At 67.5% G+C, this 57,671-nt stretch carries 37 protein-coding genes and 2 tRNA genes (1 of these 39 running past the window's edge); 23 read left to right on the plus strand and 16 right to left on the minus strand.

The window, feature by feature from the left end:
- Positions 1 to 713: 713 nt before the first annotated feature.
- A tRNA-Arg gene (locus KA383_03555) sits at positions 714 to 787 on the plus strand.
- Positions 788 to 985: 198 nt separating this feature from the next.
- Entirely contained in the window at positions 986 to 2,260 is a 1,275-nt protein-coding gene (locus KA383_03560; GenBank protein MBP7745184.1) for a sodium:proton antiporter, read from the plus strand.
- 166 nt (positions 2,261 to 2,426) lie between these two features.
- On the opposite strand, the gene nadA is transcribed toward KA383_03560, so the two are convergent.
- The 4 genes from nadA to KA383_03580 all read right to left on the minus strand — a co-directional run bounded on the left by nadA (position 2,427) and on the right by KA383_03580 (position 5,615).
- A complete protein-coding gene (gene nadA / locus KA383_03565) occupies positions 2,427 to 3,566 on the minus strand; it encodes a quinolinate synthase NadA (GenBank protein MBP7745185.1) in 1,140 nt (379 codons plus the stop codon).
- A gap of 110 nt (positions 3,567 to 3,676) precedes the next feature.
- Positions 3,677 to 4,111, minus strand: coding sequence for a VanZ family protein (locus KA383_03570; GenBank protein ID MBP7745186.1), 435 nt, complete (start codon positions 4,109 to 4,111; stop codon positions 3,677 to 3,679).
- On the minus strand, positions 4,108 to 4,941 hold the full coding sequence (locus KA383_03575; GenBank protein ID MBP7745187.1) for a ParA family protein: 834 nt from the start codon (positions 4,939 to 4,941) through the stop codon (positions 4,108 to 4,110). The genes KA383_03570 and KA383_03575 overlap by 4 nt, the downstream gene beginning before the upstream one ends.
- 86 nt (positions 4,942 to 5,027) lie before the next feature.
- On the minus strand, positions 5,028 to 5,615 hold the full coding sequence (locus KA383_03580) for a DUF3553 domain-containing protein (GenBank protein ID MBP7745188.1): 588 nt from the start codon (positions 5,613 to 5,615) through the stop codon (positions 5,028 to 5,030).
- 249 nt (positions 5,616 to 5,864) lie between these two features.
- On the opposite strand from KA383_03580, the gene KA383_03585 reads away from it, so the two are divergent.
- On the plus strand, positions 5,865 to 7,691 hold the full coding sequence (locus KA383_03585; GenBank protein MBP7745189.1) for a hypothetical protein: 1,827 nt from the start codon (positions 5,865 to 5,867) through the stop codon (positions 7,689 to 7,691).
- A gap of 44 nt (positions 7,692 to 7,735) precedes the next feature.
- On the opposite strand, the gene KA383_03590 is transcribed toward KA383_03585, so the two are convergent.
- From KA383_03590 to KA383_03605, 4 genes are all read right to left on the minus strand, one after another.
- Positions 7,736 to 9,730 carry a sulfatase-like hydrolase/transferase gene (locus KA383_03590; protein MBP7745190.1) on the minus strand — a complete coding sequence of 665 codons (1,995 nt, stop codon included), beginning with the start codon at positions 9,728 to 9,730 and terminating at the stop codon, positions 7,736 to 7,738.
- A gap of 4 nt (positions 9,731 to 9,734) precedes the next feature.
- Positions 9,735 to 11,714, minus strand: a complete 1,980-nt coding sequence (locus KA383_03595; GenBank protein MBP7745191.1) for a sulfatase-like hydrolase/transferase — start codon at positions 11,712 to 11,714, stop codon at positions 9,735 to 9,737.
- Positions 11,715 to 11,806: 92 nt separating this feature from the next.
- Positions 11,807 to 13,240, minus strand: coding sequence for a sulfatase (locus KA383_03600; protein ID MBP7745192.1), 1,434 nt, complete (start codon positions 13,238 to 13,240; stop codon positions 11,807 to 11,809).
- Between the two features lie 26 nt (positions 13,241 to 13,266).
- A complete protein-coding gene (locus KA383_03605) occupies positions 13,267 to 15,177 on the minus strand; it encodes a sulfatase-like hydrolase/transferase (protein MBP7745193.1) in 1,911 nt (636 codons plus the stop codon).
- Positions 15,178 to 15,514: 337 nt separating this feature from the next.
- Here KA383_03605 and KA383_03610 point away from each other — a divergent pair, with 337 nt between their 5' ends.
- From KA383_03610 to KA383_03645, 8 genes are all read left to right on the plus strand, one after another.
- Entirely contained in the window at positions 15,515 to 17,692 is a 2,178-nt protein-coding gene (locus KA383_03610; protein ID MBP7745194.1) for an alkaline phosphatase family protein, read from the plus strand.
- Between the two features lie 9 nt (positions 17,693 to 17,701).
- A complete protein-coding gene (locus tag KA383_03615; GenBank protein MBP7745195.1) occupies positions 17,702 to 19,816 on the plus strand; it encodes an alkaline phosphatase family protein in 2,115 nt (704 codons plus the stop codon).
- Positions 19,817 to 19,821: 5 nt separating this feature from the next.
- Entirely contained in the window at positions 19,822 to 20,007 is a 186-nt protein-coding gene (locus KA383_03620; GenBank protein MBP7745196.1) for a hypothetical protein, read from the plus strand.
- A gap of 54 nt (positions 20,008 to 20,061) precedes the next feature.
- Positions 20,062 to 21,006 carry a hypothetical protein gene (locus KA383_03625; GenBank protein MBP7745197.1) on the plus strand — a complete coding sequence of 315 codons (945 nt, stop codon included), beginning with the start codon at positions 20,062 to 20,064 and terminating at the stop codon, positions 21,004 to 21,006.
- Between the two features lie 126 nt (positions 21,007 to 21,132).
- Positions 21,133 to 23,370, plus strand: a complete 2,238-nt coding sequence (locus KA383_03630; protein MBP7745198.1) for a glycosyltransferase family 1 protein — start codon at positions 21,133 to 21,135, stop codon at positions 23,368 to 23,370.
- 205 nt (positions 23,371 to 23,575) lie between these two features.
- Entirely contained in the window at positions 23,576 to 25,219 is a 1,644-nt protein-coding gene (locus KA383_03635; GenBank protein ID MBP7745199.1) for an adenylyltransferase/cytidyltransferase family protein, read from the plus strand.
- Positions 25,201 to 26,442, plus strand: coding sequence for a glycosyltransferase family 2 protein (locus KA383_03640; protein MBP7745200.1), 1,242 nt, complete (start codon positions 25,201 to 25,203; stop codon positions 26,440 to 26,442). Before KA383_03635 ends, KA383_03640 begins: the two co-directional genes overlap by 19 nt.
- Positions 26,443 to 26,485: 43 nt before the next feature.
- Positions 26,486 to 26,559: transfer RNA gene (locus KA383_03645), tRNA-Arg, on the plus strand.
- A gap of 92 nt (positions 26,560 to 26,651) precedes the next feature.
- Here KA383_03645 and KA383_03650 read toward each other — a convergent pair.
- The 3 genes from KA383_03650 to KA383_03660 all read right to left on the minus strand — a co-directional run bounded on the left by KA383_03650 (position 26,652) and on the right by KA383_03660 (position 31,358).
- Positions 26,652 to 28,010, minus strand: coding sequence for a LemA family protein (locus KA383_03650; GenBank protein MBP7745201.1), 1,359 nt, complete (start codon positions 28,008 to 28,010; stop codon positions 26,652 to 26,654).
- Between the two features lie 135 nt (positions 28,011 to 28,145).
- Positions 28,146 to 29,432, minus strand: coding sequence for a serine--tRNA ligase (gene serS, locus KA383_03655; protein MBP7745202.1), 1,287 nt, complete (start codon positions 29,430 to 29,432; stop codon positions 28,146 to 28,148).
- A gap of 78 nt (positions 29,433 to 29,510) precedes the next feature.
- The gene (locus KA383_03660) at positions 29,511 to 31,358 is read right to left on the minus strand and encodes an insulinase family protein (protein ID MBP7745203.1); all 1,848 of its coding nucleotides are present in this window, start codon (positions 31,356 to 31,358) and stop codon (positions 29,511 to 29,513) included.
- Positions 31,359 to 31,578: 220 nt separating this feature from the next.
- Here KA383_03660 and KA383_03665 point away from each other — a divergent pair, with 220 nt between their 5' ends.
- The 5 genes from KA383_03665 (at position 31,579) to KA383_03685 (ending at position 39,630) form a co-directional block, all read left to right on the plus strand.
- Positions 31,579 to 33,249 (plus strand): B12-binding domain-containing radical SAM protein, encoded by a 1,671-nt coding sequence (locus KA383_03665; GenBank protein ID MBP7745204.1) that lies wholly within the window; start codon positions 31,579 to 31,581, stop codon positions 33,247 to 33,249.
- Between the two features lie 189 nt (positions 33,250 to 33,438).
- Positions 33,439 to 35,118: a Flp pilus assembly complex ATPase component TadA gene (gene tadA / locus KA383_03670; protein ID MBP7745205.1), complete on the plus strand. Its 1,680-nt coding sequence runs from the start codon at positions 33,439 to 33,441 to the stop codon at positions 35,116 to 35,118.
- A 295-nt stretch (positions 35,119 to 35,413) separates the two neighbouring features.
- Entirely contained in the window at positions 35,414 to 35,956 is a 543-nt protein-coding gene (locus KA383_03675; GenBank protein MBP7745206.1) for a nitroreductase family protein, read from the plus strand.
- Between the two features lie 156 nt (positions 35,957 to 36,112).
- Complete coding sequence (locus KA383_03680) at positions 36,113 to 38,695, plus strand: immunoglobulin domain-containing protein (GenBank protein ID MBP7745207.1); 2,583 nt, start codon at positions 36,113 to 36,115, stop codon at positions 38,693 to 38,695.
- A gap of 14 nt (positions 38,696 to 38,709) precedes the next feature.
- Entirely contained in the window at positions 38,710 to 39,630 is a 921-nt protein-coding gene (locus KA383_03685) for a phosphodiester glycosidase family protein (protein MBP7745208.1), read from the plus strand.
- Position 39,631: 1 nt separating this feature from the next.
- Here KA383_03685 and KA383_03690 read toward each other — a convergent pair whose 3' ends face one another.
- The 5 genes from KA383_03690 to KA383_03710 all read right to left on the minus strand — a co-directional run bounded on the left by KA383_03690 (position 39,632) and on the right by KA383_03710 (position 48,705).
- A complete protein-coding gene (locus KA383_03690; GenBank protein ID MBP7745209.1) occupies positions 39,632 to 40,771 on the minus strand; it encodes a YceI family protein in 1,140 nt (379 codons plus the stop codon).
- A 34-nt stretch (positions 40,772 to 40,805) separates the two neighbouring features.
- Positions 40,806 to 42,080: a PQQ-like beta-propeller repeat protein gene (locus KA383_03695; GenBank protein ID MBP7745210.1), complete on the minus strand. Its 1,275-nt coding sequence runs from the start codon at positions 42,078 to 42,080 to the stop codon at positions 40,806 to 40,808.
- Between the two features lie 153 nt (positions 42,081 to 42,233).
- Positions 42,234 to 43,718 carry a PQQ-binding-like beta-propeller repeat protein gene (locus KA383_03700; GenBank protein MBP7745211.1) on the minus strand — a complete coding sequence of 495 codons (1,485 nt, stop codon included), beginning with the start codon at positions 43,716 to 43,718 and terminating at the stop codon, positions 42,234 to 42,236.
- Positions 43,711 to 47,007 (minus strand): cytochrome c biogenesis protein CcsA, encoded by a 3,297-nt coding sequence (gene ccsA, locus KA383_03705; GenBank protein MBP7745212.1) that lies wholly within the window; start codon positions 47,005 to 47,007, stop codon positions 43,711 to 43,713. Before ccsA ends, KA383_03700 begins: the two co-directional genes overlap by 8 nt.
- A 129-nt stretch (positions 47,008 to 47,136) precedes the next feature.
- A complete protein-coding gene (locus KA383_03710) occupies positions 47,137 to 48,705 on the minus strand; it encodes a HAMP domain-containing histidine kinase (protein ID MBP7745213.1) in 1,569 nt (522 codons plus the stop codon).
- A 164-nt stretch (positions 48,706 to 48,869) separates the two neighbouring features.
- On the opposite strand from KA383_03710, the gene pepD reads away from it, so the two are divergent.
- From pepD to KA383_03745, 7 genes are all read left to right on the plus strand, one after another.
- Complete coding sequence (gene pepD / locus KA383_03715) at positions 48,870 to 50,378, plus strand: beta-Ala-His dipeptidase (GenBank protein ID MBP7745214.1); 1,509 nt, start codon at positions 48,870 to 48,872, stop codon at positions 50,376 to 50,378.
- 157 nt (positions 50,379 to 50,535) lie between these two features.
- On the plus strand, positions 50,536 to 52,587 hold the full coding sequence (locus KA383_03720) for a S9 family peptidase (GenBank protein MBP7745215.1): 2,052 nt from the start codon (positions 50,536 to 50,538) through the stop codon (positions 52,585 to 52,587).
- 41 nt (positions 52,588 to 52,628) lie between these two features.
- The gene (locus KA383_03725; protein ID MBP7745216.1) at positions 52,629 to 53,069 is read left to right on the plus strand and encodes a hypothetical protein; all 441 of its coding nucleotides are present in this window, start codon (positions 52,629 to 52,631) and stop codon (positions 53,067 to 53,069) included.
- Between the two features lie 264 nt (positions 53,070 to 53,333).
- Positions 53,334 to 55,253, plus strand: coding sequence for a molecular chaperone DnaK (gene dnaK / locus KA383_03730; GenBank protein ID MBP7745217.1), 1,920 nt, complete (start codon positions 53,334 to 53,336; stop codon positions 55,251 to 55,253).
- A 145-nt stretch (positions 55,254 to 55,398) separates the two neighbouring features.
- Positions 55,399 to 55,587, plus strand: a complete 189-nt coding sequence (locus KA383_03735) for a zinc ribbon domain-containing protein (protein MBP7745218.1) — start codon at positions 55,399 to 55,401, stop codon at positions 55,585 to 55,587.
- Between the two features lie 231 nt (positions 55,588 to 55,818).
- The gene (locus KA383_03740; protein ID MBP7745219.1) at positions 55,819 to 56,739 is read left to right on the plus strand and encodes a hypothetical protein; all 921 of its coding nucleotides are present in this window, start codon (positions 55,819 to 55,821) and stop codon (positions 56,737 to 56,739) included.
- 266 nt (positions 56,740 to 57,005) lie between these two features.
- Positions 57,006 to 57,671, plus strand: partial view of a cytochrome C gene (locus KA383_03745; protein ID MBP7745220.1) — the 5' portion only. 504 nt of this gene lie beyond the right edge of the window; 666 of the gene's 1,170 nt are visible here — the first part of the coding sequence; it begins with the start codon at positions 57,006 to 57,008; its stop codon lies beyond the right edge, outside the window.

A 57,671-nucleotide genomic window follows, 5' to 3' on the forward strand; every position in this document is an offset into this window, starting at 1 on the left:
GCGCCAAACTCCGGCCGAGTCCGCCGCCACCCCCTCAAAAACGGACGCCGTCCGCTCCCTCCAGGCTGGTCAGCCTCCGGCCTCCCGCCCCCGAAGCGTCGAGATCGTTACAACGCAACCGGCTCGCTTTAGGCACGCTTCAGTAGGCAATGGCGTTGCCGGAGCCCTAGGCCACGGCCCGAGAGCGCGCACGGGAGGATTGTCACCCGTCGGGTACGGCATCACGTCTCTCTGCGCTCAACTCGCTCGTGGCGTCCACACAGATCGCGGTCGAGGTCCAGGCGCGACGCTGGCAATCTTCGCCATTGCTGCTATGGGCTCAGGTGGACGCTGTTTTCTGCCACAGTCATCAGCGTCGGGGGCGATGCACCGCTGTGCATAGTTGTAGACGCCGGCCCGCGCGCACTGCTGCGGGTCGCCCAACTCGGCGAATGGCACGATCTTCAACAAAGCGAGCCAAACGCCGGAGCGTCCTGCGCTTTTGGTCGCGAGCGCCTCGGCCAGCGTGTCCTGTCACGCTGTCACCGGGCGACAAGCTTGCGAACACGCTGGACCTGTGCCGGCACGCAGTCACGCGGCTGGCACGGACGCGACCATCGGCGGACGGGGGCTGCATGGTCATCGCGCGCGGGATTGGGTGCTGGGCGGGGACAGGCGAAGTCCGGGCGCGTGTGGCGCAGGGTCCCCGGTGGGCGGATATAATGCCCGCCGCAGCGCCCGTAGCTCAGCAGGATAGAGCGGCGGTTTCCTAAACCGCAGGTCGCGTGTTCGAATCACGCCGGGCGCGTTTTGCTAATGTTTTCTCAAATCAGGCTTTAGACTACCCGGGCGGATTGTCGCGCAGGGGTCGGCCCGGGAGAATCACGACACCTCGCGCCGGCGGCGGGCTGGCTCCGGGACGGGGCTCGCTAAGGGGACCGGTTGTGCGCTATTATTCTCGCACGGACAGAACGACTGCGCGGAGTTGTGCTGCGGAGGGTTGCAGTTGCTTAAAGTGCTGCTGTTTTCGGTGCTGTTGATCGTCGGGCTGGTCGGCTCGCAGTTTCTGCCCGGGCTGGCCGGGAGCAGCTACGCGGCGCTTACCCAGGTGCTGAAGCTGCTGACCATGGCGGCGCTCGCGTTCATCATGATCCACGTCGGGCAAGAGTTCGAGATCGACCGATCGCGCCTGCGCTCGTACGGCTGGGACTACGTCGTGGCGGCGACCGCGGCGGCGTTCCCCTGGATCTTCTGCGCAGTGTACTTCGTGCTCGTGCTCGCGCCACCCGCGGGCTGGTCAAGCTGGGATGCCTGGCGTGATGCGCTGCTGGCCGGGAGGTTCGCGGCGCCGACGTCGGCCGGCGTGCTCTTCTCCATGCTCGCCGCCGCCGGGCTGGCGACCACGTGGGTTTTCCGCAAAACGCGCATCCTGGCGATCTTCGACGACCTCGACACCGTGCTGCTCATGATCCCGCTGAAGATGATGATCGTCGGCTGGGCCTGGCAGCTCGGCGTGGTGATCATCGTGATGGCGGTGCAGCTCGCGGTCGCCTGGCGCTACCTCCACCGGTGGCGGATTCCGGCGACCTGGCCCTGGGTGCTCGGCTACGCCGGCGGACTGGCGCTGGTGTGCGAAATCATCTACTTGGTGAGCAAACTGGTCGATGACGTGGTACCGGTGCACATCGAGGTGCTGCTGCCCGCGTTCGTGCTGGGATGCATCATGGCGCGGCCGGGAGATGGAGGGCATGGGTCCGGGCACGCCGCACACGCGGCGTCGGCGGCGGAGGCGCGGGCGAGCACCGTGATTTCGAGCGTGTTCATGGTGCTGGTGGGGCTGTCGATGCCGCCGCTGACAGGAATGGGCGGCACGCCGGAGGAGGTTGCGGCGGCGGACGCGGCCGTGGCGCAGGCGTACGTGGTGGCCGAGGGTGGGGGCGCGGCGGTGAGCCCTGGGGCCGATGGGCCGAGCTGGGGCTGGATCGTGATCCACGTCCTCGTGGTCACGGTGCTGGCGAATCTCGGCAAGATGTTTCCCGCGTTCTGCTATCGTCGTGAGGTTGGGTGGCGGCAGCGGTTGGCGGTGGCGGTGGCGATGTTCCCGCGCGGCGAGGTCGGCGCGGGAGTGCTGATCATCTCGCTGTCATACGGGATCGGCGGGCCCATGATCACGGTGGCGATGCTGTCGCTGGCGCTGAACCTGCTGTTGACGGGCGTCTTCATCGCGGTCGTGCAGCGGCTGATTGTGGCGGAGGGTGCGCAAGGGCAGGAGCCCGGCTGATCCGTCAATCGTCCCCTGGAGAGACTCTGGCGGGGAGAGGGATACAGACAGGGCGGATGCGACGCATCCCCCGGGCTGGCACCCGGGGCTACTCACAGACGCCCGCTGCGCGGGCTGGCGTGGGCCTTCGCTGGCGTTTCGGACTCGGATTGGGCGGCGGTCAGAATCAGCGCGCCGAGACGGGTTGGGCCGGGCGCAGGGCCAACATGCGGTCCAGCGCGATGCGCGACAGGCGGCGGGTCTCGGGGTCCACGCTCACCCGATTCACAACCCGCCCGGCAACCAGGTTCTCCAACACCCAGCAGAGGTGCGGCAGGTCGATGCGATACATCGTGCTGCACAGGCATTGCATTCCAGCCAGCGAGCAGATGTGCTTGTCCGGGTGGGCGCCGGCCAGCCGATTCACCAGGTGGATTTCGGTGCCGACCGCCCAGTAGGTGCCCGCGGCGGCGTCGGTGATTGTGCGGAGGATGTATTCCGTACTGCCGACGAAGTCCGCCCGCTGACACACCTCCCACGTGCACTCGGGATGCACGATGATCCGGTACGGTTCCGGGCGTGCCCGTAGCGTCTCGCAATGCGCCACCTTGAATAGCTGGTGCACGGAGCAGTGACCCTTCCATAGGACGACGCGGGCCGCGGCCAGTCGCTGGGGCGTGACGCCGCCGAACGGCTGGTGCGGATCGTATACGACCATGCTTTCCAGCGGCCAGCCGAGCGCGTACGCCGTGTTGCGCCCGAGGTGCTGATCGGGCAGAAACAGCACACGGTGGCCGCCGGCGGGGTCGCCGTGCGGGTCGGCGCCGTGTAACGCCCATTCAAGCACGAGCTTCGCGTTGGAGCTGGTGCAGCAGGCGCCGCCGTGCGCACCAACAAAGGCCTTGACGGCTGCGCTGGAATTCACGTAGGTAATCGGTGTGAGGGGGATCGGGGCGGCTTTCTCAATCTGTGGCCAGGCAGCTTCGAGCTGGTCAATGTGGGCCATGTCGGCCATGCTGCAGCCGGCGGAGAGGTCCGGCAGGATGACCTGCTGGCTCTCGCTGGTCAGGATGTCGGCGGACTCGGCCATGAAGTGCACGCCGCAGAAGACAATGAACTCGGCCTGAGTCTGCTCGGCGGCGATTTGCGCGAGCTTGAGGCTGTCGCCGGTGAAGTCGGCGAAGGCGATCACGTCGTCTTGCTGGTAGTGGTGGCCGAGGATGACGAGGCGGCGACCGAGCTGTTCGCGGGCGGCGCGGATGCGCGCGGTGAGTTCGCGCTCGGTGCGTTCGGTGTATTCCGGGAGCAGGGGGGCTTGCACGATCATTCGTGTTGTTCCGTTATGCGAGGCCGAGGTCAGGATGGGGGACCGAGCCCTGGTCGGTCGAACAGGCCAGAGGCCTCTCGCCAGCTTTCTGACGCCAACCCATCCATATGCTAGCGCGGGGCGGGGGTGGAGGCCACTGATTCACGGGTGCGCCGGACGTTATGTCGGCGGCGCCATTCGAGCCACCCCAACACGAGCGCGACGCCGGCGAGGTCGCACAGCCAGTCGCTGAGATCGGTGCTGCGGCCGACGAATTGCTGCGTGTACTCATCCGCGGCGCTGTAGATCAGCAGCACGGCCGCGGCCAGCCAGACGAAGCGGCCGGAGAGCGGCCGCTGTAGCGACTCCGCGAAACGCCAAAACAGGAAGGTCAGCAGGGCGAACGCACCAAAATGCGCGAGCTTGTCGGACGAGGGGACGGGGACGCCGAATTCGAGCTTCGGAAAGTGCGTGAGGATGAAGAGAAAGATCCAGTAAGCGGGCAGAGCACGGCGGTACCAGTGGGTCCAGGTGGGGGGCAGCGACGAGGGCGGCGCGGCGCTCACGGGCTGGTCGAGTCCTGTACGACAGCAGCCGGCGCGGGCGTGCGACGGGGGTTGGCTGCGATTTCGCGGGCCAGCGCGAGGTAGTCCTCGGCGCCGTGGCTGCCGGGCGCGTAGTCGAAGATCGTTTGGCCGAAGCTCGGGCATTCGGCGAGTTTGATGTTGCGACGGATCACGCGGTCGAAGACGCGCGCCCCGTGCCAGGGCGCGTCGGGCTCGGCGCCGGCGACAAAGCGGATCACGTCGTCGCGGACTTCCTGGGCGAGCTTGGTGCCGGCCTCGTACATGCACAGCACGATGCCGGAGACATGGAGCGCCGGGTTGATCTCAGTACGTACGAGGGTGATCGTGTCGAGCAGTCGCCCGAGGCCCTGCAACGCGAGGAAGTGCGGTTGGAGCGGGATGATGACCTCATCCACAGCGGCCAGCGCGTTGAGGGTAAGCAGGCCAAGGGATGGAGCGCAGTCGATGAAGCAGTAGTCGAACCCGTCCTGGTAGGGGTGCAGGACGCGGGTGAGCACGGTCTCGCGGTCGTCGCGGCCGGCAAGTTCGATCTCCGCGCCGACGAGGTCGATGTGGGCGGGCACGACGACGAGATGCTCGGCAACGGAGTGGGCCGCGTCCGCGAGGGCCGCGCCGCGGGCGATGACGTCGTAGATGCTCGTGTCGGTCTGGCCGACGTCGATGCCCAGATGCAGCGTCGCATGGGCCTGCGGATCCAGGTCCATGAGCAGCACGTGCTGTCCCTCGCGGGCCAGGGCCGCCGACAGATTGACCGCGCTGGTGGTTTTTCCGACGCCGCCTTTTTGGTTGATGATGGCGATCGACCGCATGACGTCAGTATACGCGGCGGGCGGCGGGGCGAGAATCGGCAATCCCGCGTGCCGGGCGGCACTGGGCGCGACCCGCATGCCGAGCGTTAGCCGAGGGTTGCGAGAATGTTGGCGCGGGCGGTTTCCGGCACCTCGCTCAGCGCTTCCTCTACCCCGGCCTGGCCACCGGAACTGCGGACGGCCCCGACGGCCTCGCGCAGCATTCGGTCCCGTCGGGCGCAGAATTCGGTGAACGCCGCGCGAATCTCGTCGCGGGTCCAGTGGGCGAGCGGGTCGGCGACGCCGGTCTGGCTGCGGGCCCACTTCAGGAGGGCATTGCCGTCATCGCCGAGCTCGTAAAGGCGGGCGAGGACGACGATGCGCTGGGCAGAGGTGCCAAGGAACTCGCGAACCGCCGCCGGCACGGCGACGAGTTGGTCGTCGAGGGTGCGGCGGCCGACGGTGTCGAGCCAGCCGGCGGCACGTTGGGGCTCGTCCGCGGGCTCGGCCAGGCGGCCCGGGGGGATGACGAGCGTCCGATGACCGGTCGCGAACTGCACGGACACCCGGTGAACGGGCTGATCGCCGGTCGTGCCGGATTGCACGCGCAAAACGGTTCCGGTGCCCCACTCGGGGCGCACAGGGTTGCACACCCGGTGGCCGACGAGGTCGGCGGTGATCTCCAGATCGGACATAGGTGGCCTCCGGCGGTCCAGCGGACGGCGCCGGCACTTGCGGCACTGTAACAACTGGTGCGGGGTCCGGCCAGCGGTTGCCGGGGCGGGCGTGTTTAGCGGACGCAGCGCGGGGGCGCTGAGGGCCACGGCGCGGCTGCACGGCGGCGACGGGCTTTGCCGATGATTGACTGTACGCATAGACTTACGATGCGCAGGTGGGTGACCAACGCACCGCGCCGGCGGCAGACGACTCAGCAGGAGTATCCCATGTTCTCCCTGGCACGATCGGTCCATGTCCGGTGGGCGCTCTACATTGCCTTGTGCTCGGTATTCGCCTTCGTCGTGCTGGGGGGCGGCTGTCCGCAGCCGAACGACCCGAACACTCCGAACACGGACATCGACGACGACGGTATCCCCAACGTCGACGACCCCGATGTGGATGGCGACGGGGTTGACAATGATGACGACGATGACATTGACGGCGACGGCGTTCCCAATGACCAGGACACGACGCCGTCCGGGCCGACGGACAGTAACGATCCCAATGACGGCAACGACCCGAACGACAGCAACGATCCGAACGACACGAACGACCCGTCGGACAACAATAACCCGCCCGACCCTGATCCGCCGACGGCGGTGACGCTTAGCGTGATTGCCAAGACCGGCGATGCCGTGCCGGATCAGGCCGCGGGGGTCACGTTCACCGCGCTGGGTACGCCGGTGATCGATGCCAAGGGGCGGATTGCTTTCTGGGGTGAGTATGGGGGCACGGGTGCGATCGGCACGAGCGGCCTGTACGTGTGGAACGGGACCGAGGTGGAGTGCGTTTTCGACAACGATCCGAACTCGGCGGGCGTCGTGCCGGGGCGCAGCGCGGCGCACTACTTCCAGTACGACCCGAACCAGCCCGACATTGCCTGGGGCGCGGGCGACCGGTTGCTGTTTGTGGCGGCGATCAAGCCGGCGAGCGGCTCGTCGAGCACAAGCCTCGCGGGGGTCTATCGCTGGCGCGCGACGGATGGGAATTTCGCGCGCGTCGCAGACACGACGCAGGTGGCGGCGGAATTCCCCGACGTGAACGAGGACGCGAACGGAAATCCCTCGTTCGAGGCCACGTTCTTCGTGCCCGGCGTGAGCGACGCAGGCTTGGGCGTGTTCGGCGTGCACTACACGTACATCAAAACGACCGGGGACGGACTGGACCGTTTTGTGCTCGACCAGGATGCGTTCTTCACGAGCAACGGCACATCCGTGACGAAGATCGCCGACAGCAGCACCAAGAAGACCGGCGTGGTGCCGGACCAGCCGGCGGATGCCTACTTCGGGCTGACGTACACGACGACGACGATCAACGGTGACGGCAACGCGCTCTTCCAGGCCAGCTACGCGTCGAGCACCTCGAGCGGTCGTGGCGTGTTCATGGTGCGCAGCGGGGAGCGGTATCGCGTGATCGACAACCGCGCGTCGGCGTCGTGGCCCGGCCTGCCCGTCGGCGCGCAGTTCATGCCGCGGTCGCCCGCGACCGGGTACGCGCTGGCGATTGGTCCGAAAGGGCACATCGCGCTCGCGGGCAAAATCTCGCTGAACAGCAGCCCCCTGTCGGCGGTCATCCTGTGGGACTGGGACGCCGCCACCTGGACGGAACTGACCGGAACGGGCGGCGCCGCGGCGACGGCGCTGCTGAGCGGCGTGAACGACGACGGGGCGACGCTGATCCTGAGCGGCGGCAACCCGTATCTGGTCACGCGCAGCACGCGGACACAGGTGAATGCCACTTTGCCGACGGCGCTGCAGGGCGCGTCGCTGGGGTGGCTGGATGCCGGGGGAGCGATCAACAACTACGGCCGCGCCGTGGTGCAGTACGCGAACAGTGGCAAGGCGGGGCTCGCGCTGTGGACGGGCCAGACGCTGCTGGTGGTGGCGGATGCGCAGCTGGGGATACCGGAGGATCTGTCGACGATCTCCACGGTCGTGAAGCCGGAGCGTGATCGGCCGGGCCGGTCGGGGCTGCTGAACGACGCTGACGAGCTCACGTTCAAGGGGACGCTGACCGACGGCACGGAGGTCATCTACCTCGGCACCGGGGAGTAGAGCGGAGCCGCGACGGGGTCGATGCGGCCGGTTTTCGGGCGGGCCTAGTTCGGCCGGGCCTGCTCGATGCGCGCCAGGTCCGCCTGGCAATCCTTCAGATCCGGATCAATCGCGAGCGCCTGCCGGTAGTAGTCGGCCGCCGCCGCGGGCTGGCCCTGCATTTCCTTGATTCGGCCGAAGGCGCGCAACAGCCGCACACTCCGCGGCTCGACGGCCAACCCGGCCGTGAGCTGCTGCTCGGCCGCCGTGAACTGGCCTAGGGCGGCGTGGGCTCGGGCGGACTCTTCGAGCGTGAACGTGTCGGTGGGTAGTTGCTGCAGCACCAGCTCGAACTGCGCGATGGCGTCCGCGTAACGCTGCACGCGCCCCAGGAACGTGCCGTACTTGCGGCGGATGTCGTAATCGTGCGGCGCCAGCGCGACCGCGCGCTCGAACGCCTGCGTGGCCTCGTCCGTGCGGCCTTGCGGATTCAGGGCGGCGGCCAGGTGCACATACAGCCGCGATGCGTCGGGCATCGCGTCGATCAGACGCCGCAGCAACTGCTCGGCCTGGGCGTACTCCTTGTTCGCCTGCATGCGCGGCAGATCGTCGACGAGCAAGCGGAAGTAATGAATGTAATCTTTCGGGTCGCCGCCGCGGGGCTCGAACCGGTCCAGTTCGGTGACGTCCTCTTCGGTGAAAGCCGACGGCGTGCCGACGTAGCCCAGGCCGGCAAGCCGGGCCGCCTCGTCACCGGTCAGCTTGACCGCGGACTCCTCGGCGGACGGCGGGGGCGGCGCATCGGCGAGCAGGTCGTGCAGCGCGGTGCGCAGCTGCTCGCCACGCGCGGTGTTGGCGGACAGCACATTGCGCAGCTCGCCGGGATCAATGGCGATGTCGTAGAGCTCCGACTGTGGCGCGAGAATATACTTCCACTGCCCGGCGGACAGGCTGCGCAACTGCGACAGGCCGTATTCGATCTGGGCATCGAACGTCTCGCTGTAGCCGGTGAGCTGCAGGTCCGCGGGCGTCGGCGCCAGCAGGGGCCAGAGGCTCACGCCCTGGGCCCGTTCCATCGCCGGTAGCTTGAGTGCCGCGAGGATGGTCGGGGCGATGTCGATGGTGCGCACCTGCGCGGTCACGGTCCGACCGGCCGGGACGCCGGGGCCCCGCACCAGGAATGGAACGTGGATGGTCGTGTCATATAGCAGATAGCCGTGCATCAGCTCGTCGTGCTGTCCGAGGCCCTCGCCGTGGTCGCCGACCGCGATAACGAGCGTGTCCTGCTCATGCCCCAGCGCCCGCAACTGGTCGAGCACGACCCCGATCTGCGTGTCCATGAACGCGATCTCGTCGGCATACGCGTTCGGCGAGCGCTGATCGGGGATCCGGGGCGACTCGTACGGGAAATGCGGGTCGTAGAAGTGGACCCACAGGAAGAACGGTCGATCCTTGACGCTTTGCAGCAGCTCCACTGCGTCACGGGCGATCTCGTCGCCTTTCCGCTCAGCGTTCAGCGGATTGCCCACCGCCGCCGGTACGACGTCGTTGTACACGTCAAAACCCTGGTCGGTGCCAAACTGCCGGTTCAGCACGAACGCCGCGACGGTGGCCTGTGTGGTGAAGCCGGCCTGCTTGAGGACCTCGGCGAGCGTCACCGCGCCGGCGGCGAGGCGGCCGGTGCCGTTTTGCCGCGCGCCGTGGGCGTACGGGTACTCGCCGGTGAGGATGCTGGAATGGGAGGGCAAGGTGAGCGGCGACGCGCTGGCGCAGCGCGCAAACAGCGTGCCTTCACGGGCGAGGCGGTCGAGGTTGGGCGTCTGCGCGGTGGCCCGCCCATAGCAGCCGAGGTAGTCCGCCCGCGTCGTGTCGAGCGTGAACAGCAGCACATTGCGCGGCCGCTTGTCCCGGGTGGACCAGAGTGGGCGCGCCAGCACGCCGAATGCGATCAGCACCGCGACGCCGACGAGGGCGAGGAGGACAAGCCGCCGGGGGCGGCGCGCGTTGGCGACTGCGGCGGTGGGTTCGCGCTGACTTGCTGGTCGTCCGGGTTCGCTCATGCATTCACCGTTCGAGCTTCTGCCTGACACGGTCCCGGTCCGCCGCGCATTCACTGAAACCGGGATCCAGTGCCAGGGCCTGATTGTAGTAGTCCAACGCCTCCGGCAGCCGCTGCTGCTGTTCACGCAGCAGGCCCAGCACCCGCAACGCGTTCGTTTCGCGCGGCTCAACCTGCAGCGCATGCTGCAAGTGCTCCTCGGCGGCGTCAAACTGCCCGAGCGTGGCGTGGGCGAGCGCGGCCTGGGTCAGCGCGCCGGTGTCGTCCGGCGTGCGCTCCAGAATTGCGGTGAACTGTACCAGGGCCTCGGCGGGCTGATTGCTGCGGCGCAGAAAAGTCCCGTATTTCATCCGCACGACGTGGTCCTGCGGTGCCAGCGCCACGGCACGCTCGAATGCGTCGCGCGCCTCGGCCATGCGCCCGTCCGACTCGAGCACGCCGGCGAGATACGTCGGCAGGTAGGCGGCGCCAGGCAGCGTGGCGATCAGGTTGCGGAGCATCTGCTCAGCCTGGGCATGCTGTTTCGCCTTGAGCAGCCGCGGCAATTCCCACGAGATCAGCTTAAAGGAGCGGGCAAACGCGCGCGGGGCCGCGCCCTGGGGCTCAAAGCGGTCCGATTCGGGGATGTCGTCGTCGGACAGCGCGTTGTCGGAGGCGACGTACCCGAGCGATTCAAGATCACGCCGGCCCGCAGCGCTCAGCCGCGTTGAAGATTCCGCGGCGTCCGGCGGGGGTGGCGCGTCGGCGATCAGTTGCCGCAGGTCGGCCAGCAAGCCGGCCGCCCGCTCAGGCTCCTCGGCGATCAGGTTGCGGGTCTCGCCGGCGTCCGCCCCCAGGTCATACAACTCCGGCTCCGGCGACCACACGTACTTCCACCCGTCCGCCGACAGACTACGCAACTGCGACAAGCCATACTCGATCTGCGCCAGAAACGTCTCGCTGTACGCCGCCAGCTTCAGATCCGTCTGCGCCCCACGCAACAGCGGCCGCAGCGTCACCCCCTGGGCATGCTCCCACGCCGGCAGCCCCAGCAGGTCGAGTATCGTCGGCGCGACGTCAATGGTCCGCACCTGGCTCGTGATACGCCGGGCCGGCACACGCGCCGGCCACCAGACCATCAGCGGCGCGTGGACCGTCGTCTCGTACAGGAAGTACCCGTGCTTCCATTCGTCGTGATCGTTCAACCCCTCGCCGTGATCGGCCACTGCCACCACCAGCGTGTCACGGTCGCGCCCGGTTTCACGCAGGCCGTCCAGCAGGCGGCCGATCTGCATGTCCATGAAGGCAATCTCGTCGGCGTAGGCCTGCGGCGAGAGGATGTCCGGTGTCCGCTCCGACAGGTAGGGGAAGTGCGGATCGTAGAAGTGCACCCACAGGAAGAAACGCTGATCCTTCAATGTGCGGAGCATCTGGAGCGCGTCATCGCAGACCTCGTCGCCGCGCCGCTCGGCCTCGGTCGGATTGCCGGTGGTCGGGCGGACGACGTCGTGATAGACGTCGAAGCCCTGGGCGGTGCCGAATTGCTGGTTCAGGACGAAGCTGGCGATGGTGGCCTGGGTGGCGAAGCCGGCGGCTTTGAGGGTCTCGGCCAGCGTGGTGTTGGAGTCCGCGAGCCGGCCGGTGCCGTTCTGGCGAGCACCGTGGGCGTACGGGTAGAGGGCGGTGAGGATACTGGAGTGGGATGGCAGCGTGAGCGGGGAGCAGGTGGTGCAGCGGGTGAAGACGGCGCCCTCGCGCGCCAGGCGGTCGAGGTTCGGCGTGCGGGCCGTCGGGCAGCCGTAGCAGCCCAGATGGTCGGCCCGCGTGGTGTCCAGCGTGATAAGCAGCACGCCGCGTGGGACAGCACCTAATGCAGAGGACCCGCGGAATTGCCAGCCCACGAACACGACGATGGCCAGAACGAGCAGCGCCACCACGCCAAACCAGAGCTGCCGCGCCCGCTTCGGGCCGGATTTCAAGCTGCTTTGCCGGTCGCGTATCGCCATCCGCAGGTCACTCCAGTGCGCGGACCGGGATCCGCGGCAGTGTTCTAGTATATCGGCGGCGGGACCGGCTGGGGCGGACCGAATCGGCGCAGCTAGCGCAGGTATCCGAGGGAGCGCAGCCGGCGGGTCTCTTCCGGAGTGAGCTGGAGCGGGGCAGCGTCGGCGCCGGACGGACCGTGCAACTCCTTGAGGGCCAGATCGAGGTCGGCTTGGGCTGTGCGCAGCCGGTCCGCAGCCGTGCCGCTCAGGTCGCTCGTCTCTCCCGGATCTTCGCCGATACTAAAAAGAGCCACGTTCTGATCCGGGTCGATGATCAGCTTGTACCCGTCGTGCAGCCAGCCACGGTAGGGCGGGCCCCAGAAGTTGCCCTCGAAGAGCACCGGGCGATCCAAGGGCGGGTCGATCCCGACCACGTCCAGCAGGTTCTGGCCGGCGAACATGGGATCGGGCTGAATGCCCGCCAGTGCGCACAGCGTCGGTGCCACATCGATGTGCCGGACGACGGATGCAGCGACACCCGGCGTCAAATGCCCCGGGTAGCGGATCAGCAGCGGGACGTGGACGAGTTCCTCGTAGAGCGTGTGGCCGTGCTCGAACCCGCCGTGGTCAAGAAATTCCTCGCCGTGGTCGGCGGTGAAGACGATGATGGTCGAGTCCGCGAGCTGCATTTCCCGCAGCGCGGCGATCAACCGGCCGACCTCGGCGTCGGTGAAGGCGACTTCGCCGTTGTAGAGCCTTTCGGCCCGCCGGATCGTCGGCGCGTCGATCGAGAGCTTGCCCTGGCGATAGGCGATCATTTGGGGCACGGTACCGAACAGCCAGCGTGTGTCGCCGTGGTCCTCGGGCGCGGCGAAGCGCTGCCGGAAGTCGGCGGGCGGGTCGTACGTGAGATGAGGATCGAAGTAGTGCACGAAGAGAAAAAACGGCTGAGTCCGTGCCGAGCGCAGCCAGCGGAGCGCCGCGTCAGTGGTTTGTGTCGCGCGGCGGCCCTCGACGTTGTCGGTGGGCACGAAATCCACGTGCTTGAACCCCTGCGTCATGCCGAACCGCTCGGCGAGGAAGTCGATGTTTGTGATTTCCGCCGTCGCGTAACCCGCGTCGTGGAAGACCTCGGCGACGGTACGGACATCCGGGCGCAGGCCGCGGAACTCACCGAGTCGGCCGCCGGCCCCGTGCTGGGGCGGCGACAGCGACGTGAAGAGCGAAGCGAACGCCGGCAGCGTCCAGGGGGCATGCGCATACGCGCGGGCGAAGCGGGTGCTTTCAGTCGCGAAGGCGTCGAGCTGGGGTGTGGCGCCGAGCGCGCTGCCGTGGGAGCCGAGGCGATCGGCGCGCAACGTGTCGGCGACGATGAGCAGCACGTTCGGGCGCGCCGCGGACGAGGCGCGGCCCCGCGAGCCGGGGCGCAGCGCGGTCCAAGTGGCCACCAGGGCTCCGAACACGACCACGAGGGCGATGAGGATGCGTCGCCGGCGGCGCGTGGGCTGCCGAGTGCGGCCGGCGGACGGTTCAGAGGGACGCGGCATCATGGGCTCCCACGGCGAGTTCTCTTCTAGTGCGGCCGGGCCTGCTCAACAGCTTGCAGGGCGGCGCGGGCCCGTTCGGAACGCGGATCGAGCGCGAGCACGCGGCGAAAGCAGTCCGCGGCCTGATCCAGGCGGCCGAGGCGCGTATATACCTGTCCGAGCGCGTGCAGCGCGTTCGGATTTCGCGGCTGCAGACGGACCGCTGCCTCGAAGTGCGCGCAGGCCTCACCATAACGCTCCATGCCGCTGTAGGCGACGCCCAACATGGAGTGTGCCGCCGCATCGTTCGGGGTCAGCGCGAGGACCTGCGTGGCTTGAGTGGCGGCGGCGTCCCAGCGGCGGGCACCGAGCAGCATCGAGGCGTATTGCGCGCGGGTGCGCGAGTCCTCGGGCGTGAGCGCCAGCACGCGCTCGTAACTCTGGATGGCTGCGTCGAACTTGCCCTGGCGGGCGAGCACGTCGGCGAGATCGCGAAGTGGAGCCGGCGCATCGGCCAACGCGGTCAGGACGGACTGCAATTGAGCTTCGGCGGTGGCGTGCTGGCCGTGCGCGATCGCGATGCGGGCGCGCTGGTAGGTGCTGATGGCGCGGATGTGCAAGTGCGGATCGACGCCGCGCGGCTCGAACAGGTCCACCTCGCTGAGGTCCTGCTCGGCGGGGTCGGCTGCGACGCCCAGATAGCCGAGCGACTCCAGGCGGGCGAGTTCGTGGTGAGCGAGCCGCAAGGAGGAGTCCTCGGCGAGGCGGGGCGGCGCATCCGCCAGCAGCGCACGCAGTTGCTCGCGCAGGCGCGCGACATCGGCGGGTCGCGCGGACGCGAGATCCTGTTGTTCGCCCGGATCCGCCAGCAGGTCGTAGAGCTGGGGTGTCGGAGCGTGGATGTACTTCAGCGGGCCGGCGGTCAGGGTCCGAATGCGCGCCAGTCGGAACAGCGTGTGCGGCTCGCCGGCTTCGGCGTACGCGGTGAGGTCGAGGTGGTGCTCCGCCTTGTCCAGCAAGGGCCGAAGTGACACGCCCTGCGCGTCGGGGAGCGGCGGCAGGCCGAGGAGGTCGAGCATCGTCGGTGCAATGTCCAGCGTCCGGACGACGTCCGCCACGACGTGGTTCGGTGGCACAACACCAGGGCATGCGGCGATGAACGGCACCTGCACGGTCGTCTCGTACGCGAAGAAGCTGTGTTCGAACTCGTCGTGGTCATCGAGGCCCTCGCCGTGGTCGCCGACGAGGATGACCAGTGTGCGCTGGTCGAGTCCAAGCTCGCGCAGACGGTCGAGGAGCCGGCCGATCTGCGTGTCCATGAAGGTAATTTCGTCGGCGTAGGCAGCCGGCGACTCGGGGTCGGAGGCGCGCGCGGATTCGTACGGGTAGTGCGGATCGTAGAAGTGGACCCACAGGAAGAAACGCTCGCGAGCGGACTTTGTCAGCATGTCGAGCGCATCGGCGCAGACCTGGTCGCCCTTGCGCTGCGCCGCGGCCGGGTCGGTGCCGGCCTGTGGGGCGGGTACCGTGCGGTACTCGTCGAAGCCCTGTGCCATGCCGAAGCGACCGTCGAGTACGTAGGACCCGAGCGCGGCCCGCGTCGCGAAGCCGGCCGATTTCAGCGCCTCGGCCAGCGTGACGGCAGCCGGCGGTAGCTGATCCGTGCCGTTGCGGCGCACGCCGTGCACGAACGGGTAGAGGCCCGTCATGATCGTGCAGTGCGAGGGGAGCGTCTGGACGGAGCTGGTGACGCAGCGGCGGAACTGGGTGCCGGCGCGCGCGAGCCGGTCGATGTTGGGTGTCTGGGCGGCGGTCCGGCCGTAGCAGCCGAGGTAGTCGGCACGGGTCGTGTCGGCCGTGATCAGCAGGACATTGAGCGGCTCGCCGGCCCTGCCGCCGAACCAGCCGCGCGCCATGCCGACGCGATACACGAGCACGAGCGCCGCCACGGTGCACATACCGAGCGCGAAAAGGGGCAGCCGGGAGCGTGGGCGCACTGGCTCAGGGTGACTCGGGCGTGGTTTGCGCGGCCGTCGACTCAACGCATGCTCCGGTGGCCGTAGAATGCGGGCCAGGGGTAAGCCCGTCTTGCGCGGAGTATAGCGGTGTGGGCGTATGCACTCCACGGAAGGCACGCAGCGACTCACCGCCGTTCAGGTAGAAAGGCATCGTTTACGATAATACAATCTCCCGAAATGGAGGAAGCTGGTGCCGCGGGCGAGCCATGCAGTGCAGCGCGCGATGTTCGACCGGACCAAGGACGGCCGCCGCGCCGTAGCCGAGAGGGCGGCCTGCATGCGGCCGGTTGGACGGCCGGCCTGGCCGTGGCTGGCGGTCTTGCTGTTCTGCGTCCTGCTGCTGCCGGAGCCGGCGCTCGCGTATATCGGACCTGGGGCGGGCTTCGCGGTCGGCACGACGCTGGTGACGTTGTTCTTCGCGGTGTTGTCCGCGCTTGGGGCCTTGGTCCTGTGGCCGTTCCGGTGGGTGATCCGTGCCATCCGGCAACGTCGCGCGCACGCGAAGGCGCGCATCAAGCGCGTGGTCGTGCTCGGCTTGGACGGTCTCGACGCGACCTTGACGGAGCGTTTTCTCAGCGAGGGCAAGCTGCCGAATTTTGCCAAGCTGAAGGAGCAGGGGACTTACCGGCGGTTGGCTACCACCGTGCCGGCCATGACGCCCGTGGCGTGGTCGTCCTTCCTCACAGGCTGCAACCCCGGCAAGCACAACATCTTTGACTTTCTGACGCGCGACAAGAAAACCTATCTGCCGGCGTTGTCGTCGGTGCAGATCAATCCCCCGCGCAAGACGGTCAAGCTCGGTCGGTTTCGCATCCCGGTCAGTAAGCCGGACATCCGCCTGCAACGCAAGGGCAAGCCCTTTTGGAACACACTGGGCGAGCACGGCATCTTCAGCAATGTCATCCGCATGCCGATCACGTTTCCGCCGGAGCCGTTCCACGGCGTGCTGCTGTCGGCGATGTGCGTGCCTGACCTGCGCGGCAGCCAGGGGACGTTTTCGTACTACTCGAGCGCGGGCAGCACCGAGCCGGAGTACATCGGCGGCGAACAGATCTACGTGAAGCGCGAGGGGAATCTCATCCGGTCGCATCTCGTCGGCCCGGAGAACACGTTCGTGGAGGGCGGGGGGGCGATGCGCTGTCCGTTCGAGGTGCGCATCACCGGGCCCGATCACGCGCTGCTGAAAGTCAACGGCGAGACGCACAAGCTGACGCGCGGCGAATACACGCCGTGGATCACCGTGAAGTTCAAGCCGGGGCTGGGCGTGAAGGTGAACGGCATCTGCGAGGTGCTGCTGCTGGAGACCGAGCCCGAGTTCCGGATGTATGTCACGCCGATCCAGATCGACCCGGCGCGGCCGGCGATGGCGATTTCGCATCCGAAGGTGTACGCGACGTACTTGTCGAAGCTGATGGGGCAGTTCGCGACGATGGGGCTGGCGGAAGACACGTGGGGGATGAACGCCCGCATCCTGGATGACGAGGCGTTTCTGCACCAGTGCGTGGAAGCGGACGAGGAGCGCATCGACATGTTCTTCGATGCGCTGGAGAAGGTGCGGCGCGGCCTGTGCGTGTGCGTGGTCGACGGCCCGGACCGCATCCATCACATGTTCTGGCGCTACCTGGAGCCGGAGCACCCGGGCTACAGCGGGCAGGGCGGCCGCGAGCGCCGCAACGCGATCGAGGAAATGTACGTCCGGATGGACGAGCTGGTCGGCGACACGCTGGCGGCGTGCGCTGACCCGGGCACGCTGCTCTGGGTGATTTCCGACCACGGCTGCGCGTCGTTCCGGCGGGGGATCGATCTGAACGTCTGGCTCGAGCAGAACGGCTACCTGAAATTGAAGCCGGACGGCCGCGGCCAGCGGTATCTCACCGGCGTCGATTGGTCCCAGACGCGGGCGTATTGCATCGGGCTGACGGGTATCTGGCTGAACATCCGTGGGCGTGAAGCGCAGGGCATCGTGGATCCCAAGGATGCGGCGGCGCTGCGCGACGAGCTGGTCGGCAAGTTGACCGGGTTGCGCGACGCGCAGGATGGCCAAGTCGCGATCAATCGGGTCTTCGACGCGCAAAAGGTCTATCGTGGTCCATACAAAAGCGAGGCACCGGATCTCATCATCGGCTACAACGCGGGCTATCGCGTGAGCTGGGAGGCCGCGATCGGCCAGCCGACGGACAGGCTGTTCCACGAGAACACGAAGGCCTGGAGCGGCGACCACATCATCGATCCCAAGCTCGTGCCGGGTGTGCTGTTCAGCAACCGGAAGATTGCCGACGAGCAGCCGCACATCGCCGATCTCGGGCCGACCGTGCTGGAGCTGTTCGGCGTGGCGGTCCCGGAGCACATGGACGGGCGGCCGCTACGCGTGGCCGACGCGGACGGTTCGTATCCGGACGGGAACCATGGTCAGGAAAGGGCCGCAGCGCAGGCCGTATCCGAGGCTGCTGCGTAGGAGGCGGGAATGGTCGTGTCAAACGAACTGGTACCCTTGAGTCGACGCAGGTTCCTGCAGGTCGCGAGTGCCGCGGGCCTGACGTCGATCCTCTGCTTCCACGGTGGTTGCAGCCCGTTTGGCAAAGGCGGCGAGGCCCGCCAGAAATCCGCCGCCGCCGGCAAGAAGATGATCGTCGTCGGCATCGACGGCTTCGACCCGCGGCTGGCCGAGCGGCTGATGGATGCGGGTGAGCTGCCGCACTTGGCGGCGATGCGCGCGGCGGGCGGCTATGCCCGGCTCGGCAGCAGCGTGCCGCCGCAGAGCCCGGTCGCGTGGGCGAACTTCATCACCGGCGCGGACCCAGGCGTGCACGGGATTTTTGACTTCATCCACCGCCATCCCGACCGGGGCTGCGCACCCTACTACGCGGCCTCGGAGACAGTTCAGGCGACGCAGGGGTGGGAAATTGGCGAGCACAAGCTGCCGCTGAATTTCTGGCCGTTCAATCACGGCACAACGCAGACGCTGCTCAAGCGCGAGGGCGTGCCGTTCTGGGATTACCTCGACGCCGCCGGCATTCCGTCGAAGTTCTACGACATTCCGTCCAATTATCCGCCGAGCCCCTCGACGCACGGGCACCAGGCCTGCCTGGCCGGCATGGGCACGCCGGACCTGCTGGGCACCTATGGCACGTACCAGTGTTTCTGGTCGCGCGCCCAGAAGGTGAAGGATGAGGGCGGCGGCCTGAAGAAGCCGATCGTGTTCAAGGACCACGTGGCGAAAGTGAAGCTGACCGGGCCGGTGAACACGCTCTTGAAGCAGCCGGTCGACACCGAGCTCGAGTTCTTCGTCTACCGCCATCCGACGGACGCGCAGGTACGGATCGAGATCGACGGGCACACGCTCGTGCTCAAGGAAGGCGAGTGGAGCGACTGGAAGCAGGTCAGCTTCCCGCTCAAGATGCCGTCGTTTCTGCCGGATGACAAGGTGACGGGCATCTGCCGGTTCTTCCTCCAGCAGGTGCGGCCGGAGTTCCGGCTGTACGTGTCGCCGCTGAACATCGACCCGTCGAACCCCGGTTCGCAGAAGATCAGCGAGCCGGCGGAGTTCGTGACGCAGATCGCGGACGAGCTGGGCCTGTTCCCGACGACCGGCTTCCAGGAAGACCACAAGGCGCTGTCGAACAAGATCTTCACGGACGAGGAGTACCGCGCCCAGGCCGACTATGTGCTGCAGGAGCGTTTGAACCTGCTGAACTACGCGCTCAAGCACTATGACGACGGGCTGCTGTTCTTCTACTTCTCCAGCACCGATCTGCAGGCGCACATGTTCTTCTGGGACAGCGACGAGAAGCACCCGACGCGCTCCGCGGCCGAGGCGCAGAAATACATGGGCGTGGTCGAGGATCTGTATCGCCGGATGGACACGGTGGTCGGCGACCTGGTCGCGCGCTACGCCGACCAGGCCACGATCATGGTGCTGTCCGACCACGGCTTCTGCAATTTCCGCCGGCAGTTCAACCTCAACACCTGGCTGCGTGAGAACGGCTACGTCGGGCCGGCGAACTGCGGCTCGCTGTACATGGACGATCGGAAGTACGGCCCGCGCGTGGACTGGTCGCAGACCCGGGCCTACGGGCTGGGCCTCAACGGCCTGTACCTGAATCTCAAGGGCCGCGAGAGCGAGGGCATCGTCGATCCGTCGGAGCGCGACGCGCTGCTCGAAGAGATCCGCGCGAAGCTGCTGGCCGTCCGCGACCCGGAAAACGGCGAGCCGGCGATCTCGGCCGTCTATCGCAGCGACGAGGTGTACACGGGGCCGTTCAAGGAGCGGGCGCCCGACCTGATCGTCGGCTATCGCCGCGGCTGGCGGTGTTCCTGGCTGACCGCGCTCGGTACGATCGAGCCCGAAGTGTTCAGCGACAACGATTCGGCGTGGAGTGCCGACCATTGCATGGCCACGGAGGAGTTGCCGGGCGTGCTGTTTGCCAGCCGGCCGATCCGGCATCCGCAGCCGGCGCTGGTCGATCTGGCCCCGACGATCCTCGCCGAGTTCAGCGTCACGCCGCCGGACACCATGAGCGGCAGGAACGTGTTTGCGGCGCCGGTAGTGGCCCTGGCCGACGCGGGACAGAAGGAGTGAGCCTCGTGCCGAAGATCAAACTCGATGACAACCTCTACGACCGGGTGAAGAAGGTGGCGCAGGTTGCCGGCTACGGCTCGCCGGAGGAGTTCATCACGCACATCATCGAGAAGGAGCTCGGGCAGCTCGAGGCCGGCGACGACGAGCAGAAAGTGCTCGAGCGGCTGCGCGGGCTGGGGTATATCGAGTAGTCCGGCGCACCGGGCGGCGGGCAGCGCGGTCCTGACCACCAGGAAACGCGTCGGATGAGCGTTATCAACTGGCTGCTGATCAGCATCGGCAATGCGGCGCAATGGCTGTGGCATGCGCTGGCGACCGGGGGGGCCGCGGTGTGGGAGGTAGTGGACGCGGTGCTGAACCCGGTGCTGTCCCGGGTACTGGCGGTGCTGAATCCGATCTGCACGGCGATCGGTGACGGCGTGTACATGGTGCTCGCGCCGCTGCCGGTCTGGCTGGGGCTGACGGTGATTTCCGCGGTCATGGGCGTGCTGATGCTGATCGGCTTCCGATACACGTCCAACCAGGCGGCGATCGGGCGGGCGCGCGACGACATCACGGCGAATCTGCTGGCGCTGAAGCTGTACAAGGACGAAGTGCGTGTTGCGGTGCGCGCGCAGGGCCGGGTGCTCGCCGCCCTGTTGCGCTTGCAGTGGCACATGCTCCGGCCGCTACTGATCATGCTGCTGCCGATGTTGCTGGTGCTGGCGCAGATGGGGGTCCGCTACCAGTGGCGGCCGCTGCGGGTGGGCGAGCAGGCAAACATCACCGTGCGACTCAGGGACGCGCCGGTGGACCTGGCCGGCGTCGCGCTCGCCGAAAATCCGGCGCTGGTCGTCGAGGCCGGGCCGATCCCGGGGGGTGGCGCGCTGGTCTGGCGCGTGCGGGCGGCGACCACGGGCCGGCATACGCTGCGCCTCACGATTGGCGGACAGACCTACGACAAGGAATTCGTCGTCGGCGACGCATTTCAGCGCGTCAGCGCGTCGCGCTCGGAACCACGGTGGACGGCTCAGATATTCCACCCCATCGAGCCACGGCTGCCCGCGGAAGCGCCGCTCAAGGAAATTGAAATCGCGTATCCCGGCGTGGCGTCGTACATCTGCGGCGCGAACTGGTGGATCCTGTACTTCTTCATCATCTCCATGCTTTTCGCGCTGCTGTTCAAGCCGATCTTCAAGGTGCGTTTCTGATCCGCGGTGCGCCGCGCGGCCACGCGACGGCCAGCCACCGGCAGCATTTTGACCGAGCGCAAGCGGCGCGGTCGGTCGCCGCTTTCCTCAACTCGCGCGGCGCTGCGTCCCGATAAACACAGCGAAATGCCGACGCTCGACGAGCTCATGCCGCGCCTCCGCGAGCTGTTCCGTGACGGCGCGCGCTTCGACTTCATCGCCGCCGCACACAGCGTGTTGGCGTGTGTATCGGTGGCGCCCGAGCTGACGCGTCTGACCCTGCGGGCGCTGGCGGAGGCCGGCCTGGGTGGGCCCGCGCTGGAATTGCTGCAGGTGCGGCGGGACCTGGGCGTCAGCGCAGCCGAGCTGGCCGCCCTGCGTGCCTCCTGTGCGGCACTGCCCGATGGCCGCGTGCCCTGGACGGCGTGCGAGGAGACGTTTCAGAAGAACTTCACGGCTCTGGCAGGGGCCCGGCCGGAGTGGCGGGAGCGCGAGGGCCAACTGCGGGCGCTGGTGTCCGGCCTGAACCTGCATCGTACGTTGCAGGGGGCATACTACGTCTCGCGCCGCGCCCCGGGGCGGCTGCGCGAATGGGTGGCGGACCTGACCATGCCCGAGGTGGCGGCGGAGACCTGCGCGCCGCCGGACGGCAAGGTGGGGGCGGCGGCGATCGTGGGGGCGCGGGCCGCGCGGCTCGTCGCCCGCGTCTGCGAATACACGCACCGCGTCGTGCTGTGGCACAGCGCTCCGGTCTACCTCGTCGAACCCGATCCGGCGTGCTTCGCCGCCTGGCTGCACGCGGAGGACAGTAGCGCCAGCCTCACGGCCGAGCGGCTGCTGATCTTCGTCGGCCCGGACGCGATCGCGCGGTGCGCTGCATACTGGCGTACTCACCCGCGCCTGGCGCTGCCGGCCCACCTGATCAATCTGTGTGCCGGGCCGCAGCCGGCTGCGGAGCTGCGCGCCGCCGCGGAACAAACGGCCGGACACAACCGGACCGAGCGCCGCCGTGTCACGGACGCGCTGGCGGCGCGCTACGCGGGGCGCGACGCGGCCTATTGGCTGGAACGGTTCAAGCCACCCGGGCCGGTTCTGGCCGTCACGTCGCGCTTCACGACCATGCTGCAATACTCGACGCGTGACGCCCTTGCGGCCCTGCGCGCGCTAGGCTACACCACGCACGTCCTCATCGAAGACTGCGATCACGAGTTGTTGCGGGCCCATGACCTTTACCGCGCCGTGCTCGAGCTGGACCCGCTCTTCGTGCTCGCGCTGGATCACGCGCGCTGCGAGGCACCGGATCTGCCCCTGAGCATGCCATTCGTGCTGTGGATTCAGGATGCGCTGACCGACTTGATGACGCGGCAGGCCGGCGCATCCGTCGGACCACACGACCTGGTCTGCGGGTACTACTGGCAGCGCTGCACGCGCGAATTCGGTTACCCCCCGGACCGCTTCCTGCCGGTGCGCATCCCCGTGTCGCCCGACGTCTTCCACGACGGCCCGCTGGACCCGGAGACCGCGGCGCGCTACGCGGCGGACGTCTGTTACGTTGGCCATGGCGGCGAGCCGATCGAGGCACTCTACCGGCAGGCGCGGCAACGCTGGAACCCCGTACTGCACAAGGCGCTGGATCAAGTCTACGGGCGCGTGCAGCGCTGGTTGTCCGGCGCCGAACCGATCGACCCCCAGGCCACGACGGAAGACATCGTGCGTACGCTCGCCGCGATCGGCAACGTCAGCCTGACGGACTTCGCCAACCGACTCTACGACGTCGGGCGCCGGCAGCAGACACTGGAGTGGGTCGCGGCCTGGGCCCAACGGACGGGGCGAGTCTTCCGCATCTATGGCCGCGGCTGGGCACAGCATCCAACCTTGGCGCCGTTTGCGGCGGGCGTGATCGAACACGGTGAACCGTTACGTCGTGTATACCGCGCGTCGAAGCTGGCGCTGCAATTGATGCCGTCCGGCTTTCTGCACCAGCGGGCGCTGGAAGCGCTGGCGAGCGGAACGCTGCCGCTGGCGCGGTACTGCCCCGAGGACTTTGCGCAGTTGCCGATCGAGACCTTTGTCACGCAGCGCGCGGCGGGTAAGCACGCGGAGAAGACAGCGGCGATCTTCGCCGGGTTGGAGCGCGTGGTTTTTCGTACGCCCGCCGAGTTTGAGATCATCGCCGAGCGCTATCTCGCCGACGCCGACGCGCGGCAGAGCGTCTGGGCCGACCTGCACGCGGTCGTGCAGCGCGACTATACCTACGAGTCGGTGATGCGGCGGATACTGGAGGCGCATCGCGCGGTGATCCAGCGCCGGGCCGAGGCGAACCGGGCGTCGGCCGGCGCGGATGCGCCCCCGCGGCGCTCGCCGGCGGTTGTGACGCAGGGCTAGCGGGAGCGTGCCGTCGGTGCCGGCGCGCTGACGCGCAACTTCCGTCGTCATTCGCCGGTGCCGGCCGCGTCGCGCACGGGGTGCGCGACGCGTGCCCGGCGGCCTTATCGGACGGCCGCGACCCAGGTGGGGCGGCGCTGCGTCCCAGGTTGTGCTTGGGTCGATAGACACGGGCAGGCGCTAACCCCAACTGCGGACTGAACGCGTGCATCAGCCTGTACAACGCAAGGTCGTGACGCTGGAGGCGCTGCTGAGCGCCCTGCGCGCGCCGCGTGCTGCCGGCCGCACGGTGGTGCACTGCCACGGGTGCTTCGACATCGTGCACCCAGGCCACATCCGCTATCTCCAATTCGCGCGTGAACTCGGCGACATCCTGGTGGTGTCCCTGACCGGCGATGCGAAGATCGCGAAAGGACCCGACCGTCCGTACATCCCGGAAGAGTTGCGGGCGGAGAACGTGGCCGCGCTGGAGTTCGTGGACTGGGTGGTGATTGACCCGCATGCGACGGCGTGCGACCTGCTGGCGCGCCTCCGCCCGGACATCTACGTCAAGGGCCGCGAATACGCCCAGGCCACCGATCCGCGCTTCCAACGCGAACGCCAGATCGTGGAAGGCTACGGCGGGCGCGTGGCGTTTCACAGCGGCGAAGTGGTCTTCAGTTCGACGCGCCTGCTCGAAAGCATGCGCGACGACCAGCAACTGGACGAGCAGCGCCTCCAGACCCTCTGCCAGCGGGCAGGGATCACGGTGGATGTGGTCCGCCGCGCCATCGCGCGCTGCGCGGGGCTGCGCGTGGTCGTGATCGGCGACCTGTTGCGCGAGCAGTACGTGTTCTGTGACGCCGGCGCGGCGGACGACGCGCCGGTGCTGGCGGCACAGCGGCTGGGCGGGGCGGCGTACTGGGGCGGGGCGGCGGCGGTCGCGTTGCAACTGCGGGCGCTGGGTGCCGTGCCGACCCTGATCGCGGCCGTCGGGCGGGATGTCGCCAGGCCGCGCGTGTCCGAAGAGCTCGGCGATTTCGGCGTCACCTGTCGACTGCTGCCGGAGCGGCCTGGGCTTATCGAGCGCACGACGTTCATTGCCGATGATGCCAAGCTCTTCAAGCTCACGGACGGATCGAGTGCGCCGCTGGACAGCGCCGCGGAAAAGCGCGCGGCGGCCGTGCTCGGCGAGTGCCTGACGGGGGCGGATGTACTCCTGTGGTGCGACCACGGGTTCGGCATGGTCAGCCCCGGACTGCTGGCGACCGGGATGATCGCGGCCTGCCAGGGCCGCCTGTTCGTGGCCGGCTACGCGGCGGGGCAGCGCGGGCAGTTGCTCGGGCTGACGGGGGCGCACCTGCTGACCGCGACGGAGCGGCAGGTCCGCGAGGCGCTGCACGACATGGCGTCCGGGCTGCCGGCCGTTGTCTCCAACCTGCTCAATCTGACGCATGGACAGACCGCGCTGGTGTCGCTGCGGAAGCGCGGCGTGCTGGGTTTTGACGCGGGCGGCGATCGAACGGGCCACGCTGCCGGCGAGTCAAGTGCGTGGCGCGAGCGCCTGCGCAGCGAGTTCGTGCCGACGTTCGCGCGCCACGCCGTTGATCTGCTGGGTGCGGAAGAGGCCGTCCTGGCCGCGGCGGCCCTGGTGCTGGCCGGCGGCGGCACGCTGTCGCTCGCGACGTATATCGCCGCTGCGGCGGAATCGCTGGCGGTCAGCTACAGTGGGGGCAACCCACCGAACGCCGCGGCCTTGCTGGCGCTATTGGAACGGCGTCCGGAGTTGCAGGTCGGCGGACATTGCGTGCCCGACCGGCGGCCGCACACGCCGGTTGAGGAACCTCCCGTATGCGTGCCCCGCGACTGAGCATTGTCCTGGCGACTCACAACCGGGCGGCCGTCCTGGCGCACACGCTGGACCGTCTGCGGGCACTCGCGCCGGAATGCGGCGCGCATGAGATCATCGTCGTCGACAATGCGTCGACGGAGAACGTGGGGGGCGTGGTGGCGGGCCGCTCGAACGTCGAGTTCGTGCGCCTGAGGCACAACGCCGGGTCGTGTGCCAAGGCCTACGGCGTGCAGCGGGCCCGCGGGGCGCTCATCCTGTTTCTGGACGATGATTCGTATCCGCGGCCGGGGAGCGTGGAGCGGATGCTGCGGCATTTTGACGCCGACCCGCGACTCGGCGCCGCCGGCTTCACGGTGCATTTGCAGGACGGCTCGCAGGAATGCAGCGCGCTGCCGCACGTGTTTGTCGGCTGCGGCGTGGGCCTGCGGGCGACGGCGTTGCAAGCGGTAGGGGGGCTGGATGCATCGTTCTTCATGCAGGCGGAAGAGTACGATCTGAGCTTCCGCCTGCTGCGCGCGGGCTGGAAGGTCGAAGTGTGCGGAGATCTGGCGGTCGACCACTTGAAGACGCCGCACGCGCGCCGCGCGGAGCGCACCACGTACTACGACGTCGCAAACAATCTGCGCGTCATCGGTCGGTATCTGCCGGCGAGTTATGTGCGCATCTATCGGGCGGACTGGCTGGATCGCTATGCGCGGCTGGCGGCGGCGCAGGGGCACACGCGGGCGCTGCGGCGGGGCCGGTGCGTGGGGTGGTGGCGCGGGTTGGTGGAGCGGCCGCTGTATCGGCGCTGGCGGCTGAGGGCGGCGGAGTTGGAGCAGGTGTTTGCGTGGGAGTACGTGGCGGCGCGGATGGGGGCGTTGCGGGCGGTGGGTGTGCGGCGGGTAGTGCTGGCGGATTACGGGAAGAACGTCTACGCGTTCCACCGCGGGGCGCGGGCGGCGGGCATCGCGGTGGCGGCACTCGCGGACGACGGACACGCGCGTGGCGGAGTGGTGCCGCCGTACCGCGGCGTGCCGGTGGTGACAGTGGCGGAGGCGCGGGCGCTGCGCGCGGATGCGTGGGTCGTGAGCAACACATCGTACGTTCACGCGGCCCGGCGGGTGGCGGAGCTCGAACGCAGCCGGGTCCCCGTGCCGGTCTACAACTGGTTCCCGGCACCGGCAGCACTGAGCCGGCAAGTCAGCGTGTCGGTTCCCGACGCGGAGCCGGTGGGGGCCATTTGCAGCCTCAGTGATTGACACGGCGGGGGGTTATCCTGAGCATTGTAAACACGCAGAAGGAGCGCCCGTAGCTCAGCTGGATAGAGCAACGGACTTCTAATCCGTAGGTCGTGCGTTCGAATCGCACCGGGCGCGTGGGATAACACACCAAGCAGCCGCCAGTTACGTGTCAACGCGAGCACGGCGTCGCAGGTCACGAGTGGCCGCAAATGCGCGTTCCTGGACCCTCAGTGGGTGTCGCCCGTGGTGTCGGATTCGCGCTGCGCCGTCATGACCGGCGCCAGATTGACGGCCGGCACGGCGCGTTCGAAGTCGCTGGCCGCGATCAGGGGCTGGGGACGCAGACCGGCGAGGGCGGCTACGCAGCGGTCGGGCACGGTCTGCAGTCGCGTGTTGTAGAACGTTGCGACCTCGTTGAAGTAGCCGCGCGCCAAGGAAATACGCTGCTCCGTCTCGACGACGCTGCGTTGCAGGCTGAGGAATGCTTCATCGCCATTCAATTCGGGATAGCACTCGACAATCGTGCGCAGTCGGACCGCGCAGCCGGCAGGGTCGGGACCGGGTTGGCCGGGGGCCGTTGCGGCGAGCTGGCTGCGCAGGGCGGCGAGTTCGGTCTGCACGGTACGCTCGTAGTCGCGCAGGCCCTCGACGACACGCACGAGATTCGGAATCAGGTCGTTGCGCCGCTTGAGTTGAATGTCGACATTGGACCACGCCTGGCGCACGCGCTGCCGCAGGCCGACGAGACTGTTGTACGCCATCCACAGCCAGCTCAGCAGCCACAGGCCCACATAGCCGCCGCCGACGGCGAGGCCCAGCGCTACAGGCCCGGCCGGCACGCCGTGAGCGGCGCGCCCGGCCAGCAGCCAGCCACCGGCCGCCGGAATGAGCCCGAGGATCCCCAGCAGCCAGAACTGCCAGGCGAGGCCACCGGCGACCTTGGCTTCGCTGCGCGTCGAGATCAGGTACAGCGGCGTGCGTGCAGCCTGCGCGATTTCCGGCGCGACGATGTCACTGCGCTCGCGGGCGCGACCGACCACGTAAAGGGGCGCATGCAGCGGCAGCGCCTGCTCGACGAAGCGCCGTCGGTGGTCCGAATCAGAAACCGCCGCAGAGGGGCCCTTGCCGTAGTACAGCGGATCGCCTCGGCCGCAGGTCGCATTGAAAACTTCCAGCGGCTCGACCTTCGCCCCCGCGGGGTTGATTCGGATTACCCCGTCATCGTCGCGCAGGTAGAAGAGACTCTGCTCGTGGCCGTCGGCGACGCGCTTCCAGCCGCTTTCGTGACGCGTGCGCGTCTGTCGTTTGCCCTGGCTATCGGTGTACTGCTCGGTGACGGTCCGCGACCAATGCTCCTCGATGCTCCAGGTGTACCACACGCACGGCGCCTCAGCGAGGAAACTGACCAGCGGCTGCTCGGACTCCACCGTGCCCTTGAGTTCCACCAGCCCGATGAAGACACCGGAGGTGCGGCTGGTTGGCAGGTCGGCGATCAGCCGGCGTTTGCGTGCGGCCCGGAAGCCGCCCCATAGACACAGCGCGGCCAGCAGGAGGCCGATGGCCAGAATGACAGCCTCGATGGGCACCGGTGCCCCTCGTCAGAGCCGACGGCTAGTTCAAAATCACACCAACCTGGGTGGCATGGGCGTCCCGCCCGTCGGCGAAACGGGCAAGCTGCCCGTGCCACCCATCTGCCAAGTCACCCTCAATGAGGCGGTCCACTATTGTGCCGGCGTGATGCGCTCCACGCCGTTCATGTACTTGCGCAGCGCCGTGGGGATCGTTACGCTGCCATCCGCGTTCTGATTCAGCTCCAGCAGCGGAATCAGGATGCGCGGGCTGGCGATCACCGTGTTGTTGAGCGTGTGGCAGAAATCCGGCTTGCCGGTGTCGCTGCGCCGGTACCGCAGATTCAGCCGGCGGGCCTGGAAATCATGGAAGCGGCTCGCACTGTGCGTCTCGCCGTAGTCGGCGCGGCTCGGCATCCACGTCTCAATGTCGTACATGCGCACCTTGCCCTGGCCCATGTCGCCGGTGCAGACTTCCATGACCCGGTAGGGGAGCTCCAGTCGCTGCAGCATCGCCTCGCTGTTCGCGACGATTGCGTTGTGCCACTTCTCTGACTCGGCAGCCTCCGCCTTGCATACGACGACCTGCTCGATCTTGTCGAAGAAGTGGATGCGGTACAGGCCGCGCGTGTCCTTGCCGGCGGCGCCGGCCTCACGGCGAAAACACGTGCTGCGCGCGAAGTACAGCTTCGGCAACTCGGCCTCGTCGAGAATCTCGTCGGAGTGATAGCCGGTGACCGGTACCTCCGCCGTGCCGACCAGGCTCTGCCCGTCGCGTTCGCAAAGGTAGACCTCGTCGCGATGCAGCGGGAAGAAGCCGGTGCCGTACATCAGCTTGTCGTCAACGAGCACCGGGACGGTCAGCGGCAGGAACCCGCGTTCGAGCATCAGGTCCCATGCAAGACGCAGCACGGCCTCGTGCAATTGCGCGCCGAGGCCGCGGAGAACGTAGTTGCGGCTGCCGGCGATCTTCACGCCGCGATCCACGTCGATGATCCCCAGCGCAAGGCCCAGTTCGAGGTGGTCCTTCGGCTCGAAGCCCAAATCGGCCGGCAGCTTGGGTTTTCCGACGCGGCGGATTTCGATGTTGCCCGAGGCGTCGCGGCCGATCGGTGCAGCCGGATCGGGAATTTGCGGCACGAGCAACATGAGCTCGCGCAGGTCGGCGTCGATCTTCTCGCGCTCGGCGTCGATCTCCTTCAGGCGATTCTTGAGCTGGCCCATGGCCTTGCTCAGGGCGGCCTTTTCCTCCTTGGGCGCCTTTGCGATGCGCTCGCCCGTCTGGTTCTGCTGGTAGCGCAGGTCGTTCCACTCGGTTTCGAGGGCCCGGCGGCGGCGATCAACCTCGAGGATGCGGTCGATATCGACGGTCATGTTCTTGTCGCGGGCGGCCTTCTTCACCAGCTCGGGGTCATCGCGGATCAGCTTGATGTCGATCATGGCGCCTTTTCTCGTGCAGCCGTGAATGCACCGGGGCTCACGCCCGCGGGCGAGTTGGCATTATATGCGGGGTACGGTTCACGGCGAGGGTCGGGACGCAGGCGGTCGCGGATCCGACCAGGCTTCGCGGACGGCGGTGCACGCCTCGTCCGCGTCCACGTCGCCGATGATGGTGATCGCCACGGAGTCCACCGTGGCAAGTGACGCGAGGGCGGTGCGGATCTCCTCGGCGTCGGTCAACGGGGCGTGGCCGGCCCGCCAGCCGATGAAGCCCGCGGGGGCGTATAAGTCTTCGCCGTCTTGGTGCGCCAGTCGGCGTTGCAGGCCGCGACCGTGCGCGGCGGCGGCAGAGCAGGCGGCGGGCGTGGCATTAGGATGACGGAGCAGCGCCGCGTGCCATTCGATCATCTGCGCCAGGTGCGACGCCGGACCCCGCGAGACCAGGCCCGGCGGCATGCCCGCCGGCCGGGGATAGAGGTCCAATCCGTGATACGTGAGGTAGTCGCGAATCTGATCGACCGAATACGCCGTCGTGCCTACGGCCATCAACGCATCCAGCGCGCGGATAGGTTCCGTATTGGCGTGCGGGACGGTATGCACTTCGATCAGCTCCACACCCGGACGTGAATTGATTGTGAGTGTAACGGAGTCGGTGAGTCTCCGGGTGGGGGTGCTGATGGGGAACGTGGCGGCCACGGCGGCGGGTCGTGTGCTGGGCTGGCTGGTTGCTCCCGCTCCGTTGCGCGGCGCAACCACTGTGCGAGTCGTGCGGAGTAGGGTCGCGGCCTGCTGGAGGTCGCCGACGTTGACGTGCAGTAGACGCGGGATCTTCCAGGCGGCGAGGAGCATGTCCCCGCCGATCATCTCACAGCGTCCCAGCTCCAACGCCCGCGCGGCGAAGTCGAGTCGGCCCAGTTGGGCCTCGCGCACCGCCAGCGCCCGCGCCCGGTTGAGCTCGATCTCGGCCGCGAGCACCTGCTCGGCCCGTTCCAGCTCGGCGAAGACTGCCCGAATGACATCATCGGGTGCGACGGCGAAATCCGGTCGGTGATCCACGGAGAGCTGCAGGACCCCCGCATCACGCCACGTGGCACGGTGCCAGCGCGGCGGCCAGCAGCCGAGGTCCGTCAGGCGTTGGCACAGGGGACCATCGACCGGGTTGCACAGGCGCTGCATCAGCACGTCGAGGACGAGGTTCTCGTCGTCGCTCGCCGGCGGGGTCAGCCACGCGATATCCAGCCCGCTGGGCGTGGCCGAATCGACGGGCAGCTCGATGCGCTCTTCGGTCGGCGCCGGCGACGGAGGTCGCTGGCGGGCTTCAGCCCAGGGCACGTCGCCGAAGAATCGCCGCGCCGTGTCGTGTATTGTCGGCGGCTGCACGTCGCCAATGACCATCAGGCAGCCATTCTCTGGGACGAACCAGCCCCGCAGGAAGTTGTTGGCCGCGTCGGCGGACGGGTTGGCGGTGTCCCACATGCGTGCATAAGCGTGTTCGCCAAGGAGCGGCGCGACCAGACGCGGGTCCACGGATACCAGCGTGCCTGGTGACGGGGTGGCCGTGATCTCGGCCGCAACGATCGGAGTTGCAGCGACCACGGCGGTCAGGCTGCGGAGTGTGTCACCGACCTTCTCAGCCGGTACGAGCGCGGCGAAGTAGCACGCGTCGGGCAACGTAGCCCCGTCGAACGGTAGTGACGCGCTGCGGTCCAGCCGCCGCTGCAGGACCATTCGCACCCGGTCGCAAAGGTCACCCTGTCGCGGGGGTGTATCGGCAGTACCGACGCGATACCAGAGCTGGACGCTAACCGCGGGTGCCGCGCGGTCTCGAAGGACGATCACCTGCAGGCCATTCGACAACCGGTCGATCTCCGGTGTCGGCCCGGTCTGGCTGAACGCTAGCAGGATGGTCAGCAGGGTGGCGGGCATGGAGCTACTCCGGCTTGTCGCATCGACGGCATTGTCGTGCGCGTGCCCGTCGACGGCCAGCGCGTCGTTCGTCAATTCTCCCGAGTTTTGCTTGCAGCCACCGCTGCCGGCAGTAACCTAGGACCAGGGTCTGCGATCGGGCGCGGCCCCGTAGTTACGGGGTACGGGTCGGTCGCACCATGTGGATCCGTGGGGCGCGTTGCCGCCGCAGGAGGGCCACATGCGGATCGGATTGATTTCGACCTATACGCATCCATTTGCGCTCGGCTTGCGCTACGTCTCGTCCTACCTCAAAACGATGGGACACGATGTCTCCGTCTGCTTCATGAGTTCCCACCGGGACACGACGGCGCCCGATTTCTCGGCGGCGGCGCTGGCCGATCTGGTCGAACGCCTGCGCCCATGCGCACTGATCGGCCTGAGCCTGATGACGAACACGTTTCGCCGCGCGCAGTTCCTGACCGAGCACCTCCGCAACGCGGGATTGCGCGCGCCGATCGTCTGGGGCGGCACGCACCCGACGGTGGCGCCGGAGGAATGCCTGGAAATCGCCGACGCGGTTTGCGTGGGCGAGGGCGAGGAAGCGGCGCTCCAGCTCGCCGAGCGGTTTGAGGCCGGCCGCGATCCGACTGGCGTCGCGGGCTGGTGGTTCCGCGCCGGCGGTGCGTTTGGCAATGCACAGGCGATTCGTAATGCGCTGGGGCCGTTGGAGACCCGGCTCGATGACCTACCCTTCCCCGATTACGAACTGGACACACACTGGGTGGGCGAGCGGCAGGGCCTGGTGCCAGCGACCCCCGCCAATCTGCGCGGTGCGCTGCAGACACTACGGGTCCTGACAGCGCGGGGCTGCCCGTATCACTGTGCGTTCTGCAACAACGCGGCGCTGCGCCGCATTCACGAAGGCTGCGGCCGCTGGGTGCGGACGCGCTCGCTCGAGAACGTGCTGGCGGAAATCCGGCTGGCGCGCCGGTGTTTTCCGATGATCCGCGCCATCAACTTCGTGGACGACCTGTTCCTGGTCCGTTCCGCGGCCGAGATCACGTCGTTTGCGGCGCAGTACACGGCCGAAATCGGCCTGCCGCTGCAGCTTGACGTGTTCCCCAATACGGTGACCGAGGCTAAGATCGCCGCGCTGGCTCGGCTGCCCATCGAGCTCGTCAGCATGGGCGTCGAAAGCGCGAGCGCCGACACGCTGCAGAACATCTACCAGCGCCCCACGTCCCCGCAGCGCATCGCCCAGGCCGTCGACACGCTGGCGCGCCACCGCATCCGCACGGAGTACCACTACATCGTCAGCAACCCCTATGAGCCCGAGCAGAACGTGATTGAGACGATGCGCTTCATCGCGTCGTATCATCGCGGCCGGGCCGTGTTGCGGGTGTTTCCGCTGATGTTCTATCCGAGCACGCCGCTCTATGAGCGGGCCCGGCGCGACGGCCTGATCGGGGCGCGCCACGGGTTCGCGTACGACCGCATGGGCAGCGGTGCACTGCAGTTCGCGGGTCACGACTACCTGGGAATCTGGCTCCGCGTCGTGCTGAACCTGCGGAATATCGGGATGCCGCGGTGGCTCTGTCGCCGGGTCATCGACGTGGTGGTGAGCCGGCCGGTGCGCGCGGTGCTGGATCATGACTGGTTCTGTCCGGCTGTGTTCATCGGTTACCAGGTGGCGCGCAAGCTGGTGCGGAATTTCCTGTACCAGCCGTTCATCAAGCCGCTGCGGTACGTGCGCTGGCCACGGCGTGTCCAGATCATGGCGAGCGGGGCGTGGCGTGTACCGAGGCCGAATGTCGCTGCACTACGTCGGCGGGCCTCCGCAGCGCCAATCCCAAGCGGCCTCAGGCAGTCAGGTCCACTAGGAACGGAACTCGGCGCCGCGGCGCCGTAACCGCGCACGGGTCGCCGCGACGACTCAGGGGGCTGTGCCGCGGAATCGGCCGATGTAAAGAGCGGTGCCGATTTTGCTTGCCCGTCGCAACCGGAACCCGGCGCGGCGGGTATAAGCGACAGAGGTGCGGTGCGTCTCTACAGCGGATGCGCGCCGTAAGTGACTGTCGATAAATAGGTTGACACTGCCATGCCGATCGGGGAAGCACTCGTCGCCAAGGGTTTGATCACGGCTGAGCAGCTCAAGGAGGCACTCGCACAGCGAACGTCGCCCGCCGAGCGGATCGACCAGGTGCTGATCCGCCAGGAGCTGGTGAGCGAGCGCGACGTGCTGGCGGTCTTCAGCGAGCAGCTCATGATCCCGGTGGTCGAGCTGCGCGAAGAGGACATCGACAAGGAGGTCCTCTCGCTGATCCCCAGCCGGCTCGTGCACAAGTACGGGCTGATGCCGCTGTCACGGAATGGCAAGGGCGTGCGGATCGCGACCTCCGACCCGTATAACATGTACGCCCTCGACGAGGTGCGCACCTGCATCAACCAGGCGGTCGAGCCCGTCCTCGCCACCCGGACCGAAATCCACAAGCTCATCCGCGCGTTCTACGGCGTCGGCGGCGAAGTGTTGCAGGAGATGGTCCAGGACGCCGGCGAACTCGAGATCATCGACGAAACCAAGCTCGAGTCTGCCGACCTCGACGTACAGATGGCCCAGGAGGCCTCGGTCATCAAGCTGGTGAACGAGATCCTGATCGAGGCCATTGACCAGCGGGCCAGCGACATCCACTTCGAGCCGTTCGAGAACGACTTCCAGGTGCGCTATCGCATCGATGGCGTGCTGCATGTTGCGAACGTGCCGCCGGAAATCCGCCGGTTCCAGAACGCGATCATCAGCCGCATCAAGATCCTGTCGAACCTGAACATCGCCGAGCGGCGGTTGCCACAGGACGGCGGCTTCAAGATCAAGGCCCACGGGCGCGAAATCGACTTGCGCGTGAGCATCATCACGATGGCCTTCGGCGAAGGCATCGTGCTGCGTATCCTCGACCGTACGTCGGTGAAGCTCGACCTGCCCACGCTGGGCATGGAAGGCAAGACGTACGAGATGTTCCAGGACCTGATCAGTCGTCCCCACGGCATCCTGCTCGTGACCGGACCGACGGGCTCCGGCAAGACGACGACACTCTACGCAGCGCTGCGCGAGATTGTCAGCGACGAGCTGAAGATCCTGACGATCGAGGACCCGGTCGAGTACTATCTGGGGGGCGTCAACCAGACGCAGATTCTTCCGAAGATCGGGCTGACCTTCGCCCGCGCGCTGCGCAGCTTCCTGCGGCACGACCCGGACGTCATCCTGGTGGGCGAAATTCGTGACAAGGAGACGGCCGAGGTCGCGATCAACGCGTCGCTGACGGGCCACCTGGTGTTCAGCACGCTGCACACCAACGACGCCGTGACCGCGACGACGCGCTTGCTGGACATGGGCGTCGAGCCGTTCCTGGTGTCAAGCTCGTTGGAGGCCGTGCTGGCCCAGCGCCTGGTGCGCCTGATCTGCAAGCACTGCAAGGAGGAGTATCTGCCGGACAACCCGGCGAAGCTGCCGCCGGACTTCAAGTACCAGCGCGGCGAGAAGCTCTTCCGGGGCAAGGGCTGCAAGGAATGCCGCAACACCGGCTTCAGCGGTCGGCGGGCGCTGTACGAACTGCTTGTGATGGACGACGAGCTGCGTGAGATGGTTCTGAACCAGGCATCCGCATCGCAGCTGCAGACCGTCGCCTGTGAGCATGGGCTGGTGCTGATGCGCGACGTTGGCTGGGAGCTGTGCCGCCGCGGATTCACGACGCCCCAGGAAGTGCTGCGCGTAACGAAGGTCTAGGCCGGCATCCGCGCGACGCAATTGATGGCTTGGGGGGAGCAAAGCTGTAACTTCAGCGGTGCTGGCGACAGAGCAGAGCTGGATCGCTCTTCGCTGGGAGTGGGGGTGCATGTCTGACGGCCACGCGGCGTTTCGAGGGGGGCGCTGCCGCGGGCGCACCGATCACCGCAGTGCGCTGCCGGTGCAAGGGGCTCCTATCCGGAAATACGAGGCGCGCACACGCACGCCCCCCGCTTTGACTTCCGCGCAGCGCGGGCGATACTCTCAAATAGCGGACCTTTGCGGGAGACGCGCGATGGACGTCTTGGAAGCGATCAACACCCGTCGCAGTGTGCGCTCGTACAGCGACCGGCCCATCCCGCCCGAGGTCCTGGAGCGGCTGCGCGGCGCGCTGCGGGCGGCGCCTTCGGCGTGCAATTTCCAGCCGTGGCGTTTCGTATTCGTGCAAAACCCGGAGCTGCGCCGGCAATTGGCCTCGACCGCCAATGACCAGTTCTGGATCGCGGAGGCGCCGCTCGTCGTCGTGGCCTGCGGTCTGCCGCAGCAGGCGTACAAGCACATGGGCGGTTATGGCAACAGCGTCGAAATCGACGTGGCGATCGCGGTGGACCACTTGACGCTCGCGGCGGTGGCCGAGGGACTGGGCACCTGCTGGGTGGGGGCCTTTGACGAGCGGCGTCTGAAGCGACTCCTCGCCATTCCCGATGCAGTGAAGATTATCGCCCTCACGCCGGTCGGCTACCCCACGGCGCCGGACCTGAATGCTCCGCTCGACGACGCCCGGCGCAAGCCGCCGAGCGAGATCTTCAGCACCGACCGTTACGGCCCGGTCACATAGCGACGCGGGGCGCAGGCGGACACCGACGACTTCTCGGACACGCCGGTGCGGGCCGCCGGCATACGTGGCCGAAAGTGTATACTGGGACAGGTTGGCGGCGACGCGGCGGGTCGTGTCCGCGCGCAGTCGCATGCGTAGTTGAAAATGGGGAAAGTCATGAACGGCACCCTCGCCCTCAACGGCCTGCGTCTGGTGTGGGGACTGGTGCTGGCCGCCGCCAGCCTGACCGGCACGACGTATGCGCAGCTTTCGACGGATGACGTCGCGGCGCTCCGCAAGCGGGCCGCGGCCGAAGGCTGGACGTTTACCGTGGCCGAGAACGACGTGACCGGGATACCGCTGGAACAACTCTGCGGCCTGGTCGAACCGCCGGACTGGCGCCGGACCGGGCAATTCGACAACCTGCCGGTGCAGCGCGACTTGCCGGCCAGCTTCGACTGGCGGACGCTGGGCGGTTGCACGCCGATCCGCAACCAGGGCGGCTGCGGCAGTTGCTGGGCGTTCAGTGCCATCGGCGCCATGGAGTGTGCGATCCGGATCCGCGACGCCGTCAGCACGAATCTGTCTGAGCAGTGGCTGGTCAGTTGCACGGCGGCCGGCGACTGCAGCGGCGGCTGGCATACGGACGCCCTTCAGTATTTGCGCTGCAACGGACTGCAGGACCCCTGCGGCGACAGCGGCGCGGTGCTCGAAACGAGCTTTCCATACGTGGCCTATAACGCACCCTGCAACTGCCCGTACGAGCATCCCTACTGCCTCGACTCGTGGTACTACGTCGGGCCGAGCTCGGGCGTCCCGACGGTCGCGCAGCTCAAGCAGGCCATCTGGGAACACGGCCCCGTCGCGGTCGGCGTCCACGTGAACGACGCCTTCCAGGCTTACGACACGGGCATCTTCAACGCGTGCGCGGACGGGGCGCTGAACCATGCCGTCGTACTCGTTGGCTGGGACGACAACCAGGGCCCGGCGGGCATCTGGTTCCTGCGGAACTCGTGGGGGACCTGGTGGGGCGAAAGCGGGTACATGCGGATCCCGTACGAATGCTGTCGCGTCGGCTACGCCGCTGCGTATGTGAACTACTCGCCACGGCACATCGTGACGACTGTGAGCAACGTCACCATCTTCGAAAGCGGGACGGCCACATTCGGCGTGAAGCTGGACGCGAATCCCGGCGGCACATTGGCGGTATCGGTGGCCCGGGCCAGCGGCTCGAACAACGTGACTGTCGTCGCCGGCGCGAACCTGACTTTCTCGGCGACGAACTGGGACACGTATCAGTACGTCACGCTGGCGGCGGCGCACGACGAGGACACCTACGATGCGACGGCGGTCGTCCACTGCAGCGCCAACGCCTGGGCGCCGGCGGATGTGTCCGTCGCCGAGCGCGACGACGAACGCCGGCTGTCGTGGCTCGACAAATCGCCCGCGCCGCATCCGGCACCCCGCGCTGGGCATGCCCTTGCGTTCGACAGCGGCCGTGGTCTGAGCGTGCTCTTTGGCGGTGTCGATGGCGCGACGCGCTGGGATGACACCTGGGAATGGGATGGATCGGCGTGGGCGCCGCGCGGCACGCCGGGACCGTCCGCGCGGGCGTACCACGCGCTGGCGTACGACAGTGCGCGCGGCGTGACCGTACTGTTCGGCGGCGATAACGGCAGCGCCTGTCTCGGCGACACCTGGGAATGGGACGGCACGGCCTGGGCCCAGCGTGCGGCGAGCGGTCCCGCCGCCCGGGCGAACCATGCGCTGGCGTATGACAGCAACCGCGGCGTCGTGGTGCTGTTCGGCGGTGACAACGGTGGGACGCGCTTCAGCGACACCTGGGAGTGGAACGGGGCCACTTGGACGCAGCGTGCCACCACTGGCCCGACCGCTCGCACGGGGCACGCGCTGGCATTTGACAGCAATCGTGGTCGCACGGTGTTGTTCGGCGGCTTCGACGGCGGCACGGTCCTGGGTGATACATGGGAATGGAACGGCAGCACGTGGATGAACACGGGTGCCGGCGGTCCGGCCGCGCGCCAGAAACACGCGCTCGCTTATGACGGTGTGCATGGCGTCGTCGTGCTGTACGGCGGCGCGCCGGCGGGCGGCGGTGTGTATGACGACACGTGGCACTGGAACGGTTATGCCTGGTCGCCGGTGACCGTGGCTGGCGCCCCGGGCCGCGCGGCACACGCCCTCGCGTACGACAGCGCCCGGGCGATCGGCGTGCTGTTCGGCGGCGACGATGGCAGTCTGCGTCTGGCGGACACGTGGGAGTTTGGCGGGCATTTGCCGGTCGTACTGCTGCAGCCCGTGGACACCGTCGCGTGCCAGAGCGAGCCAGCGACTTTCAGCGTTGTGGCCGAGGGTAATCCGCCGCTGTCGTACCGGTGGCGGAGGAATGGTCTTCCGCTGTTCAACAGCAGCCGCATCAGCGGGGCCGCCACCGACACGCTGACGATCCAATGGGTCTACGGTACGGACGCGGGCAACTACGACGTGGTCGTGACGAACCCCGCAGGCGCGGTCGCCAGCGATACGGCCGTACTGACCATTTGCGTCGTGGGCGATTTGAATTGCGACGGCGGCATCGGGTTTGACGATATCAACCCGTTCGTGCTCCGGCTGGCGACGCCAGCGCAGTACGAGCTGCTCTATCCTGACTGTCCCGACGAGAATGGCGACATCAACCGCGATGGGACGGTCGGCTTCCGCGACATCAACCCGTTTGTGGAGTTGCTCAGTGGCGCATGAACTCGGGGTGACCCATGTCACATCGTAAGCGTCGCGTGCTTGTGCCGTGCCTGACGCTGGTGAGCGCGCTGGTCTGGCAGGCGTCCGCCTGGCAGGAGTCGCGTCCGACGTCGGTGCCCGCGTCGCAGCCGGTGGCCAGGTTGCCCATCCTGGTTGAGGAAATCAAACTCACCGTCGAAGAAAAACCAATCCGCGGCTGGGCTGCCAAGATCGACCTGAGCGACCCGCGCGTGGACATCCGCGTGACCGCGCCGCCTGCGCCGAGGGCCGATGATCCGCCCGGCACGGAAACGCACCTCGAGACCACGCCTGACTGGCTGCGGCGCGAGGCGCTGGTGTTGGCCGTCAACACGCACTTCTTCGCGCGCATCGGCGACACGAAAGGGCCGCTGCCGGCCGGCACACCGATCGACCTCGTCGGGCCGTGCGTCAGCGAAGGCCGCGCGGTGTCGCCGAGCCTGGAGCAGCCAAGCCCGGTGCTGGCGTTGACCAAAGACCGGCAGCCGCGGATTGGCATGCTGACCGGCGCGGAGCTGGACGGCATGGACGATGTCGTCTGTGGGATCGGGCAAGCCGGCAACAAGAGCGGCGGGCTGCTGGTGGAGGGTGGCCGCAACACCGGCGCCACCGCGCTGCCCCGCCCGCAGGAGCGTCATCCGCGCACCGCGGCCGGGATCAGCGCCGACGGCCAGACGCTCATTCTGGTCGTGATCGACGGCCGCCAGCCGGAGTGGAGCATCGGCATGACGCTCCCCGAGCTGGCGGATCTGATGATTAAGCTGGGCGCGGACGCGGCGTTGAACCTCGACGGCGGCGGGTCGTCGTCGTTCGTGTTCGCTCCGCCGGGCGGCGTGCAGATTACGAATCGCCCGAGTGACGGGCACTGGCGCGCCGTGGGGGCAAGCATGGGTGTGCGGCTGCGCGAGACGAAGTAGGTCAGGGCTCCTGCTTCTGGCGGGCTTCGTAGCGCTCGAGCGTGGCGCGGATCTCGGCGGCGACCGGTGGCGGTGTGCCTTCGAGATGGTCGACGGCCGCGCGCATCCACTTCACCGCGCCGTCCAGGTCCGCCTTCTCGTAGCACACGCGTGCCAGCGTATTGAGCAGCGTGGGGTCCTTGAACTCGGTCAGCTCGTTGGCGCGCTGCGCCGTCCCGCCGGCAAAGAGCAGGTCGCGGGTGGCGATGCCGGGCTCAGCGACGACGGCCCAGGCGAGCCGGTTGAGGGCCTGGGCGTCGTCCCAGATTTCCTTGCGAAACGCGCGGCCCTGTTCGTAGGCTTTCTCCGGGTCGTTGAAGTCCCGCAGCCGTGTCAGAAAGGCCAGTTGGCGCAGGTGGTGGGGGCGCTTGATGTTCGGGTCGAGCAACGTCTCGGGCGACATCGTGTTGCACAGCAGGCAGACGTTGATGTGCACACTCTCAGGGATGCGCTCGCTGAACGAGCGGTCGGGCTGCTCCACGCCGATGTCCACGAGCTTGAGATCGCACGCCGTCCGGAGCACGAGCAGCTCGCCAACCGTGCGGCCCATCGTCTGCCAGGTGAACGGAATCAGCTCCAGTTTCGCAGGCACGGCGAGCGGCACGGTCTTACCCTTCACGCCCAGGTCGCCCGCGATTGTCAGCGTATAGCGCTTGCGGCCCTTGTCCTCGCCGACCAGCTTCGTGTCCGTGACGCCAGTAACGAGAAATGTGATCTCCGGATACTCAGCGGCATTCAGCAGGGGGGTGCTCTGAAGCAGCCTGTCCTGGTCTTCGACGCCGGTTTTCAACGCGGCCACCGGTATCCGCAGCGCACCTGCGACGAGCGGGGCATCGTTCGCGCCGAGGTCGAAGGGCGAAACCATGTAGCCCACGGCGCGCTGGCATGTGACCACGACGTGTTGAAGCGGGGCGTCTGACGTGCACACGAACTGCGTGTCCTCACCCGGCGTGACGTGATACACGTCGCCCAGGTCGAGGTGGACCTCGGGCACGACCAGCGCCTGGCCGCCTTCGGTGCGCGGCGGCACATCGGCGGCGCGGGCGGCCGGCAGAGCGACCAGCAACAGCGCTGCAGTGCAGCGGACGATGCGTCTCAACATGGGAGCACCTCGCGAGAGACAGGCGCGCCGGCCATTAGCCCTTGTCGGCCGGACCGATGTCCAGCGCCATAATCGAGTGATCATCGCGCAGATACAGGCGCGTGCCAACCAGCGTCGGCACGGTCCAGGATTTCTCTTCGAGCACCTTGGCCTTCGAGTGGACCTCCAGGCCGGTGGGCGTGGCGGTCGCGAGCGCCAGGTTGCCTTCCTCGTCGAGGATGATGAGCTTCCCGTCCGCGTACAGCAGCGTCGCCTTCGCGAAGCCGCGCTCGCGCCACAGGATCTTGCCCGTGTTCAGGTCGATTGCCATCAGGAACGCCGGACCGAAATCGCCGCTGGAGCCATACACGGCGTCGCCGATGCGGACCAGGCTGCCGTGCATGACTTTCATCTTGCGCTCCAGCCAAACCTCTTCAGCGGTGTACGCCCCGTCCTTCTGGGTGATGCGGAAGAGCTGCGTGGCGCCGCCGTAGGCACAACTGTAGAGCACCTTGTCCGGCGGAACCCACACGGGCGAGCTCATGATGCCGGCAAGTTGGACATCCACGGTCGTCTTCCAGCGTGTCTGGCCGGTCGCGGGGTCGAGGCCGATGCGCGCGGCACCGAGCGTGCACAGCAGATGGTCTTCGTCATTCAGCCGCACGAGCATGGGCGAAGGATACCCGCCGCGAAAGGCCTCGCTTTTCCACACGAGCGCGCCGGTGTCCTGCTTGAACGCGGCGACGCCGGCGTCTTTACCGCCGAGGTTGATGATGACGTTGTCCTGGTAGGCGATGGCGCTGGCGCCGTAGCCGCGGCCGAGGTGGCTGGCGCCGTACTCCGCCGCGAGGTCATGTGCCCACAGAATCTTGCCCGTTTTCTTGTCGAGGGCGTGGAAGTGCGCCATGGCGCCGAGGGTGAACAACCGGTCACCGACGAGCAGGGGGGTGGAGTGAGGTCCCGCACCGAGGTCGAGGAGCATGTCTTCCTTCGGCGGGGCGTCGTAGCGGGTTTCCCACACCGGCTCGCCGGTGGCGGCGTTGAAGGCCAGCACGGCGTCCTGGTTGTCGCGCCGGCACATCGTGAAGAGCGTGTCTCCATCGGTGACGATCGCGGAATGTCCCGGGCCGATGTCGCTGCGCCAGAGGCGGCGCGGGCCGTCGTCGGGCCAGCGGTCGGCGAGGCCGGTGCTGTCGCAGGTGAAATCGCGGTGGGGGCCGCCCCATTGCGTCCACTGGGCCTGAGCAGCGCTGGCCAGACCAAGCGTCAGGAGCGCTGCGACACCCCGCAACCCCGATGACGGATAAGCGGCAAGACGCAGGGCACGCATCGGATTCCTCGCGGACAAGCCCCGGATCGCGCGGCCGGTGTGCCTGCCGACCCGGGCGATCCTGGCGGTCATCCTACCGCGCAACGATCGCCACGCGCAGCGCGCCGTTGTCGGAGCCTGTCAGAAGTTGTCAGACATCGGTCGCGTCGCAAATCAATTGCCGCCTTGTGGCTGCGACGCAATCGCCACCAGGTTTCGCTGCGTTACGACATAGAGCACGCTGTTCGCGACTGCCGGCGTGGCGTAGACCGCGTTGCGCATGTCGTTGCGGACCAGTTCCTTCAACGTCGGGCCGTGCTGCACGACCACCACGTCGCCGTCCGCGTTGCCGAGGAACACCTTGCCATCAACCATGCACGGCGACGCCCAGACCGCCGCCTGCATGTCATGGCGCCAGTGCCGCTGGCCGGTCTTTATATCCAGGCACGAGAGGTAGCCGTCGAGATCAACCGCGTAGAGCAACCCGTCAGCCACGGCGACGCTCGCAATCGTGCGGCCGAAGTCCTTGCCGCCGAAATGCCACAGCTTGCCGGTCTCCGTGATGTCGCCGCGTTTCGTTGCGTCGATTGCGTAGAGATGCCCCTCACCGGACGAACTCTCCGGATCGTCGCCGGCCGCAAGATACACCGTGTTTCCGACGATCACCGGCGTCGCGACGATGCTGGTCTTCGTGCCGGAGCCGCCAACCTCCCAGACCGCGTCCTTGGGGTTCAGGTCGAACTTCCAGAGCGGCTCGCCGGTGCGCGGCTCGAACGCGTAGCACCAGCCGTCGCCGCCGCCGAAGATGACCTGCGGCTGGCCATCGATAACGCCATACGCTGGCGAAGACCATTGGCCATGCAGGATGTGCTCGCCGGGGTCATTGCGTTTCCAGACGACCTTGCCCGTGGTCTTGTCGACGGCGATGAACGACGGCGCCTGCGGTGCCGGCGGCTTTTCATGCTCGTCGTCGACGCCATTGGATGTGCAGACGAAGACCAGATCGCCGACGACCAGCGGTGCACAGGCCGCCAGATTGTGTGGATAGACGCCCAATTCGCGGATCATGTCGAGTATCCAGATGAAGTCCGCGTCTTCCGGCGTCGTGTAGCGCTCGTCCTTGTACGGCCCATCGTTGCGGTCGTCGCGCAGGCCGTTCACGTCCGCACAGACCAGCTCGCAACGGTTACTGACGTAATAAACTCGGTCGCCGTCCACGCACGGCGTTGAGGCGACACCTTGCTCCGGCCAGTCGTTGGCGGGGCCGGTGGCAAGCTTGTCATGTGTTGCCTGCCACAGCAGCTTGCCGGTCTTTTCGTCGAAGCACAGGACGCAGCCCTTGTCGCCCTTGATGTCGGGGCGATATTCACGGCCGTTGTTGGTGCCGACGAAGATCTTGCCGCCGGCGACGACCGGGCCACCATAGGATTGGGTGCCCAGGGGGGCGATCCAGCGGATGTTTTCTTTCTTCTGCAGGTCCCACTCAGCGGGAATGCCAATCGTGGGCGAGACGGGGTTGCGCGCCGGGCTGCCGCCCCAGAGGGGCCAGGCGTCGGCAGTCGGGCGTGTCGCGGGTTGAGAATCGGGCGGCGCGGCGAGTGCCGTGGCGGTGCAGAGCAGCAGTGCTTTCAGCGATGCTGTGATTCGTGCGCTACGCATAGCTGTGAATGCTGTTGATGAAGAAGTTCACGAAGAACCAGTTGAACGCCATCATGATGCAGCCGGCGATGGAGAGCCAGGCCGTCCACAGGCCGCGGTTGCGGACGACGAAGCGAATGTGGATGAGGATCGCGTAGATGATCCACGTGTTCAGGGCGAAGACCTCTTTCGGGTCCCAGCCCCACGGTCGGCCCCACGACTCGTTTGCCCAGATCGCCCCCATGATGACGCCGCCGACGAACAACATCACGAACACGAGGTTCAGGATGATGAGGTGGCTCCAGTCGATGTTGTTGAGCCACGCCGGCAGATTCGCGCCGCGCCCCTCGTCGCCGGGTGTTGCACCCGCCAACAACGGTCGCTGACGACTCACGTCGAGCATGCCGCCATCCGGTCCGACCGGCACCGCACTCGCCCCCGTTGCCTGTCCATAGCGCACCGAGTAGTAGCCGATGAGATACGCCACCGCGATCACCGCTGCCAGGAAGATCAGGGCGTATGAGAAGCTGATGAGGACGGTGTGAATACGGAGCTGGATGTGATCGAGAATGCCGGGGATCGTGCTCAACTCGCCGCCCGGCAGCACGTAGCCAGCAGCCACCAGCGCGAGAAAACCCGTCGCGCTCGCCGCCACCAGCAGAATCCGCGGCTTCAGCCACAATTCGAGCAGCACCGCCGTCACAATGCCCAGCCACGCCGAGGCAACCACGGCTTCAAACACGTTCGCCACCGGCACGCGCCCGAGGATGTACCAGCGTAGCCCGAGGCCGTATGCGTGCCACGTCAGCCCGGCGGCCAGCAGGATCAGCGTCAGCACCCACGGCACGCGCCAGCGCGTCACCAGTGCCAGGATGCTTACCAGGAATGCCACGAAATACAGTAGCCAGCCGCCAGTGAATTTGCCGAGCGCGTAGTAGCGCACTTCCGCCATCCGTTGCCCTTGGGCGGGATACACGCCGGGGCCGGCCAAGGTGGGCAGCAGAACGCTCAGGCGATCGAGATATTTCTGCACGCCTGCCGTGTCGCCCTCGAGCCACGCGGCGCGTAACGACGACCAGGCCACCGTCACGGCGAGCGCCTGCTCGGGCGTGACACCCGGCAGCGGTCGCTGGGCGCCGCGCGCCAGCCCGAGCTGCGCCAGCTGGTCATCGGCCAGGTTGGCCAGCACCTGCTGCGGTACGAACCAGGGCGCGACGGCGTCGCCGCCCGGCTGTGGGACGAGCGTGATGATGCGTTCGAGATTGGCCGCCAGCGCCTGCGCCGTTCGCACGCGGTTCGCCGCCTTGCGCATGAGCGGCTTCGGCTCCACGCTGCGCAGCGCGGTCTCAACCGCGGGGTCGGCCAGCTCGCGTGGCGTGAAATGCGGCTTTGCGAGGATGCGCCGCCGCTTCTCCTCGGTCATGTGCGTGGTGAGGAGGGCACGCAGGCCGATCTCCTTCACACGCAGCAGCGGCGTATCCACGTACGCGTCGCGATGGAACAGCCATTCGAGCAGTGAGGCGGCCGGCGTCAGCCCGGGCAGGTGCTCCTTGCCGGTCATGGCGGCGAAGGACTCGCGGGCGAACGAGTCGAGCGTCTTGTACCGTCCGCCGTCCTGCACCACGATGAGGCGCGCGTTGGTCCAATCCACCTTCTGGTCGAGCGTGATCGCTGTCTTCGACGCCTCGAACGGCTCAACCGGCTTGCGACAGGCGGGGATGAACACGCACAGCCCGATCAGCAGCACGGGCAGCGCCGCGCCTTTCATCCGCCGGAGCAGGGCGGGCTTGACGTAGAACGCGAAGAGGCAGCCGAGGGTGACGATGATCCAGCCGATGTTCATCGGCCAGATGCCGATCTGGTTGCCGACGCCAAGGACCGTGTACTCCCAGTGATTCTGGAAATCGAAGCCGCTCTGGAACAACGTCCAGTGGCCGATCGCCAGCGTCTGGTTCGTGGACACGGTCGCGGCCCGTGGCGCGGCGTCGCCGGTCTGCACGTAGACATCGCTGCGGTACGACTCGATGCCACGCTGGCCGGGGAAATACGTCGCGCTGACCCGGCTGGCGGCGATGGTGGCCCCCAGGTTGTGCCGCGCGCGTGTATACAGCACCTCCCACGCCGACCGGCCGTCCGGCGCCTGGATCGTGATCGGATGCGCGTTCACCTCCACGTACGAGCTGAACGGGCACCATTGCGTATCGGTCCAGCCGGCGTAATCGCCGGTCCCCGTGATTTGCAGACGGAGGGCCGACGCCGCCCGCGGCGAGATGCCTTGCTGGCGCGTCTCGCGCACCTCCAGGGTCGGCAGCATACGCGACTTGCCATCCGGCGACTTGTGCGGCTGCAGTTCGACGACGTACGGCACATAGCCGGTGATGCGGATCGTGAAGGGCAGCCCTTCCGCCGGCACGTCAATCGGCATGCGCCACGGCTCGAACCAGCCGGTCGGGATGCTCAAGCCGAGCAATTTGATCGCCGGGCGCGTGCGGTACGAGGGGATTTCCGTGCCGCGTGCATCCCTCAGCACGCCCTCGTCCGGCAGGTAGCGCTCGCGATGAATCGGCAGCCGCGCGATGACGGCGGTGGTCGCGGCTCCCGTGGTCAGGTTCCGCAGGTGCAGCACGGGCGTTTCATCGTCGTAGAAGCCGTTCTGGGCGGCATACGTCGCCAGGTGCGCGCTCAGCGTCTCGGTGAGCGGCTGCCAGTCGTCAGCACCGGCTCCCACCGCGACGACGCGCGGGGGCGCGTCGCCGACGTGCACGTGGAGCTTCGCCGCGGCGACGGGCTGCACGCCGTCGGGTGTCGTCTCGACCACGTGGATCGTGATGGGGTCCGTGCCCGTCGCCAGCGTGCTCGACCATGTCGCACCGGTGGACGCGCGAAACTGATCGATGATGGCGCTGCGTCCGCCGATGGTGGCGCGAATCTGGATCGCCGGGGCGCGCAGCAGGACTTCGCCCTCGATCTTCGTCCCGAAGTAGGCCCACGCCCCGCCGACGAGCAGCAGGAGGCCCAGGTGCGCGACCAGCGCGCCGGCGTTGATCCAGCGCCAGTGCATGCGGCAGAACGTGGCGGCCGCAAGCGACAGCGTGAACAGCGCGACCAGCAGGGCGAACAGCCAGTGTCGGAATGCCTGCATCTCCGTGACTTCCAGCGCCCAGCGAACCGGCGCGTAGGCCGACACGACCGAACTGTAGATGAGAATCAGGCTCAGCAGCGCGACACCCAGCCAGATGCTCGACAACAAGCGCACAAGCGGATGGCGGCGCGGAGGCTGCGTGGGTGCCGGCGCGACTTGGACATTCATAGGCACTTCCCGACGGATTCTCGGGCCTCGGCTCAGGCTCGCGTGGCGGACACTGTACCGAATCGACACTAGGCTGGCGACGCGGCCCCGGCAACTTTTGATAACCGCTACCGGCTCCGCCGGGGCCGCTCATGCAGGACCACTCTGCCCGGGCGTCTCATCGGGCGGCAGTTCCAGAACCACCTCCGTGGCCCGCGTGTCGCGCGCCAGGGACGGCTCCGCGGGCGCGGCCGCGGCAGGCAGCGTCACGGTGAAGCTTGAACCAGCCCCGGGCCGCGTGACCAGCCAGATCCGCCCGCCGGCCTGCTCGACCACCTCCCGCACGATCGTCAGGCCCAGGCCGGTGCCGGGGATGCCGGCCGCGAGCGCGTTCGGCCCGCGCCGGAAGGCGTCGAAGACCGGCTCTTCACCGAGCGTCCCCCCCTGGGCGCGCAGCAATTGCGGGTCAAAACCCATCCCCGAATCGCTGACGTGAATCGCTACCGACTCGGCCGACCCGGTCGACGGTCGAGCGGTCACCGCCACGCGCACGCGCCCCGGGCCGGGCGTGTACTTGATGGCATTCTCGATCAGGTTGCCGATGCAGTCGCGGAAATCCTGTGGGTCGAGGCGGACGTGCAGCTCCCGGTCACGCGGCGTCCAGCACGTCAGGTCGATCCCCTTCGGTTGGGCCAGCGGTCGAAACTGGCGGCACAGGTCGGTCACCGCCTGCACCACATCCACGCGGCTCGCGCGCTGCTGGCGCGGGTCGGCCTGCTGCACGCGGGCCAGCGTCAGCAGCTCCGTGACCTGCGCAAGGCCCTCGGCCGCCCGGCGGGCGATCTTCTCACAGGTAGCGCGAATGCCGGCCTCATCGGTGACGATCCCATCGCGCACCAGGTCGGCCAGCGTCTGGGCGATCGCCAGCGGGTTCTTAAGCTGGTGAGTCGCGGTCTGCATGAAGCGGGCGCGGCGTTGCTGGAGGTCCTCAAGCGCCTGTCGCGAGCGCTCCAGGGCCGTGTTTGCGGCGTGCAGCAGGGCATCATTGCGATCCAGCAGCTCGGCGATCCGCAGCGTGAAATACAGCGTGCCGAGCACGCCGAACGCCACGACGCCCAGCATGACCAGCACGAAACCCGCCGCGCGATGCAAGCCGGTCGTCCCCAGCAGCGGCAGGAACGCGTAGTGCGGCAGCACGCCGCTCCACTCGCCGAGTGCGACGGCCGCGTACAGCAGCAGCGCCCAGCAGCTCTGCAGCAGGGCCTGCCAACCGGTGAGCAGCAGGCCGCTGATCGCGACGTGGAACAGGTAGAACACAGCCATCGGATTCTCGACGCCGCCGGCGAAATGCAGGATCGTGCTGAGCAAGAGGAGGTCGACGGCAATCTGCGCGTTGGCGAAGCGCTGCCCGCTGCGCACCGCCTGTGCGTGCGGCCGATCCTCGTCGTGCAGCCCGCGCCGCAACAGCCGGAACACCAGCCCCCAGACCACGTTGATCCCGGCCACGGCCAGCACGGCCGCCCACAGCGGCCAGGGACGCTGGGCGTTCGGCGTGGACACGCGCTCGAGCAAGAGCAAGGCAAGCGCGCCCACGACGAACACCCAGCGCAGCCGCACGAACCAGTTCAGCCGCATGAGCACGACGAGAGCTCCGGCCCGGTGTGGCTCATGCGGCGCGGGCGTCCGGATCGCGAGCAGTTCGATGGCTTCGCTGGGCATGAAGTATCAGGATAACGCAGCTACGGGCGCGGCGCGCGCAACTTCGGCGGCCCGTAGCGTAGCACGCGCACCACCGGCCGGCAAACGCGACCCGCCCGGATGACGCTGGCGCCCGGTTCGCGTTAGAATGCCCGCCTGATTTCAACCCGCAGGAGGAACGATCAGTGACCATGCAAGCGAACCTGTCCGCGATCGCGGGCCTGCAACCCGCCGCCGTGTGGCGTCATTTTGCCGAGCTGGCTTCCGTGCCGCGCCCCTCCAAGCGCGAGGAGCAGATCCGGGCGCATGTGCGGCGCTTCGCGAGCGAGCGCGGCTTCCCCATGCGCGAGGATGCGGTCGGCAACATCGTGTTCGACGTCCCGGCGACACCCGGCCACGAGCATGCGCCGCCGGTCGTGCTCCAGGGCCATGTCGACATGGTCTGTGAGAAAAACGCCCACATCGAGCACGACTTCGACCGCGATCCGATCCGCCTGGTGCAGGACCGCTACGGCCCGGCGCAGGAGCCGATCATTCGCGCCGCTGGTACGACGCTGGGGGCCGACAACGGCATCGGCCTGGCGCTGGCCCTGGCCGCCGCCACGACGCCGGACATTGTCCATCCCCCGCTCGAAATCCTCTGCACGATCGACGAGGAGATGGGCATGACCGGCGCGAAGGCGCTGGCGCCCGACTTCTTCCGCGGCCGGCGTATGCTCAATCTCGATTCCGAAGAGGACGACGCCCTGTACATCGGCTGCGCGGGTGGCTGCGACACGACCATCACGCTCGACCTGAAGGCGGCCGAGCCGGCGGGCAAGTTCGGCGTCTGGCGCGTCACGGTCACCGGCCTGCGCGGCGGCCACTCCGGCGTCGATATCCACCAGAACCGTGCCAACGCCATCAAGCTGCTGGTGCAGACGCTCAGTGGCGTCGAAGATGGGCGGCTGCGCGTCGCGGCGCTGCATGGCGGGACCAAACGCAACGTCATCCCGCGCGAGGCCTCCGCCCTCGTGATCGGCGCGGCCAACCTCGGTGCCAAGCTCAGCGCGGCGGGCGACCAGGTGCATGCCACGGCCGTCCGGGCCGGAGGCGAGGCCGGCTGCACGATCACGGTGGAGAAGGCGCTGGCGAGCGACGTTACGCTCGCCGCCACGCCGAAGGATACGCGGCGCCTGCTCACGCTATTGACCGCGCTGCCGCACGGCGTGCTGGCGGTGGTGCCGGAGATTCCCGGGCTGGTGCAGACGTCGAACGGCGCGACCACCGTTGAATGCCATGTCCATAACGGTGGGCTGCGATTCATCCTGGGGTGCCTGTCGCGCAGCTCTTCGTCGGTTCAACTGCATGCGACTGCCCGCCAGCTGGCGGCCATCGGCGAACTGGCCGGGGCGGAAGTCGTGTCGCACAATTCCTATCCCGGCTGGCAGCCGAATGTGAATTCGCCGCTGCTGGCAACCTGCCGCGGCATCTACGAGCGTCTGTTTGGCAACCCGCCGAAGGTGGCGGCGATTCACGCGGGCCTGGAGTGCGGCATCATCGGGGAGCGCATCGGCGTGGGGCAGATGGACATGATCTCGCTGGGGCCGCACATTGAAGGCGCCCACAGCCCCGACGAACGCGTCTACATTGCCAGCGTGGACAAGTCCTGGCGGTTCCTGACGGCGATCCTGGCGGAACTGGCGAAGGGCTAGTGCGAACAGTGGTGAACGAGCCGCCACGCTCAGATTCTGCGTTGGCGGTGCATTGTGCCACTGCTCTTGAGCAGTGCGTAGTGTGGACGCCACTGCTCGAGGGCAGTGGCACGCGTGCAGGTCACCGGCGCAGCGTGGGAGCGTGTGCATGTTTGGAATGACCGCGTTTGTCTGCCTGGCGGTTGCGGGGCTGGTCGTCGCGGGGTTCGCCCAGGCGGGCCGGAAGCGGACGCATCCGTTTTCGGTTTACGACCTGCTGGCGATGGAGCGCATCAGCGACCTGCAGGCTTCGCCCGATGGCCGCTGGCTGGCGTTCGTCGTGCGTGTCACGGATCTCGAAGCCAACAAGGGCCGCACGGACATTTGGCTCATGGCTGCAGATGGCTCCGGCCTGCGCCGCCTGACGACGCACCCGGCCGGCAGCAGCAGCCCGCGCTGGGCGTCCGATAGCCGTACGCTCTACTTCCTCTCGTCGCGTTCGGACTCCGGGCAGGTCTGGCGGCTCATGATCGACGGCGGCGAGGCCGAGCAGGTGACGAAGCTCCCGCTCGACGTGGAGTGCTTTGCACTGTCGCCGAACAATCGCTACCTCGCGCTCGCCATCGAGGTATTCCCCGACGCCCGCAAGCTCGCTGACACACGCCGACGCCTCGACGCGCTGAAAGAGAAAAAGGCTTCCGGCCGCGTCTACGAGCGCCTCTTCGTCCGCCACTGGGACACGTGGAAGGATGGTCGTCGATCGCATTTGTGGGTGATGCCCACCGCCGACGGCAAGCCTGTTGATGTGATGCGGGGCATGGATGCAGACGCGCCGGCCAAGCCTTTCGGCGGCGCGGAGGAGTTCACGTTCACGCCGGACAGCAAGGCGCTCGTATTCGCCGCGCGGGATGTCGGCCGCAAGGAAGCGTGGTCCACGCACTTCGACCTGTTCATCGCGCCGCTCGACGGTTCGCGCCGGCCGCGCGTGCTCGTTGATGGCCAGGGTGCGACCGTCAGCCAGCCGACGTTTTCGCCGGACGGCAAGACGCTGGCCTATCTCGCCATGGTTCGGCCCGGCTTTGAGGCCGACCGTTTCCGGATTGTCCTGCAGCGCTGGCGGACCGGCCCGCGGCGCGTGCTTACGGAGCGCTGGGACCGTTCGCCGGGCAAAATCGTCTGGTCGCCGGATTCGAAGACGATCTACACGGTCGCCGATCATCTCGGGCAGCATCCGTTGTTCGCGGTGAGCGCGGCGACGGGCAAGGTGCGGACGGTGGTCGCCGAGGGCAAGGTGACCGAGATCGCGCCGGCGGGTGACCGGTTGGTGTACGGTCTGTGCCACCACCGCAGCCCGGTGGAGTTGTACTCAGTCGGCGTCCGTGGCGGCCGCTCGCGCGCCCTGACGCGCATCAATGCCGCCAAGGTCGCTGCGGTGCGTATGGGCACCGCGGAGCAATTCACGTTCACCGGCTGGAATGATGAAACGGTGTACGCCCACGTCGTGAAGCCGGCAGACTTCAACCCACGGAAGAAGTACCCCGTCGCGTTCCTCGTGCACGGCGGGCCGCAGGGCTCGTTCGGCAATGATTTCCACTATCGCTGGAACCCGCAGGTGTACGCCGGCGCGGGCTACGCCGTGGTCATGGTGGATTTTCACGGCTCGACCGGCTACGGGCAGGCGTTCACCGACGCGATCCGCGATCACTGGGGCGATCGGCCGCTGGAGGATCTGCAGAAGGGTCTGGCAGCGGCCCTCGCACGGTACAAGTGGCTCGATGGGCGGCGCGTGGCGGCGTTGGGTGCGTCGTACGGCGGCTACATGATCAACTGGATGCACGGCAACTGGCGCGGCCGGTTCCGCTGTTTCGTCTGCCACGACGGCAATCTCGACGAGCGCATGGCGTATTACGAGACCGAGGAGTTGTGGTTCCCCGAATGGGAGCGCGGCGGCACGCCGTGGGGGCGGCCGGAAGCGTACGCCCGGCACAACCCGGCGGACCACGTGCACAAGTGGCGGACGCCGACGCTGGTGATTCACGGCGGCAACGATTTCCGCGTGGTGGACACGCAGGGCCTGGCGACGTTCACCGCCCTGCAACGCCGCGGCATCCCGAGCCGCCTGCTCTATTTCCCGAACGAGAACCACTGGGTGCTGAAGCCGGCGAACAGCATCCAGTGGCACGAAGAGGTCATCGGCTGGCTTGATCGCTGGACAAAGAAGCGGCGATAGGCCCAGCGCCGGCCCCGGTGAACCCGCCTCTCCTGCACGACATGGGCCGATTGCGATCACAACTCGACGTCTTCAAGCCCGCCGCGCCGGCACGCGTGCATCTGCTGCTGGCGGCGATGCTGTGGTCGGTCGTCGGGGCGCTGCTCGCGTTTTTCGGCGGTCGCTGGCTACTCGCGTCCAGCGCGCCATATGGCGCGCTACTGCTCCTGCCGGCGGTCGTGATCGGCCTCCTCAAGGCTCGCTTCGTTCTTGACCGCACCGCCGCCCGCATCGTGACCCGCATTCGGGCGCGTGGCGACGGCCGTTGCGTAGGTGGCTTTCTCTCACTTCCCACCTGGGGATTCGTCGCGCTGATGAGCCTGTTCGGGTACCTGCTGCGCCACAGCCACGTGCCGCGGATGATCGTGGGTTTCATCTACGTCGCCATCGGCGTGGCCTTGCTGGTCGCGTCACGCCGCATCTGGCGTGTCACCGCCGGCTGACAGCGGCATATCGGGAGCGCTTGCGGGGCGGCGTCTCCGTATATTCATGCCTGCGTGAACACTGCCGCGGCGGCGGTGGCGCTGTCAGTTTGGCAGGGCGCACGCCACGGTGGGGCGTAAGCCGATTGCCATAACCCACCATCGCAGAATGGCTTGCAGCGAAACCGGGCCTACCCAACTTGTGGTATCGACCTTGCTTCCGGCGACATACGGATAGTCTGCGCCTGGCGATGATGCCGGCGCTCTCTCTGTAGGGAGATTGAGATGTCGAAGATCATCGGTATCGACCTCGGCACGACGAACTCGGTGGTCGCCATCATGGAAGGTGGCCAGCCCAAGGTGCTGATCAATGACTCCGGCTCGCGGCTGACGCCGTCGGTTGTCGGGTTTACGGATAAGGGTGAACGGCTGGTCGGGCAGCGGGCTCGCAATCAGCAGGTCACGAACCCGATCAACACTGTTTTCTCCATCAAGCGCTTCATGGGCCGGCGGCACCGCGAGGTGTCCAGCGAAGAGAAGACGGTGCCCTATACGATCGTCGGTGGGCCGGACGAGCTGGTGCGCGTGAAGATCGGCGACAAGGAATACGCGCCGCCGGAAATCTCGGCCATGGTCCTCCGCGATCTGAAGGCCACCGCCGAGCGCTACCTCGGCGAGACGGTGGATCGCGCGGTGATCACCGTGCCGGCGTATTTCAACGATTCGCAGCGCCAGGCGACCAAGGAGGCCGGGCAGATCGCCGGCCTGAAGGTCGAGCGCATCATCAACGAGCCGACCGCCGCGGCCCTGGCGTACGGCCTGGAGAAGAAGGCCAACGAGAAGATCGCAGTCTTCGACCTGGGCGGCGGTACGTTCGACATTTCGATCCTCGACGTCGGCGAAAACGTCTTCGAAGTGCTCAGCACGAACGGCGATACGCACTTGGGCGGCGATGACTTCGACAAGGTGCTCATCGACTACCTCGCCGAGGAGTTCCGGCGGAAGGAAGGCATCGACCTGCGCAACGACCCGATGGCCCTCCAGCGGCTGAAGGAAGCTGCCGAGCGGGCGAAGTGCGAGCTCTCCGGCAGCATGGAGACGACGATCAACCTGCCGTACATCACGGCGGACGCGAGCGGGCCGAAGCACCTGCAGATGACGCTGACGCGCGCGAAGTTCGAGCAGCTCGTGGAGCACCTGGTCGAGCGGTGCCGCGGGCCGGTCGTGCAGGCGCTGAAGGACGCGAAGCTCTCGCCGAAGGACATCGATGAGGTCGTGCTCGTCGGCGGGTCGATCCGCATCCCGATGGTGCAGCGGTTGGTGAAGGAGATCTTCGGCAAGGAGCCGAACCGCAGCATCAACCCGGATGAGGTCGTCGCGGTCGGCGCGGCCATCCAGGGCGCCGTCCTCAGCGGTGAAAAGTCGGACATCGTCCTGCTCGACGTGACGCCGCTGTCGCTGGGCGTCGAGACGCTCGGCGGCGTGATGACCGTGCTGATCCCGCGCAACACGACGATCCCGACGAGCAAGAAGGAGATTTTCTCCACCGCGGCCGACAACCAGCCGGCGGTGGACATCCACGTGCTGCAGGGCGAGCGCAAGATGGCGGACGCGAACCGAACGCTGGGGCGGTTCCAGCTCACGGGCCTGCCGCCGGCGCCGCGCGGCCTGCCGCAAATCGAAGTCACGTTCGACATCGACGCGAACGGCATTCTGAACGTGTCGGCGAAGGACCTCGGCACGGGCAAGGAGCAGTCCATCGAGATCAAGTCGTCGTCGGGCCTGAGCGATGACGAGATTCAGCGGATGGTGAAGGACGCCGAGTCGCACGCGAGCGAGGACGAGGCCAAGAAGAAGCTCATCGACCTGCGCAACCAGGCGGACCAGCTCGTGTACTCGACGGAGAAGACGTTGAAGGAGCACGGCGACAAGGTCGATGCCGGCACGCGCGGCGAGATCGAGCAGGCCGTGAATCGGTTGAAGGACGTGCAGAAGGGCGAAGACGCCGGCGTGATCCAGAAGGCGATGGAAGAGGTCACGGCCAAGTCGCACAAGCTGGCGGAGGCGGTCTACAAGTCAACCGGCGCGAAAGCCGCCGCGGGCGCCGCCGGCCCCGCCGCCGGCCCGCCCCCTCCGGGCGCAGAAGGCAAACCCGGCGGGAAGGATGACGACGTGATCGACGCGGAATTCGAAGTCAAAAAGTAGCCGCCACCGAGCTGATATCGTTCAACGAGTCCTAAGTGGCCGACCGCCGAGTCGGCCGTCGATCAGCCGACCAGAGTGGAGTCCGACCTCGGGGCGGCTCAAGTACTTAATCGGGACGCGAGCCCGCGGGAGTGCGCAGCGCAACATGCCCACGTATGAATACTTATGCCCCAAGTGCGGTCACGTCTTCGAGGAGTCCCTGGTAAAGATCGGCGACGACTCGCCGAGGCCGTGCCCCAACTGCCAATACGCGAAGGCTGCACGCAAGCCCTCGACGTTCTCGGCCGGCCATTCGCAGCCGAAAGCCTCAGGCTGCACGCCGCGCCGCGGCTGAGGCCTGCGCCGCTAAGCCCTGGTCGAGGGCGGCACAATCGAAGATGTCGCTGCGCGTACCCCCCGGCTGTTGCGGATCAGCACCGCGGGCTGCGGACGGCGCGCGGCAGTTTCTAACCGACCGCTGTGATGGTGTGTGCCTTGGCGGCCGCTGCCGCCCTTGCGAAATTGGGACCCGCCCGTTCTCCTACCGCCTTGGAGGTGCCGAATGCGCTCATTTCCGCAGACAACCATGCTATGGACGGCCTTGGCGGTGACGGCTCTGGCTCAGCAACCCGAACGCGACTATGTCGCCGAGGCCGAGGCGGCGTACATCGCGGGTGAATATGCGCAGGCAGCGGCCCTGTTCGAAACGGCGATCCTGGCTGGCCAGCTCTCCGCGCCCGTCCTATACAACACCGCCTGCTGCTACGCCCTCACCGCCCGCGTCGACCGCGCATTCGAATGTCTCGACCGGGCCATCGCCGCCGGCTGGCGCGACGTTGAGCATGTGCAGAACGACGCCGACCTGCGATCCCTCCACGACGACGCGCGCTGGGCGGAGGTCCTGAAGAAATGCACCGCCGCGCGCGAGCGTTTCCGCCGGTCACTGAAGAAACCGGAACTGTACGACGAGCTCATGCGCCGCATGCAGGCCGACCAGCGCGTACGGCAGGGGCCCGCCACCGATCCGACGGAGATGCGCAAGATCGATGACGACAACACGGCGTGGCTCAAGCGCGTGGTCGCCGACCATGGCTGGCCGACCATCAGCCTGGTCGGGGAGGAAGGCGAACTGGCCGCGTTCCTGCTCATCCAGCACGCGGGGCCGAAGCAGGAACTCGAGTTTCAGAAAAAGTGCCTGGACTTGATGAAGACCGCGTTGGAGAAGAAGGACGTGCGCCCAACCAGCGTCGCCTACCTCACCGACCGCGTGCTCATGTACGAAGGCAAGCCGCAAATCTACGGCACGCAATTTGTGCTCAAGGATGGCACGTATCAGCCCTACGCGATCGAGGACGAAGAGCACGTCGACGCCCGCCGGGCAGCGCTCGGCCTGCCGCCCATGACGGAAACCAAAGCGCAGATGCGCGCCCTGTCACCGACCCCGACCCAACCGGCATCCCAGCCCGCCACGCAGCCGGCGTCGCAGCCCGCCAGTCAGCCGAAGTAATCGCGGACGCGGCGCGTGCTGTGACGCGCGCCAGTGTGTAGGTCGATTCCTACGCGCGAATGCAGGTCGCGCCTATGGAAACGCACACGGTGGCCTGCTACCGTGCGCGCTAGACACATCGGTTTCGTTGCCAAGCGGAGAGCGGTGGGGGCGGGCGCGGCACGAGCTGTCGCCCGCTTCCCTCGCGTGACAGGCTGCGGCACATGGCGGTGATGATCCAGATGATCGTGGCGAGGTCCGTTCGAACCAGGCATGGAGGACGAAACATGCGAACCAGAATCCTGTTGGCTTGTGTCCTGACCAGCGCAATGGTGGCAACGGCGGCTGCGCAGGAGCTGACGCCGCTCGAACAACTCGGCAAGTTCTTGTTGTTTGACAACCAGTTGTCGACGCCGCACGGGCAGTCGTGCGCGGCTTGCCATGCGCCGGAGGTGGGTTACACCGGACCGCACAGCACGATCAATGCACACGGCGCCGTGTATCCGGGTGCCGTGCACACGCGCTTCGGCAACCGGAAACCCCCGACGGCGGCGTACGGCGGCGACAGCCCCGTGATGTACTACGACCAGGATGAGGGGCTCTGGGTGGGCGGCATGTTTTGGGATGGGCGCGCCACGGGCTGGACGCTGGGTGACCCGCTCGCGGAACAGGCGATGGGCCCGTTCCTGAATCCACTGGAGCAGAACAACCCCAACGCCAAGCTGGTCTGCACCAAGGTTGCCCAATCGAGCTACGCCGGCCTGTTCGAGGAAGTGTGGGGGCCGGGGTCGCTCGACCCGGTGAAGGACGTGGCGGGCACGTATGAGCGGATCGCCCGTTCCGTCGCCGCGTTTGAGAGATCCGCCGAGGTTAACCCGTTTACCTCGAAGTTCGACTATTACCTGAAGGGCGAGGCGGAACTCACGGAGCAGGAAGCCTGGGGCCTGGAGCTG

The organism is Phycisphaerae bacterium (assembly GCA_017999985.1).
Taxonomy (GTDB): Bacteria; Planctomycetota; Phycisphaerae; order UBA1845; family Fen-1342; genus JAGNKU01.

Coding starts and splice junctions, on each gene's coding strand:
- KA383_03595 (MBP7745191.1), bottom strand. CDS start 11,714: ATGGCGATACGCGACCGGCAAAGCAGCTTGAAATCCGGCCCGAAGCGG.
- KA383_03580 (MBP7745188.1), bottom strand. CDS start 5,615: ATGTCCGATCTGGAGATCACCGCCGACCTCGTCGGCCACCGGGTGTGC.
- KA383_03725 (MBP7745216.1), top strand. CDS start 52,629: ATGGGCCGATTGCGATCACAACTCGACGTCTTCAAGCCCGCCGCGCCG.
- KA383_03625 (MBP7745197.1), top strand. CDS start 20,062: ATGAGCGTTATCAACTGGCTGCTGATCAGCATCGGCAATGCGGCGCAA.
- KA383_03735 (MBP7745218.1), top strand. CDS start 55,399: ATGCCCACGTATGAATACTTATGCCCCAAGTGCGGTCACGTCTTCGAG.
- KA383_03675 (MBP7745206.1), top strand. CDS start 35,414: ATGGACGTCTTGGAAGCGATCAACACCCGTCGCAGTGTGCGCTCGTAC.
- KA383_03690 (MBP7745209.1), bottom strand. CDS start 40,771: ATGTTGAGACGCATCGTCCGCTGCACTGCAGCGCTGTTGCTGGTCGCT.
- KA383_03660 (MBP7745203.1), bottom strand. CDS start 31,358: ATGCCCGCCACCCTGCTGACCATCCTGCTAGCGTTCAGCCAGACCGGG.
- KA383_03680 (MBP7745207.1), top strand. CDS start 36,113: ATGAACGGCACCCTCGCCCTCAACGGCCTGCGTCTGGTGTGGGGACTG.
- serS (MBP7745202.1), bottom strand. CDS start 29,432: ATGATCGACATCAAGCTGATCCGCGATGACCCCGAGCTGGTGAAGAAG.
- KA383_03700 (MBP7745211.1), bottom strand. CDS start 43,718: ATGCGTAGCGCACGAATCACAGCATCGCTGAAAGCACTGCTGCTCTGC.
- KA383_03630 (MBP7745198.1), top strand. CDS start 21,133: ATGCCGACGCTCGACGAGCTCATGCCGCGCCTCCGCGAGCTGTTCCGT.
- ccsA (MBP7745212.1), bottom strand. CDS start 47,007: ATGAATGTCCAAGTCGCGCCGGCACCCACGCAGCCTCCGCGCCGCCAT.
- KA383_03605 (MBP7745193.1), bottom strand. CDS start 15,177: ATGTGCACCGTGGCGGCGCTCGTGCTCGTGTATCGCGTCGGCATGGCG.
- KA383_03585 (MBP7745189.1), top strand. CDS start 5,865: ATGTTCTCCCTGGCACGATCGGTCCATGTCCGGTGGGCGCTCTACATT.
- KA383_03685 (MBP7745208.1), top strand. CDS start 38,710: ATGTCACATCGTAAGCGTCGCGTGCTTGTGCCGTGCCTGACGCTGGTG.
- KA383_03695 (MBP7745210.1), bottom strand. CDS start 42,080: ATGCGTGCCCTGCGTCTTGCCGCTTATCCGTCATCGGGGTTGCGGGGT.
- KA383_03575 (MBP7745187.1), bottom strand. CDS start 4,941: ATGCGGTCGATCGCCATCATCAACCAAAAAGGCGGCGTCGGAAAAACC.
- KA383_03640 (MBP7745200.1), top strand. CDS start 25,201: ATGCGTGCCCCGCGACTGAGCATTGTCCTGGCGACTCACAACCGGGCG.
- KA383_03740 (MBP7745219.1), top strand. CDS start 55,819: ATGCTATGGACGGCCTTGGCGGTGACGGCTCTGGCTCAGCAACCCGAA.
- KA383_03615 (MBP7745195.1), top strand. CDS start 17,702: ATGGTCGTGTCAAACGAACTGGTACCCTTGAGTCGACGCAGGTTCCTG.
- KA383_03590 (MBP7745190.1), bottom strand. CDS start 9,730: ATGAGCGAACCCGGACGACCAGCAAGTCAGCGCGAACCCACCGCCGCA.
- nadA (MBP7745185.1), bottom strand. CDS start 3,566: ATGATCGTGCAAGCCCCCCTGCTCCCGGAATACACCGAACGCACCGAG.
- KA383_03710 (MBP7745213.1), bottom strand. CDS start 48,705: ATGCCCAGCGAAGCCATCGAACTGCTCGCGATCCGGACGCCCGCGCCG.
- KA383_03720 (MBP7745215.1), top strand. CDS start 50,536: ATGACCGCGTTTGTCTGCCTGGCGGTTGCGGGGCTGGTCGTCGCGGGG.
- tadA (MBP7745205.1), top strand. CDS start 33,439: ATGCCGATCGGGGAAGCACTCGTCGCCAAGGGTTTGATCACGGCTGAG.
- dnaK (MBP7745217.1), top strand. CDS start 53,334: ATGTCGAAGATCATCGGTATCGACCTCGGCACGACGAACTCGGTGGTC.
- KA383_03600 (MBP7745192.1), bottom strand. CDS start 13,240: ATGCCGCGTCCCTCTGAACCGTCCGCCGGCCGCACTCGGCAGCCCACG.
- KA383_03610 (MBP7745194.1), top strand. CDS start 15,515: ATGCGGCCGGTTGGACGGCCGGCCTGGCCGTGGCTGGCGGTCTTGCTG.
- KA383_03665 (MBP7745204.1), top strand. CDS start 31,579: ATGCGGATCGGATTGATTTCGACCTATACGCATCCATTTGCGCTCGGC.